The sequence below is a fragment of the Myxococcus guangdongensis genome, assembly GCF_024198255.1.
GTDB classification, from domain to species: Bacteria; Myxococcota; Myxococcia; order Myxococcales; family Myxococcaceae; genus Myxococcus; species Myxococcus guangdongensis.
In genome coordinates this window covers 1-57671 of the sequence record NZ_JAJVKW010000006.1, presented here as the reverse complement: position 1 = coordinate 57671, position 57671 = coordinate 1, and the positions used below count along the sequence as shown (strand labels likewise).

The 57671-nt window shown below is 69.0% G+C and carries 44 protein-coding genes and 4 tRNA genes (1 of these 48 running past the window's edge); 14 read left to right on the top strand and 34 right to left on the bottom strand.

Translation table 11 applies throughout. From position 1 onward, the window contains the following. The 4 genes from LXT21_RS19795 to LXT21_RS19780 all read right to left on the bottom strand — a co-directional run. Positions 1–1915, bottom strand: partial view of an amylo-alpha-1,6-glucosidase gene (locus tag LXT21_RS19795; protein WP_254039708.1) — the 5' portion only. It extends 95 nt beyond the left edge of the window; only the first 1915 of its 2010 coding nucleotides appear in the window; the start codon lies at positions 1913–1915; its stop codon lies beyond the left edge, outside the window. A gap of 5 nt (positions 1916–1920) precedes the next feature. Then, positions 1921–3825, bottom strand: coding sequence for a malto-oligosyltrehalose trehalohydrolase (gene treZ / locus LXT21_RS19790; protein ID WP_254039707.1), 1905 nt, complete (start codon positions 3823–3825; stop codon positions 1921–1923). A gap of 395 nt (positions 3826–4220) precedes the next feature. Beyond that, positions 4221–5252 carry a nucleotidyltransferase family protein gene (locus LXT21_RS19785; RefSeq protein ID WP_254039706.1) on the bottom strand — a complete coding sequence of 344 codons (1032 nt, stop codon included), beginning with the start codon at positions 5250–5252 and terminating at the stop codon, positions 4221–4223. 28 nt (positions 5253–5280) lie between these two features. Further along, a complete protein-coding gene (locus LXT21_RS19780; RefSeq protein WP_254039705.1) occupies positions 5281–6321 on the bottom strand; it encodes an aminoglycoside phosphotransferase family protein in 1041 nt (346 codons plus the stop codon). Positions 6322–6676: 355 nt separating this feature from the next. Between LXT21_RS19780 and LXT21_RS19775 the strand changes: the two genes are divergently transcribed. Then, positions 6677–8044, top strand: coding sequence for a pyridoxal-phosphate dependent enzyme (locus LXT21_RS19775; protein WP_254039704.1), 1368 nt, complete (start codon positions 6677–6679; stop codon positions 8042–8044). Between the two features lie 92 nt (positions 8045–8136). Here the strand turns inward: LXT21_RS19775 and LXT21_RS19770 are convergent, their stop codons facing one another. After that, positions 8137–9483, bottom strand: a complete 1347-nt coding sequence (locus LXT21_RS19770; RefSeq protein WP_254039703.1) for a hypothetical protein — start codon at positions 9481–9483, stop codon at positions 8137–8139. A 143-nt stretch (positions 9484–9626) separates the two neighbouring features. Here LXT21_RS19770 and LXT21_RS19765 point away from each other — a divergent pair, with 143 nt between their 5' ends. From LXT21_RS19765 to LXT21_RS19755, 3 genes are read left to right on the top strand one after another with little or no spacing between them, the layout of a single operon-like run. Continuing rightward, positions 9627–11123 carry an AlkA N-terminal domain-containing protein gene (locus LXT21_RS19765; RefSeq protein WP_254040117.1) on the top strand — a complete coding sequence of 499 codons (1497 nt, stop codon included), beginning with the start codon at positions 9627–9629 and terminating at the stop codon, positions 11121–11123. Continuing rightward, positions 11116–11652: a methylated-DNA--[protein]-cysteine S-methyltransferase gene (gene ogt, locus LXT21_RS19760; RefSeq protein ID WP_254039702.1), complete on the top strand. Its 537-nt coding sequence runs from the start codon at positions 11116–11118 to the stop codon at positions 11650–11652. Before LXT21_RS19765 ends, ogt begins: the two co-directional genes overlap by 8 nt. Before the next feature lie 44 nt (positions 11653–11696). Beyond that, positions 11697–12512, top strand: coding sequence for an isocitrate lyase/PEP mutase family protein (locus LXT21_RS19755; RefSeq protein ID WP_254039701.1), 816 nt, complete (start codon positions 11697–11699; stop codon positions 12510–12512). A gap of 260 nt (positions 12513–12772) precedes the next feature. On the opposite strand, the gene LXT21_RS19750 is transcribed toward LXT21_RS19755, so the two are convergent. Continuing rightward, positions 12773–13231 carry a MaoC family dehydratase gene (locus tag LXT21_RS19750; RefSeq protein WP_046717697.1) on the bottom strand — a complete coding sequence of 153 codons (459 nt, stop codon included), beginning with the start codon at positions 13229–13231 and terminating at the stop codon, positions 12773–12775. Between the two features lie 146 nt (positions 13232–13377). On the opposite strand from LXT21_RS19750, the gene LXT21_RS19745 reads away from it, so the two are divergent. From LXT21_RS19745 to LXT21_RS45200, 4 genes are all read left to right on the top strand, one after another. After that, positions 13378–13644: a hypothetical protein gene (locus LXT21_RS19745; protein ID WP_254039700.1), complete on the top strand. Its 267-nt coding sequence runs from the start codon at positions 13378–13380 to the stop codon at positions 13642–13644. 190 nt (positions 13645–13834) lie between these two features. After that, positions 13835–17272 carry a hypothetical protein gene (locus LXT21_RS19740; RefSeq protein ID WP_254039699.1) on the top strand — a complete coding sequence of 1146 codons (3438 nt, stop codon included), beginning with the start codon at positions 13835–13837 and terminating at the stop codon, positions 17270–17272. Between the two features lie 72 nt (positions 17273–17344). Beyond that, the gene (locus tag LXT21_RS19735; protein ID WP_254039698.1) at positions 17345–18358 is read left to right on the top strand and encodes a hypothetical protein; all 1014 of its coding nucleotides are present in this window, start codon (positions 17345–17347) and stop codon (positions 18356–18358) included. A gap of 117 nt (positions 18359–18475) precedes the next feature. Beyond that, entirely contained in the window at positions 18476–19915 is a 1440-nt protein-coding gene (locus LXT21_RS45200) for a tail fiber domain-containing protein (protein ID WP_267145415.1), read from the top strand. Positions 19916–19968: 53 nt separating this feature from the next. Here the strand turns inward: LXT21_RS45200 and LXT21_RS19725 are convergent, their stop codons facing one another. From LXT21_RS19725 to LXT21_RS19710, 4 genes are all read right to left on the bottom strand, one after another. Continuing rightward, the gene (locus LXT21_RS19725) at positions 19969–21840 is read right to left on the bottom strand and encodes a metallophosphoesterase (RefSeq protein ID WP_254039697.1); all 1872 of its coding nucleotides are present in this window, start codon (positions 21838–21840) and stop codon (positions 19969–19971) included. A gap of 189 nt (positions 21841–22029) precedes the next feature. After that, positions 22030–23175 carry a cystathionine gamma-synthase gene (locus LXT21_RS19720; protein ID WP_046712210.1) on the bottom strand — a complete coding sequence of 382 codons (1146 nt, stop codon included), beginning with the start codon at positions 23173–23175 and terminating at the stop codon, positions 22030–22032. 49 nt (positions 23176–23224) lie between these two features. Further along, positions 23225–23986: a crotonase/enoyl-CoA hydratase family protein gene (locus tag LXT21_RS19715; protein WP_254039696.1), complete on the bottom strand. Its 762-nt coding sequence runs from the start codon at positions 23984–23986 to the stop codon at positions 23225–23227. 211 nt (positions 23987–24197) lie between these two features. Beyond that, on the bottom strand, positions 24198–24893 hold the full coding sequence (locus LXT21_RS19710) for a UdgX family uracil-DNA binding protein (RefSeq protein WP_254039695.1): 696 nt from the start codon (positions 24891–24893) through the stop codon (positions 24198–24200). On the opposite strand from LXT21_RS19710, the gene LXT21_RS19705 reads away from it, so the two are divergent. Then, the gene (locus LXT21_RS19705) at positions 24892–25893 is read left to right on the top strand and encodes a class I SAM-dependent methyltransferase (protein WP_407667005.1); all 1002 of its coding nucleotides are present in this window, start codon (positions 24892–24894) and stop codon (positions 25891–25893) included. The genes LXT21_RS19710 and LXT21_RS19705 overlap by 2 nt on opposite strands. A gap of 33 nt (positions 25894–25926) precedes the next feature. On the opposite strand, the gene LXT21_RS19700 is transcribed toward LXT21_RS19705, so the two are convergent. After that, positions 25927–27105, bottom strand: coding sequence for a DUF7107 domain-containing protein (locus LXT21_RS19700; protein ID WP_254039693.1), 1179 nt, complete (start codon positions 27103–27105; stop codon positions 25927–25929). Between the two features lie 235 nt (positions 27106–27340). Between LXT21_RS19700 and LXT21_RS19695 the strand changes: the two genes are divergently transcribed. Continuing rightward, on the top strand, positions 27341–28006 hold the full coding sequence (locus LXT21_RS19695) for an RNA polymerase sigma factor (RefSeq protein ID WP_254039692.1): 666 nt from the start codon (positions 27341–27343) through the stop codon (positions 28004–28006). Beyond that, complete coding sequence (locus LXT21_RS19690; protein ID WP_254039691.1) at positions 27993–29858, top strand: FecR domain-containing protein; 1866 nt, start codon at positions 27993–27995, stop codon at positions 29856–29858. Before LXT21_RS19695 ends, LXT21_RS19690 begins: the two co-directional genes overlap by 14 nt. A 142-nt stretch (positions 29859–30000) precedes the next feature. Here LXT21_RS19690 and LXT21_RS19685 read toward each other — a convergent pair whose 3' ends face one another. Then, positions 30001–31191, bottom strand: coding sequence for a tRNA-uridine aminocarboxypropyltransferase (locus LXT21_RS19685; RefSeq protein WP_254039690.1), 1191 nt, complete (start codon positions 31189–31191; stop codon positions 30001–30003). 135 nt (positions 31192–31326) lie between these two features. Here LXT21_RS19685 and LXT21_RS19680 point away from each other — a divergent pair, with 135 nt between their 5' ends. Next, a complete protein-coding gene (locus LXT21_RS19680; RefSeq protein ID WP_254039689.1) occupies positions 31327–32091 on the top strand; it encodes a 16S rRNA (uracil(1498)-N(3))-methyltransferase in 765 nt (254 codons plus the stop codon). A gap of 33 nt (positions 32092–32124) precedes the next feature. Beyond that, positions 32125–33735, top strand: a complete 1611-nt coding sequence (locus tag LXT21_RS19675) for an aminopeptidase P family protein (protein ID WP_254039688.1) — start codon at positions 32125–32127, stop codon at positions 33733–33735. A 58-nt stretch (positions 33736–33793) separates the two neighbouring features. On the opposite strand, the gene LXT21_RS19670 is transcribed toward LXT21_RS19675, so the two are convergent. The 16 genes from LXT21_RS19670 to LXT21_RS19595 form a co-directional block, all read right to left on the bottom strand. After that, positions 33794–34903: a winged helix DNA-binding domain-containing protein gene (locus tag LXT21_RS19670; RefSeq protein WP_254039687.1), complete on the bottom strand. Its 1110-nt coding sequence runs from the start codon at positions 34901–34903 to the stop codon at positions 33794–33796. An 875-nt stretch (positions 34904–35778) separates the two neighbouring features. Beyond that, a complete protein-coding gene (locus LXT21_RS19665) occupies positions 35779–37206 on the bottom strand; it encodes a DUF2914 domain-containing protein (protein ID WP_254039686.1) in 1428 nt (475 codons plus the stop codon). 79 nt (positions 37207–37285) lie between these two features. Next, on the bottom strand, positions 37286–37606 hold the full coding sequence (gene grxD, locus LXT21_RS19660) for a Grx4 family monothiol glutaredoxin (protein WP_046712200.1): 321 nt from the start codon (positions 37604–37606) through the stop codon (positions 37286–37288). 12 nt (positions 37607–37618) lie between these two features. Next, positions 37619–37876, bottom strand: a complete 258-nt coding sequence (locus tag LXT21_RS19655) for a BolA family protein (protein WP_254039685.1) — start codon at positions 37874–37876, stop codon at positions 37619–37621. After that, a complete protein-coding gene (locus tag LXT21_RS19650; protein ID WP_254039684.1) occupies positions 37876–38421 on the bottom strand; it encodes a YqgE/AlgH family protein in 546 nt (181 codons plus the stop codon). Before LXT21_RS19650 ends, LXT21_RS19655 begins: the two co-directional genes overlap by 1 nt. Before the next feature lie 87 nt (positions 38422–38508). Beyond that, positions 38509–38970: a response regulator gene (locus tag LXT21_RS19645; protein ID WP_046712197.1), complete on the bottom strand. Its 462-nt coding sequence runs from the start codon at positions 38968–38970 to the stop codon at positions 38509–38511. Between the two features lie 93 nt (positions 38971–39063). Continuing rightward, the gene (locus tag LXT21_RS19640) at positions 39064–39876 is read right to left on the bottom strand and encodes an ABC transporter permease subunit (protein ID WP_254039683.1); all 813 of its coding nucleotides are present in this window, start codon (positions 39874–39876) and stop codon (positions 39064–39066) included. Positions 39877–39982: 106 nt separating this feature from the next. After that, positions 39983–40867 carry an ABC transporter permease subunit gene (locus LXT21_RS19635; protein WP_254039682.1) on the bottom strand — a complete coding sequence of 295 codons (885 nt, stop codon included), beginning with the start codon at positions 40865–40867 and terminating at the stop codon, positions 39983–39985. Beyond that, positions 40864–42450 carry a peptide ABC transporter substrate-binding protein gene (locus LXT21_RS19630; RefSeq protein ID WP_254040115.1) on the bottom strand — a complete coding sequence of 529 codons (1587 nt, stop codon included), beginning with the start codon at positions 42448–42450 and terminating at the stop codon, positions 40864–40866. The genes LXT21_RS19635 and LXT21_RS19630 overlap by 4 nt, the downstream gene beginning before the upstream one ends. A gap of 286 nt (positions 42451–42736) precedes the next feature. Next, positions 42737–45193 carry an endopeptidase La gene (gene lon / locus LXT21_RS19625; protein ID WP_254039681.1) on the bottom strand — a complete coding sequence of 819 codons (2457 nt, stop codon included), beginning with the start codon at positions 45191–45193 and terminating at the stop codon, positions 42737–42739. A 198-nt stretch (positions 45194–45391) separates the two neighbouring features. Further along, positions 45392–47461, bottom strand: a complete 2070-nt coding sequence (locus tag LXT21_RS19620; protein WP_254039680.1) for a prolyl oligopeptidase family serine peptidase — start codon at positions 47459–47461, stop codon at positions 45392–45394. Positions 47462–47753: 292 nt separating this feature from the next. Beyond that, positions 47754–49037: an ATP-dependent Clp protease ATP-binding subunit ClpX gene (clpX, locus tag LXT21_RS19615; RefSeq protein WP_254039679.1), complete on the bottom strand. Its 1284-nt coding sequence runs from the start codon at positions 49035–49037 to the stop codon at positions 47754–47756. A gap of 213 nt (positions 49038–49250) precedes the next feature. Then, entirely contained in the window at positions 49251–49871 is a 621-nt protein-coding gene (gene clpP, locus LXT21_RS19610; RefSeq protein WP_254039678.1) for an ATP-dependent Clp endopeptidase proteolytic subunit ClpP, read from the bottom strand. 49 nt (positions 49872–49920) lie between these two features. Continuing rightward, positions 49921–51198, bottom strand: a complete 1278-nt coding sequence (gene tig, locus LXT21_RS19605) for a trigger factor (RefSeq protein ID WP_254039677.1) — start codon at positions 51196–51198, stop codon at positions 49921–49923. Between the two features lie 101 nt (positions 51199–51299). Then, positions 51300–51381: transfer RNA gene (locus LXT21_RS19600), tRNA-Leu, on the bottom strand. Between the two features lie 116 nt (positions 51382–51497). Continuing rightward, a tRNA-Lys gene (locus LXT21_RS19595) sits at positions 51498–51570 on the bottom strand. A 380-nt stretch (positions 51571–51950) separates the two neighbouring features. Here LXT21_RS19595 and bet point away from each other — a divergent pair. Then, a complete protein-coding gene (gene bet / locus LXT21_RS19590; protein ID WP_323394694.1) occupies positions 51951–53018 on the top strand; it encodes a phage recombination protein Bet in 1068 nt (355 codons plus the stop codon). Positions 53019–53140: 122 nt separating this feature from the next. Here bet and LXT21_RS19585 read toward each other — a convergent pair. The 6 genes from LXT21_RS19585 to LXT21_RS19565 form a co-directional block, all read right to left on the bottom strand. Further along, positions 53141–53214 (bottom strand) — tRNA-Arg (locus LXT21_RS19585). A 25-nt stretch (positions 53215–53239) separates the two neighbouring features. After that, a tRNA-His gene (locus tag LXT21_RS19580) sits at positions 53240–53313 on the bottom strand. Between the two features lie 34 nt (positions 53314–53347). Then, positions 53348–55009 (bottom strand): tyrosine-type recombinase/integrase, encoded by a 1662-nt coding sequence (locus LXT21_RS19575; RefSeq protein ID WP_254039676.1) that lies wholly within the window; start codon positions 55007–55009, stop codon positions 53348–53350. A gap of 3 nt (positions 55010–55012) precedes the next feature. Beyond that, the gene (locus LXT21_RS45660; RefSeq protein ID WP_407667010.1) at positions 55013–55225 is read right to left on the bottom strand and encodes a helix-turn-helix domain-containing protein; all 213 of its coding nucleotides are present in this window, start codon (positions 55223–55225) and stop codon (positions 55013–55015) included. A gap of 705 nt (positions 55226–55930) precedes the next feature. Further along, positions 55931–56818: a hypothetical protein gene (locus LXT21_RS19570; protein ID WP_254039675.1), complete on the bottom strand. Its 888-nt coding sequence runs from the start codon at positions 56816–56818 to the stop codon at positions 55931–55933. 133 nt (positions 56819–56951) lie between these two features. Continuing rightward, entirely contained in the window at positions 56952–57311 is a 360-nt protein-coding gene (locus LXT21_RS19565) for a hypothetical protein (RefSeq protein ID WP_254039674.1), read from the bottom strand. Positions 57312–57671: the final 360 nt, after the last annotated feature.

Below are 57671 nucleotides of genomic sequence, written 5' to 3'. Positions count from 1 at the left end.
TTTCGCTCACCTGCCCCACGCCCGCCTGTCGCAGGTGCGCCTCCAGGCCGTCCATGACGTCGCGCAGGTGGGCACGGTCCGGCTGCACCCTCAGCGCCGCGTCCACGTAGTGGCCGATGAGCCAGCTCCACACCGTGCCCTGGTGATAGGCCGCGTCGCGCGCGCGCAGGTCCCCATCGTAGGTGGCCTTGTAGTCGGCGTGGTCCGACGCCAGGGAGCGCAGCCCCACGGGCGTGAGCAGCTCCTCCTCCACCTTGCGCACCACCGCGGCCCACTTGTCGCGCGCGAGCACCGGGTACTTGAGCGACAGGGCGAAGATTTGATTCGGCCGCACCGCCTCGTCGTTGCCTCCACCCTCCGCGTCCACCACGTCGAACAGGCACTCGGCGCGCGGATTCCAGAAGCGCTGGTTGAACGACGCCTGCGCGCGCTCGGCGGCCTGGGTGTACGGCGAGGGGTCCACGCCCAGCTGCCCGGCCCACTCCGCCATCAGCTTCACGGCGTTGAACCACAGCGCGTTGAGCTCCACCGCCTTGCCCCGCCGGGGCGTCACCACCCAGCCATCCACCTTCGCGTCCATCCAGGTGAGCTGGTAGCCCTGCTCGCCCTGCGTCAACAGCCCGTCATCCGGGTCGATGCGGATGTGGTGGCGGGTGCCCTTCAAGTGCTTCTGGACGATGTCCTCCAGCGTGGGGAAGAACTCGCGCAGGAGCTCCTCGTCCCGGGACGCCGTGACGTAGCGGTCCACCGCGTGGAAGAACCAGAGCGTGGCGTCGGCCGTGTGGTACAGGCCCTCGGCGCCGCCCTCCGGGAAGAGGTTGGGCAGGAGGCCGTCGCGGATGTGGTGGCGGAACGTGCGCAGAATCGCCGCCGCCTCGCGCAAGCGGCCCGTGGACACCGTCAGGCCCTCGAGCGAAATCATCGTGTCGCGGCCCCAGTCCGTGAACCACGGGTAGCCCGCGATGACGCTGCGCGCATCCTCGCCGATGGCCCGCGCCCACGCGTCGTCGCGCGGACGCATGGGGTCCACGATGAACTGATCCGCCGCGAGCACCAGCCGCGCCGCCGTGTCCTTCCGGGCCTGCGCCGGCGCCCGCTCCAACAGGCGCCACTCGCGCTCGCGCTCCATGTCGAAGCTGATGGCCGGGTCTCGGTCCAACGCCGCCCAGTCCCGCACCGTGGCGCCCAGCGCCAGCCGGCCTCCGGGCTTCACCGTGCACTCGAAGTAGCCGGGGCTCGCCTGCGTCTCCACATGCGGCATCCCCCGCGCGCGCTCGGTGCGGTACAGCAGCGGCGGCGAGATTTCCGGCAGCGCCACGAAGGGCACCGCGCCGTCCGCGTACAGCCGCAAGCGCAAGGGCTCCGCGTCCTTGTCCGCGCACATCTCGATGCGCTCCCCCTGGAGGATGACCTTGGGCTGGCAGTAGCCGTGGGGGAAGTCGTGCTCGTGGATGCGGAAGGTGGGAAAGGGCCTCAGGCGCAGCTTCACGGCGGGCCCGGACAGGTGGGCCCACTCGATGAAGAGCGTGTTCTCGCCGTGCACCAGCACCAGCCTGCGACGAAGCCGCGTGGGGCCCAACACGTAGTCCCACTCGGGGATGAGGCCATCCAAACGGAAGCCACGCAACAGCGACGTGTCGCCCGCCAGCGTCCCGTCCGCGCGCACCTCGCCTTCGAGCCGGTACACCTGCCCCTCCACCCGGGCCGTCTCGATGAGCCGCGACAGCATGACGGTGCGGCCCCGCTCGGGCAGGTTGGGGATGAAGAGGCCGTGGTAGCGGCGTGAGTTCACCCCCGCGAGGGTGCTGGAGGCGTATCCCCCCAGGCCATTCGTCACCAGCCACTCCCGGCCGAGCACCTCCGCCGCCGGGGCGCCCCCGGGCCATCCGAACCTCACCTCTGGCAGTCCGCGCATGCGGCTCATCCTGCCATCCGAGGCCCGGGGCGGGTCCTGCGCTCCCGGGTGCTCGTCATCCACAGGGCGGTCATCCCCGGCACGCGCCACGACGTCTCGACCCTCAGTGAATCCAGTGAGCAAGAGCCTGTCCCTCCGAATCGAACCTCTTCACTGGACAGTCCGATACGCCACCCTTCATCCCGGGGCGGGGCCAACAATGGCTCGGGACAAGGAGACAGCTCCAGCTCGCTCCCCAGGTTGACGAGCAACAGACGGTCCCCCTCCGCCTCGCTTCCCAGGTAGCGCAGCAGGAAGGCGCTCTCGGAGAGGACGGCCCCCATCAGCTGGCCCCCCTCCTGCCGGGCGAGCACCGGGTCCTCGCGGCGCAGGCGCAAGAGCTCGCGGTGCAACGTGAGCGGCCCCACGCGTCGCTCCCGCTCACTCCAGTCGAGTCGGGAGCGGTGGAAGGCGCGCTCATCCAGGGGCTCCTCGTACCCCTCGCGCTCGAGGGCGTGGCGCGCGCTCTCGAACTGGCCGATGAACGCGTCGCGTCCCTGGCGCACCACCGCCTGCAGCTCCGGCTTGTGGTCCACGAAGTAATGGAACGGGGAGTCGGCGAACCACTCCTGGCCCATGAAGAACAGGGGCGTCTGGGGCGACAGGAGCCACAGCGTGGTGAGCACCCGCGCGCGACGCTCGCCGCCGACGTGGTGCAGCCGGTGGCCTCCGAGCATGTTGGCGAGCTGGTCGTGATTCTGGAGGTAGAAGACACACGCGCTCGCGGGCACGCGCCAGAGAGGACCGCCGCGGGCCTTCTTCTGCCAGCGGTAGTACTGGCCCTGGTAGAGGGAGTTGCGCAGCACGCACGACAGGAGCTCCTGCGCGTTGCCGCGGTAGTCCTGCAGGTACGCCTCGGCGCGCCCGGTGGCCGCGACGCGGGCCGAGTGGTGGAAGTCATCCACCCAGAGCCCATCCGCGCCCCAGCCGCCCTGCTCGGGCACGCGGACGCACCGCGCATCCTGGGGTTCGTTCTCCGCGATGATGAGCACGGCGCGTCCACCCGCCGCCTCGCGCGCGGCCTGGGTGATGACCTGGACGATGTGCCGGGGCCCGTCGTCATAGAGGCTCTGCGTCGCGTCCAGGCGCAAGCCATCGAAGTGGTACTCGGCCATCCACGCGCAGGCGTTCTCGACGAAGAAATCGCGGCAGGGCCCCGCGTCCTCGCCGTCATCGAAGTTCGTCGGCTCGCCCCACTCGTTCGGGTACTTCTTCGTGAAGTAGCCAGGGGCGTACTGGGCCAGGTAGTTCCCGTCCGGGCCCAGGTGGTTGTAGACGACGTCCAGCACCACGCCGAGGCCCAGCCGGTGCGCGGCCTCCACGAAGGCTCGCAGCGACTCGGGGCGACCGTAGGCGGGAGTGGGCGCGAAGAGCTGCGCGCCGTCATAACCCCAGTTGAAGCGGCCAGGACACGTGTGCAGCGGCATCAGCTCCAGGCAGGTGATGCCCAGCTCCGCGAGCAGGGACAGCTTCTCGCGGGCCGCCTCGTAGGTGCCCTCGGGCGTGAAGGTGCCCACGTGCAGCTCGTACAGCACCTGGCCTCGCATGGAGGCGAGCCCCTTCCAGTCGCCGTCGCTCCATGCGTGCGTCCACGGGTCCACCACCTCGCTGTGTCCGTGCGGCCCGTCGGGCTGGAAGCGCGACGCGGGGTCGGGGAACTCCTCGCGATCATCGAGCCGATACTTGTACAGCGCGCCCACCGACACGGGATGGACGCCCTCGAAGTAGCCTCGCGCATCCCGGGTGAGGGCCAGCGGACGCGCCGCGCCCTGGACGGCGACCTCGACCATGCGACGGCGGGGCGCCCAGACTCGAAAGTGCGTGCCGCCCGGCCCCACGGGCCTGGCTCCCAACGTCCCTCGCCACGTCATTCCCCCGACCTCCCATCGGGCGCCGGACGCGGACCTGCGCGAACGAGGCACCAGCACGAACAGTAAGACGTGGCGCTCCCGGCGGCGACGGACGGAAGGAGCACCGCGGCTGCTCGCCGACCCAGCTGAACCGCGGTGCCGGCCCTCCTGCCGGCAGCGCGGGCCCTCCGTCATGCCCGGCACGAGCGGGAGCGGCCTTCCACATCCACCCGGGGCGGCCCCTCCCTCGCGAAGGCCTGTCGAGGAAACAGGAGGACCACCGCACGCTCATGCCCGACAGACGTCCTCCCGCGAGGTCGGACGGTCGAGCAACCGGGACACCCACCCGCGAACACGGGCGCGGCCAGGCGACCCGGCGTTCAGCGCGCGCCGGTCACCCTCCCAGCGCGAGGGATTCAGCGCCCGGTGAGCGGCGCGGGAATCCGGTGCTGCGTCCAGGCGAGGACCTCCTCGAGCGTCTCGCCCGGGGCAATCTCCGTCGCCTCGAACACGGCGGCGCGGCGGAGCTGTGCCCCCGCGCCCACCTTCACCTCGGCGCCGAGCGACACACCCGCGCCCACGACGACGCCCTCCGCGAGCGACACGCCCCGCTCGAAGTACGCGGGCCCCTCCACCCGGGCGGCGCGCACGTCCGCCTCCGGATGCGCCCACGACGCGCCCGGCCCCCGCACCGTCCCCGCGAGCGGCGAGGCCGCGCCCAGCCACTCCAGCCGCACCTGCCCCGCGAGCACGTCTCGCACCGTGGCCAGATAGCGCGACGGCGTCCCCAGGTCGGACCAGTACCCATCCACGCGGACGCCCCGCACGACCTGCCCCGCCGTCATCGCGCGCGCGTAGACCTCCCGGTTGATGTCCTCGGGCCCCTGCGCGCTCATGAAGTCGAAGACGCGCGGAGACATCACGTGCACGCCGGTGAAGTGCCACGGCGTCAGGCCCTCGCCTCCGGGACCATGGCCCGCGATGCGCTGGACCTGCCCCGCGCCGTCCAGCTCCACCGCCGCGTACTTCTCCCCCTCCGGCATCGGCTGCAACACCATGGTCGCCAGCGCACCGGACGCCTGGTGCATGGCGACCACGGGCCGCAGGTCCACCGGGTAGAGGATGTCCCCGTTGAAGACGAGGAAGTCCCCGTCGGAGAGGAAGTCCCTCAGGCCCCGGATGCCGCCACCCGTGCCCTGGATGACGGGCTCGCGCACCACGTGCAGCGGCAGCCCCGCGCGCGCGCACTCCTCGCGCGCCACCGCCTCCATCGTGTCCGGCAGGTGGTGCGTGTTGATGCCCACCGCCGTCACGCCCGCGGCCTTCAGCACCGCCAGGTGGTAGCGGAGCAGCGGCTGCCCCAACAGCGGCAGCGCGGGCTTGGGCCAGCGCTCCGTCAGCGGACGCAGCCGCGTGCCCAGCCCCGCGCAGAGGACCATCGCCTTCATCGTCGCCTCCCCTCCCTCGGTGCCCGACTCAGGCGGCCAGCTCCGGGACGTACTTCGCCACCAGCGCCTGCAGCCTCGCGAGCTCAGGACGGTGCCGCAGCGCCTCGCGCACGTAGCGCAGCGACGCCGGGATGGACACCAGGAAGCCCGGGTTGCCCTTCACGCGGTTGATGAACTCGAAGCGCCCCGCGTCCTTCAGCTTGCGCTGCACGGTGAGCAAATCGAAGAACGCCTTGAACGCCACCGGGTCGATGCGCTCGCCCGTCTCCTGCTGGAACGTGGCGATGTAGCGGTCCAGCATCGAATCCACGAACGCGCGGTCCAGCTCCACGTAGCTGTCGCGCAGCAGCGCCACCAGGTCGTACTGGCGCGGGCCCTGGAGCGCGTCCTGGAAGTCGATGACCACCAGCTCGCCCTCCTTCACCATGATGTTGCGGCTCTGGTAGTCGCGGTGCGTGAAGCCTCGGGGCGCGGCGGCCAGCTGCTTGGCGATGTCGCGGAAGATGGCGTCCAGTTCGGCGCGCTCGTCGGCCGTGGGCTGCTTGCCGCTCCACGCCTCCAGGCCCCACTCGCGGAAGTGGTGCAGCTCCCAGTCGTACAGGTCCTCGTCGAACGCGCGCGTGAAGGCCAGGCAGTCCGGGTCCTGGTGCTTCTCCGCCTGGGCGCGCAGCTTCGCCAGCAGGTCCACCGCGCGGGTGTAGAGCGCCTCGCGGTGCTTGCCGCCCTCCAGCGCGGACTCGAAGGTGATGTCGCTCAGGTCCTCGAGCACCATCATCCCCGCCGGCTCGTCGTAGCGCAGGATTCGCGGCACGCGCACGCCCAGCTTCTCCAGGTAGCGGTGCACGTTGACGAAGGGCAGCTCCTTGGGCGGCTCACCCTTGGTGGCCTCCTCGCTCTTCTTCTTCGCGTCCAGCGGCATCTCCATCACCACCCAGCTCTCCGGGGGGGCGCCGACGCGGTAGTACGAGCGGTTGCTCGCGTCTCCCTTCAGCTTCTTGATGGGAGCCTGGGGTACGGGACGGCCAATGGCCTGTCCCACCTGGTCGCGCAGGGCGGCCTCGAGTTCCATATCGACGGGGTTCTCCAATGGGGATCTTCGAGAAGAAGATGGCCCGCGAGTATGGGAGGGGCGACTTTCCGCGTCAAAGGCCGGACACGGCGGATGCCCCCTGGCCGCCCGGCCTGTCACGTACGCGACGGGCCTGCCCGTGTCCGTCGCGCCGCGTCGCGAGGCCGGTCGCCCCCAGACAGAGCAGGCCCCGACAGCGCCCTACCCCCGGGGACAGTGGGATGAGCACAGCGGGGAAGGCCCCCGGGGAGCACACTGTTGCTCCCCGACGGGGGAGATGGTCTCCCGCTGTCGACCGGGCCGCGCGGGCGGCATATAAGACGCGCCGCGAACCCCCTTTTTTCTGGAAGCCGTGATGGACATCCACGACAACATCCTCAGCGCGATTGGCAACACGCCGCTCGTCAAACTCAACAAGCTCGTCGGTCCCAACGACGCGACGGTGCTCGTCAAGTGCGAGTTCATGAACCCCGGCGCGTCCATCAAGGACCGCATGGCGCTGTACATCATCGAGAAGGCCGAGCGGGAGGGGAAGCTCAAGCCCGGCGGCACCATCGTGGAGAACACGTCCGGCAACACCGGCATGGGCGTGGCGCTGGCGGCGGCGGTGAAGGGCTACAAGTGCATCTTCACCATGCCGGACAAGATGTCCCTGGAGAAGATCAACCGCCTGAAGGCGCTGGGCGCGCAGGTGGTGGTGACGCCGACGAACGTGCCGGCCGAGGACCCGCGCAGCTATTACGAGACCGCCAAGCGCCTGCACCGCGAGACGCCGGGCGCGTTCATGCTGAACCAGTACCACAACCCCGACAACATCGAGGCGCACTACTCCCTCACCGGCCCGGAGATCCTCGAGCAGACGGGCGGCAAGGTGGACTACTTCGTCTCCGGCCTGGGCACCGGCGGGACGATGAGCGGCGCGGGCAAGTTCCTCAAGGAGAAGATTCCGGGCCTGAAGAACGTGGGCGTGGACCCCGAGGGCTCCGTCTACGAGGGCTACTTCAAGACGGGCAAGCTGACCGAGCCGCACGTCTACAAGGTGGAAGGCATCGGCGAGGACATGCTGTGCGGCGCCATGGACTTCAAGGTCGTGGACGACGTGCGCCAGGTCGATGACCGCCAGTGCTTCGCCGCCGCCCGCCGGCTCGCGCGCGAGGAGGGCATCTTCGCGGGTGGCTCCTCCGGCGCCGCGGTGCACGTGGCCGTGCAGCTGGCGAAGGAAGTGGGCAAGGGGAAGACCATCGTCGTGGTGCTGCCCGACTCCGGCAGCAGCTACATCAGCAAGTTCCACTCGGACGAGTGGATGCGCGACAACGGCTTCGCCGAGGACAAGGGCACGGGCACCGTGCGCGACATCCTGGGCAGCAAGCAGCGCGACGTGAAGACGGCGCGCAAGGGCGACCGGGTGGACCAGGTCGTGGAGACGATGCGCGGCCATGGCATCAGCCAGATGCCGGTCGTCACCGAGGACGGCCGCGCGGTGGGCATGGTGCACGAGTACGACTTGCTCAACGCGCTGGTCGCCGGGAAGGTGAAGTTCGCCGACAGCATCGACGCCATCGTCGCGCCGCTGCAGGGCGCGCTGTCGCTGGACACGAGCATCGCGCGGCTGCGCGAGGTCTTCGCGCAGGACAACGTGGCCGTCGTGAAGGATGGCGAGAAGGTGGTCGCCATCGTCACGAAGATCGACCTCATCGACTTCCTGCACCGCACCGCGGCCTGACGCCGCGCCTCCGGGCACCGACGTCGTTCACACGGAGGGCCTCTCACCGTTCGTCGGTGGGAGGCCCTTCGTGCTCGCGGGGCCCGTGCGCGCTAGCTGGCCCCGGTTCCGTCCCCGGAGGACGTGTTGAGCTTGCGCTTCTTGAACTGACGCTCGGGCAGGTCGTCATCGTCGCCCTCGTCTTCGAGCGGAGTCCACCGGAGGGCCAGGGGCGCGTAGCGACACGTCAGGTGCCTGCCGGCGAGCTGGTCCAGCGCCGTCAGCGGGCGGCGGCAGTCCGAGCAGCGCTCTTCCTTCCGCTTCTTCTCGCGCTGGGCGTGGACCGACTTCTGGCGGAGCACCTCGACGATGACGCCGTTGTGGTCGCTGTAGGCGTAGGCCTTTCCGTCCAGGGCGAGGAACTTGTCCGTCAGCCCGTGGAAGACGAACGCCGGGTTGGCGGTGGAGTCGTTCTCGTCGAACCCGAACACCTTCCCGTCGCGAACCACCGCCGTCATGTGCGGCGTGCACGCGATGTCGAAGTGCGTCTTGAAGGTGCTGTTCGTGCCCGAGATGCTGAACACGTTGTGCCCGCCGAAGCCGACGAGTTCCTGCTGGTCGTCGAGCACGCTCGACACCCAGTCCCCACCGCCGAGCTGATTCTTCAGGGTGCTCGGGACGAAGTCGCTCTTCGGCTGGTTGGTGTCGCCCATCACCAGGTCGAGCTTCTCCTTCGTGGTGACGTTCCTGGCGTTGTTCGCCAGATACTTGATGACCCGCGTGCTGTCCTTGCAGATGGCGTTGGGCGTGTGCACGAACGCCATCAGCCAGCCCATGACCCTCAGGATGACGCAGCGGGCCTGCTCGTCCTTGTTGTCGTCGGAGGTGAGCGTGTACGGGAACAGCTCGATGTCGCTGTCTCGGAGGTTCAGGTCCTCGCGCAAGAGGACGGTGAAGCGGTGGCGTGAGTCCCCCGTGGGGTTCATCCCCGTGACGACCCGATAGCCCCCCACGGAGCTCACCCCCAGGTCCTGGAGCAGGTCTGTCGTGAAGGCCTCGCCCAACACGATGATGTCCGGCAGGCGCACGCTGGGGAGCTCGCCCTTGGAGCGCGTCCGGTTCATCACGCTCTTGGTGATGGTGTCGATGACGCCCTTCATGAAGCTCAAGAGCAGCGCCTTGCCCTCGCCGGGCTCGCCTCGCTCCTTGTCGTAGCGGGCCGAGAGCTTCTTCGACTCGTTCTGGGTCGCGAACTCAATCGTCGACGAGGGGAAGGTCATCTTCTTCGCGACCAGGTCGTAGACCGGCGTCTGGTAGGTCAGCTTCCGGTCGTCGTCGAGGGTGTAGATGTCCTCCGCGTGGGACTGGGTCCCGTGCTTGAACGAGTTGCCCATGAGCGCCGTCCCCAGGGAGTCCTCCTTCTTTCCGGTGGATTCCAGCGACTGGTAGACGATGATCATCTCGTGCTCCCCCAAGGCCCGTGACAGGGCTGACCGCGTGAGCGTAGCCGGGCGGTGTCCGCCAGGAAAGGCAGCGGCGGGTCGGGCCATTCATGTCCGAAAACCGCGAGCGTGCGGGGCGCTCGGGTGACACTGTCCAGGGCATGGACCTGCTCGACACAGACGCTTGCTACCGCGCGCTCCAGTCGCGGGATGCCCGCTTCGACGGCCGACTCTTCGTCGGGGTGACGTCCACCGGCATCTACTGCCGCCCCGTCTGCCCTGCTCGCACGCCGAAGCAGGAGAACTGCCGCTTCCACGCGTCGGCCGCCGCCGCGCAGGAGGAGGGCTTCCGGCCGTGCCTGCGCTGCCGCCCGGAGACGGCGCCAGACCTGGCCTCGTGGCGGGGCACGTCCAACACCGTGTCGCGCGCGCTCGCGCTCATCGCGGAGGGCGCGCTGGACGGAGGCGAGGCGGGCGTGGACGCGCTCGCCGAGCGGCTGGGCGTGGGCGACCGGCAGCTGCGCCGCCTGTTCAAGCAGCACCTGGGCGCGACGCCGGTGGCCGTGGCGCAGACGCGGCGCGTGCTCTTCGCCAAGCAGCTCATCCAGGAGACCGGGATGCCGCTGTCGCAGGTGGCGCTGGCCTCGGGCTTCGGAAGCATCCGCCGCTTCAACGAGACCTTCCAGGCGCTCTACCAGCGGCCGCCGGGCGCGCTGCGCCGCAAGAGCATGACCGAGGAGCCCGCGGACGCGGGGGTGACGCTGCGGCTGCGCTACCGGCCTCCGTACGACTGGGCCGCGATGCTCGCCTATCTCTCCGCGCGCGCCATCGAGGGCGTGGAGCGCGTGCATGGCGCGAGCTACCAGCGCACCGTGTCCCAGGACGGCGCCGTGGGCACGGTGGAGGTGTCGCACGAGCCGGGGCGCAACAACCTGGTGGTGCGCATCCGCTTCGCGCGGGTGCAGGCGCTGCCGGCCATCGTCGCGCGGGTGCGCCGCGTGTTCGACGTGGGCGCGGACATCGAGGCGATTGGCGAGCACCTGTCGAAGGACCCGTTCCTCGCGAGCCTCGTGGCGCAGAGGCCCGGCCTGCGGGCCCCGGGCGCCTGGGACGGGTTCGAGCTGGCGGTGCGCGCCATCCTCGGCCAGCAGGTGACGGTGACGGCGGCGCGCGGGCTCGCGGGGCGACTGGTGGCGCTGTGCGCCGAGGCGTCCGTGGAGGGCCTGCCCTCGGGGCTGACGCGGGTGTTCCCGTCACCGGAGAGCGTGGCCCGTGCGGACTTGAGCACGCTGGGCATGCCATCCGCGCGCAAGGCGACCCTCAAGGCCATGGCGGAGGCGGCGCTGGCGGACCCGCTGTTGTTCCAGCCGTTCGGCACCGTCGAGGAGGGCATCGCCCGGCTGCGCTCCATCCGCGGCGTGGGCGAGTGGACCGCGCAGTACATCGCCCTGCGCGCGCTGCGCGAGACGGACGCGTTCCCCGCGAGCGACGTGGCGCTCCTGAGGAGCGCGGCCACGCACGAAGGCGCGCGCCCCACGCCCGAGGCGCTGCTGCGGCGCGCGGAGCCCTGGCGGCCCTGGCGGGCCTACGCCGCGCAACACCTGTGGGCCGCGGACCCGGGACCGCGGCCTCGACTTCCGGAGGTGCGTCATGGCTGAGACGACTCGATTCCTCATCGACAGGACGGACACGCCCATCGGCGAGCTGGTCATCATCGCGGACCGCGAGGGCCACCTGCGCGCCGTGGACTGGACCGAGCACGAGGCGCGCATGCTCCAGTTGCTGCGCCTGCACTACGGCGAGAAGGGCTACACGCTGGAGGAGGCGCGCGACCCGGGCGGGCTCACCGTCACGATGCGCGCGTACTTTTCCGGCAAGCTCGACGTCATCGACACGCTGCCCGTGAGGACCGCGGGCACCGACTTCCAGCGCGAGGTGTGGGCCGCGCTGCGCTCGATTCCGTGTGGGAGCACCGTCTCCTACTCGGAGCTCGCGCGGCGAATCGGCCGGCCCACGGCCGTGCGCGCGGTGGGACTGGCCAATGGCGCGAACCCCGTGGGCATCGTCGTGCCGTGTCACCGCGTGGTGGGCGCCAATGGCTCGCTCACGGGTTATGGAGGTGGCATCCAGCGCAAGCGCTGGTTACTCAGCCACGAGTCCAGGGCCCTGCCCCTTTTGAAGTCCTGACGTCGACGCGGGCCCACGCCCCCACACCCCTCGAGGACCACCCCATGCCTGTCGCGCCTCCTGATTCGATTCGAGCCTTCCGCCAGCTTCACGAGGCGGGGCTGTTGTTGCTGGTCAACGCATGGGACGCGGGCAGCGCGCGCGTCATGGAGAGCCTGGGCGCCAAGGCGCTCGCCACCACGAGCGCGGGCGTGGCGTGGGCGCAGGGGTATCCGGACGGAGACGCGCTGCCGGTGAGCCGGCTGCTGGACACCGTGGCCTCCATCGCACGCGTGGTGAAGGTGCCGCTGACGGTGGACATGGAGGGCGGCTACTCGGACGACCCGAAGGTGGTGGGTGAGGTGGCGCTCGGCGTGCTCGACGCGGGGGGCGTGGGCATCAACCTGGAGGACGGCTCGGGGAGTGCGGACCTGTTGTGCGCGAAGATTGAAGCGGTGAAGCGCGCGGTGGCCGGGCGTGGGTTGGACTTGTTCATCAACGCGCGCACGGATGTGTTCCTGAAGGGCATCGGCCCCGCGGACAAGCGCGTGGAGGAGACGCTGTCGCGGGCGCGTCGCTACAAGGCGGCGGGCGCGGACGGGCTCTTCGTGCCGGGCTTGAAGTCGCCCGCGGAGATTCGCGTCGTGACGTCGGAGGCGGGGCTGCCGGTGAACCTGATGGCGATGACGGGGTTGCCCGCCGCGTCGGAGCTCGCCACGCTCGGCGTGCGCCGCGTCAGCGCCGGCGCCGGCATGGCGCAGTCCATCCTGGGCCGCGTGGCCGCGCTCTCCACGGAGTTCCTGCGGGACGGCGCCGCCGCTCCCGCGCCGGAGGCGGGCATCTCCTATCCAGTGCTCAACAAGCTGATGGCGGAGCGCTGACCGGCCCCCGCGAAGGGCGTCGCCCGTCTCCCTCCATCGCGCGCCGGGGCCGGTGCGCGCCGCGCCGAGGTGCGAGCCCTCGGCACGACCCGGCGCGCGAGGAGATGCCCCCAGGCTCGCGTCTCATTGCCCCGGGGGCCTGCCCGGGGCACGACAAGCGGGTGGCCGGGTGCGGAGCCCCGGCTCGCGATGCTCCAAGGCGAGACCTGATGCGCGAGAGGACGGCCGCACGGGCTCGGGAAACCTCGCCCCGAGGAGCCCTACTTCGCCGCGCTCCCCTCGGGCCTGCGGGCGAACAGCGCGTTGGCGACCTCCGTCATCACCACCTCGCCATGCTGGTTGCGCACCTCGAAGCGGAACTTGATGGCGCCTCGGTCCGCCTTGCTGCGCGACGGCGTGGTGGAGAGCACCTCGAAGCGCGCGGTGAGCGCGTCACCGGGACGCACGGGCTTGAGCCAGCGCAGCTCGTCCAGCCCCGGTGAGCCCAGGCTCGCCGTCTTGCTCAACAGGTGCTCCACCGCGAGCTTGTGGCAGATGGACGCGGTGTGCCACCCGCTCGCGATGAGGCCACCGAAGATGCCCTCACGCCCACCCTCGTCACTCAGGTGGAAGGGCTGGGGGTCGAACTGCTTCGCGAAGGCGATGATCTCCTCGCGGGAGACCACATAGGGCCCGGCCTCACTCGCCTCACCGGGTTGGAAGTCGTCGAAGTAGCGCATGACCTCTTCCATAGGCCGCTCGACGTGCCGCGGCAACGCCTTGCGTCCCCGCCCCGCCTCGCCTCATCGATTGCTAGATTTCCTTATTAAGTACGCTTCATGACAGACTGACGGGGCCTCATCCCGACATCACCAAGGAGACACGGATGTTCGCGAAGCTCGAGCGCCAGCGGTCCCTGTTCATGTTGCTGTGCACCCTGCTCGTGGTGGGGCTCGCCGCCCTGTCCACGGGGGAGACCTCCGCCGCGCTCGTCCAGGACGCGAGCGAGACGACCTGTGAGGAGACGGTGAGCCTGCCGCCCTCGGACATGACGCTCGCCACCAGCGAGCACTCCAACGCGGCCTGTCGCCCCACCTGCGTGGGCCCGTGTTGGTTCTGCCTGTTGGGTGTCTGTGAAAACCGCTGCATGTAGACACCCGCCAAGGTCCTGAAGACAGAGGGCCACGCATTCCGGTGGGGTCACCCCGCCCCATTGACGCCATGTCCGTCTGCCTTGGTACATGGCGTCCATGTTCCTGGATTCCTCAGCTCGCTCGACTCGAACGTTTTTCTTATGGGTATCCCTGCTCACGTGGAGTTCCGGCTGTGATTCAGCCGAGCCCGTGACGCCTGTCGTCGAGCCCGTCTCCACGACCCAGGCCCGGTTGGACCCACCGACGTGGTTCCGCGAAGTGGCCTACGTGGCGGCGCCCCCGTGTCCCACGGGGACGAACGACTACTCCCTCATCGACAATTGCTACAACGAGGAGAACCCGCAGCGCCCCAGCATCTTCCGGGAGCTGAGCACGGCGTGGCGCCCCCACCGGCCCACCGCGACGTCTCCGTTGTCCTTGCGGCCCCCGGCGCTGAACGGGGTGATGCAGCCGTTCCCACCGGCCGAGTACGACCAGGGCTGGGGGGCACCGAAGCTGCCGGAGACAGCGGACGCCGCCCAGGCCATCCAGGTGCTGCCGTACAACCGTGGCACCAACGACGGACGGCTCTTCGTGCGCGGCGGCTGTCGAGGCTGCGCGGAGGGCTCCACGCTCTACACCTTCCGTCCCGAGACGCTCGGGCACGACTTCCGCTACGACTTCGCCACCCAGGGGACCCACTTCGTCCAGCCGAGGCAGCCCGGGGCACGGCTGCATCCGTTCACCTACTTCAACCCGATGGCGACGTTCCTCACGGCGAAGAACAACGGCGACTTCCCGGACGCGCTGCACAGCACCACGTGCGAGGACTCGATGAGCGCCATCACCCAGGGCACCCACGGGCGCAACCCGGTGGCGTGCTCGGCGCGCTACGAGGCGGGCTCGCCGCTCATCCAGGGCGACTGCTACGACATCTCGCTCGTCTACGGCCTGGTGTCGTCCGCGGGGAACCACTGGGAGCTGCGCTCGGTGGACCTGACGGTCTTCGCGCGCAATCCCAAGGCGCTGACGACCGGCAATGCGACGACGGGGGACGCCTCCGGCTGGGGGCTCTGGGTGTATCCGCGCAACCCCGAGGGTGAGGTCAAGGCGCTGCCCACCTGGCAGTTGCCGCCCTTCCGTCCATTCAACATCCACGAGTCCAACTGGAGCGACATGAGCGCGGGCTCCGCGTACGCCCGCCCCACCGCTCCGGACACCATCGACTGGCCCCGACTGTTCAGCACCAGCCCGACCTTCCGTTGCTACACCCCGGTGATGGTGTGGCCGCTGCCCGAGCCCCTCTACTTCCGGGACACCTCCGCCGCCGCGCCCAAGTGGTGCCAGTTCTTCGACCGGCAGAGCTTCCAGAACGTCTATCAAGTGGAGGATGACGGGGACGCCGTCATCGGCAATGGCGGCAACTGGAGCGGCGTCGTGGGGTGGACCCCTGGCACGGGACAGAAGCCCTATGCCCTCTTCGAGCCGGCGGTGAGCGGAGACGGCAAGCTGCTCGTCGTCAACATGCACGGGCTGTACTACGCCGCGTCGGACGTGAGCTGTCGCGCGTCGGAGTGGAGGCACTTCAAGCCCATCAGCATGATGCCGATGGACCCGGCGGTGAACACCCGCTACGAGATGGCGAAGTCGCAGGTCGTCGCCGGGCGCAGGTCCCAGCCGTTCCGGGACACGCTGGGCAATCCCATCCCCTTCGGCACGCTCAATCAATGGGCCTATCCGTGGATGGACCGCGAGGGGAAGAACCTGTTCTTCGCCGCGAAGAACCACCCGCATGACGGCTACTACGCAAGGCAGGTGGTGCGCGAGGACCGCGGCAGCGCCGCCCCCGCGCTGACGGACTCCACCTCCAGCCAGCCCCCCGACTCGGACCGGGCGCGGTTCAACCCGGACCGAGCGCCCGCGCAGGCCATCAGCGTCCTGGGCGCGTGGACGCGGGGCAAGGCGGTCATCCTCGACAATGGGCTGAACCTCACCGACATGACGGGCAACACCGAGGACAACCTCCAGCGCACCTACTCGCTGCGCCTGTACTCGGGCGACGACATCACCTTCTCGCCCAAGGGCAGCTCACAGTTCTTCTCGTTCGAGAACCAGCTCAACCACTTCGATGGGATGCGCCCCACGCTGCCGTTCGACGTGGTGTGGAACGTCCAGTCCACCAACCAGCGCAACGCGGAGGTGGCGTTCGACGACTACCTGCACAAGCGCGCCTTCGTGGTGGCGCACATGAACGCGGCCATGCGCATGGACGTGAATCCCCACGCCACCGCGACGCGCGCGGAGACCTTCCCCCAGGATGGCTTCGTGCCCCTGGGCGACGTGAATGCCTACGTGCGGGGAGGCGCGCTCGCGGCCTTCGCCTTCAAGCGCAACCCGCTGGTGCAGAACGCGGCCACGGGCGGCCCGATGTCCGGCATGGATGGCCCCCAGCCTCCGTCCTCGGTGCGGCTGCGCGGCGGCGCGCGCGTCGAACCCGTGGCGCTGGGCGGCGTCAGCGGCAAGGGCGTCTGGCTGGATGGCCGCAATGACTTCATGGACATGGGCTATCCGGTGGATGGTTCGCGGCGCGATTGGCTGTTCAGCCTGTGGCTCGACTCACGCGAGGAGCTGTTCGTGCGGCCCGGCGCGACGCAGGTCCGGGGCACGCCCCGCACCCTGTTCTACTTCTCCGACAACTCGTGGGTGGGCCTGGTCCAGGCGAGGGACGCCAACGGCAACTTGTGGCACGAGCTGGACGTGTACAACGGCGCGACGGGGCAGCGCTTCACCACGCACCTGGGCACGCTGGTGCAGCCCGGCCGCTACTTCCAGTTCGGCATGAAGGTGATGACCGAGCAGGGGCAGCGGAAGGTGGCGTTCTACATCGATGGGACCTGGCACTCGACGCTCACCGTCGCGCCCCACGACATCGGCTTCGACCCGATGTGGAACTCGATGAGCGGGTGGACGTGGATGACGGTGAGCGACCCGGGGCCCGCCTTCGTGCCGGGGCAGCCGCGGCTGCCCTTCTTCGGGTGGGTGGACGAGCTGCGCATCTACGCGCTGTCGCCCGCGGACATCCAGGCCGGGTGGACGGATGAGCTGATGTGCAACCAGGCGCTCGGGACGACGGTGGACATCGGCCTGCGCCGGGGCGAGCCGTGGGACCCCACGCTGGAGAAGCTGCGCTTCCGCTCGAGTCGCTACCCCGGCGCGCGCTGGAGCATCTGCGAGCAGCTGCGGCTGGGCTCGTATCTGGAGCCGCTCGACTACCCGGCGCAGTACGGGGACCACCTCTGCATCGACCGGGTGCACAAGAATCCCCGCGTCGACCCACTCCTGGCGTCGCGCTGCCTGCGCGCGAGTCTGATGGGCCTGCCCACGCTCCAGGCCACCACGCCGCGCCCGGACACCAGCGCCAACGCGTTCTGCCTCGCGTGCCACACCCCCACCACGCAGCTGCCTGGACTGAAGCTGGGCGCGCTGACGTCGGGGACGGGGCCCCGGTTCCAGGACCGGCGGCGTCAGCCCATGAACGTCCCCGCCGTCCTCGGCGGCGTGGTGCCGCCCTGGCTCTTCACCGGCATCGACCAGCCGGATGGCACCCGCACCCTGGACCACTACTTCGACCACTTCCCCGCGCCCTGAGCACGGGGAGTGAAGGGGCGCGGGCCACGCGAAGCCCGCGCCCCTTTTCATGGGAGACTCCGTATCACTCGCATGTCTTCTCATCTCCCGACCAAGCAGCCCGTGACGTGCGCCGTCTGCGCGAACGAAAGCAAGCACAGGCCTCCTCGCCACATCACCCGCAGAGAACTTCCCGAACTCGATGGCCGTCCGGAGGGACAGGCGTTCTCCAATCTGAGCCTCAACCTCCATGTGTGTCCGACCTGCGGCTACTGCGCGGAGGACCTCTCCACCGCCCACCCGAGCGCGGACGACGTGGTCCGCTCGGAGGCTTATCGCGCCCTGTCGAACGGCCTGGGTCGAGCCATTGCCGTCCGCCGGGCCCTCCGCCGGGTGATGCTGGCCGATGCCACGGCAGACCGCGATGATGCCGTGTCCGCCCGGCTCCTCGCGGCCTGGGTGCTGGAGCTCTGCGAGAAGGCGAAGCCGGCACGCCAGTACTTCTCCGAGGCCGCCGACCTGATGCTGGCCACGCCCCCTCCCGCACACTGGGAGCCCAGCGGGGATGTCGACTGGAAGGGATGGCGCGGCCTCCAACGGGTGGACGTGCTGCGCCGCGCGAACCGTCACGGTGAAGCCCTGCGCGAGGTGGCGCGCGTGCGCGAGGTCCGCACCTCCGCATTGGTCGAGCGGCTCCTGACGTTCGAGGAAGCCGCCATCGCGCAGGGTGACACCGAGTCTCGTACCGTCCGCGAGGGGCTCGGCATCGGTCCACGCACGGGGAACCAGGAGCCGAAGGACCCACTCCTCGCGTATCTCCTCGGGTACTACGGGCAGCACCTCACGGACATGGAGCGGCGGGCCGCGTTCCTGGAGACGTACGACACCGACGCCGGGCCCCGCTGGGCCACGGACCATCCCCAGGTGCTCGCGCTGCTCGCGGAGGGGAAGGAAGGCCTGGCCCGCCACCTCGAGCGCCGGCTCCTGGCCGAGCACCCCGACACCGTCGTCATCAACCGGTGTCCGAAATGTGGCGTCCTCGCCAGGACCCCCAGCGCCCGACAATGCCGCGCCTGTCCCCACACCTGGCGCGAGCCGAGCCACTGAGCCAGGGGCGTATCGTTCACCGGAGCCCGGGTAGGACACGGAGAGAACCCATCTCTCCGAGATTACCTGGCGCGTAGGGCGCTAGACTTCGGGCCCTATCTCGCCAGGAGGATTCGAATGGGTGTCAGGACATGGCTGGCCGCGCTGGGCATCACCTTCGCGGGGCTGGGCTGTGGCTCGGATGGATCGCGCGGCGCCGAGGGACTCCAGGGGCCGCAGGGCCCTCAAGGGCCTCAAGGTCCGAGCGGCACCGCCTGGGAGGTGGGCGAGGGGCTGACGTTGGAAGGCAACGTGTTGAGCGTGCGCTACGACGGCGCCAACCCGCCCGTGCCCACCAACGACCCCCGGCTCACCGACGCGCGAGCGCCCCTGGCGGGCAGCGCGCACTACGTGCAGAACAGCCTGGCGGTGCAGACGGGCTCCTTCGCGCTCTCGGGCTCGGGCACCACCCATGGCCAGCTGTCGACGCGCTCGGACCTGCTCGTCGACGCGGCGTCCACCGTCGAGTCCTCGATTGCGCTCCTGAAGGTGCAGAACACCACCTCCGCGGGCGCGAGCTGGAAGCAGTTCCCGGTCTTCACCGTGGACTCGGCGGGAGGCCTGGTGGCGAGCGGCGAGGTGGACAAGGGGCTGCTCCCGGTGTCGGGCACGGGCACTCGCCTGATGTGGGCGCCGGGCTTCGCGGCGTTCCGCGCGGGCTACACGGAGGCGCAGTGGGATGAGAGCAACGTCGGCGACTTCTCCTGGGCGGGTGGCTATCGCTCGCTGGCCAAGGGGACCGCGTCCTTCGCCATGGGAAAGGACAACATGGCGCGCGGTGACAGCTCCATCGCGCTGGGCGCTGGGAACACCACCAGCGACGTGGGCGGCATCGCGCTGGGGAGCGGCAACAACGTCACCGGCCTTGCCGCCATCGGCTTCGGCACCGGGAACAACGTCTCGGGCCGCGGCGCGGTGGCGATGGGCGCGAGCGTCCAGGCCACTGGCAACTACAGCTTCGCGTTCGGACAGGATGTGTCGACGAACGGGAAGACGGGCGCGTTCATCTTTGGAGACCGCTCCGGCGTGAGCACGGCCAGCATCGCCAACGACAACCAGTTCATGGTCCGCGCCGCGGGCGGCGTCCTGTTCTACACGAGCGCCAACCTGGGCTCGCGCTGCGAGCTGCGCACGAACTCCGCGGGGTGGGAGTGCTCGTCGGACCGGAACCTGAAGGAGGACTTCCGTCAGGTCGATGGCGAGGCGCTGCTGACGAAGGTCGCGGGGCTGCCCATCACCACGTGGCGCTTCAAGGGCGAGGCGAGCGAGGTGCGTCACCTGGGTCCGGTGGCGCAGGACTTCCACGCGGCGTTCGGCCTGGGCGCGGGCGACAAGACCATCGGCCAGTTGGACATGGACGGCGTCAACCTGGCCGCCATCCAGGCGCTGGAGGTCCGCACGCGCGAGCTGCGCGAGAAGACCGCCGAGGTCGATGCGCTCAAGAGCGAGCTCGCCGAGCTCAAGCGCGGCCTGTCCCGACTCGAAGCGGCCATCCAGGCGAAGGACTCGCGGCACTGATGGGGTGAAGGCTCGCCACGGCGAGAGGTCCGCCGTGGCGAGGGCTTCAGCCGCTACGGGACCTCCGCCGCGCCGCGCACGGGCGGCTCGGGCGCATCGGCCACGTCCTCCAGCCGGTCCGCGGGGGGCAGCGGAGGTCGGGCCCGCAGGAGCTCCGGCATGCGGGCCGGGTCGTCGATGGGCCCTGGCACCGACTCCAGCGACTCCAGCTTCTTCGTCGACGTCAGCCACGTCGTCGGCAGCGTCTTCGTGAGCGTGAGGGTGTCGCGCACGGTGCCCGTGGAGGTGATGAGCCGCGCCGTCAATGTGCCTCCGTCCACGGTGACATCCATGAAGCCGTACACCTGGTTGTCACGCAGCGCCGTCCACGAGGGCTGGCTGCTCGGGAAGGAGCGCAGCGTCGCGCCACCGCTGCCGACCACGACGTAGGGGATGCCGCGCGTGCCCGACGGCGCCACCGCGTCGCCCTTCATCGGCTTGCTGCGCTCGTAGTTGTGGTCATGCCCCATGAGCACCAGGTCCACGCCGTGCTTCTCGAACATCGGCGCATAGGCGCGACGCACGGTGAGCTGTGAGCCGTGCTCGCCGCTGGACCAGGCCGGGTGATGGAAGAAGACGACCTTCCACGGCAGCTTGCTCGCCGACAGGTCCTGCTCCGCCCACGCCTGCTGCGCCGACGGCGAGCATCGGTCCGAGGACGCCATGCCGATGGCGCAGTTGGAGTCGAGCGCCACGAAGTGCACGTTGCCCCAGTCGAACGAGTAGTAGCGCTCGCTCTTCGCGGGGTTGTTCGCCGGCAGGTAGAAGTTGTCCAGGTAGGGCTGGCCCTGGTCCGTCACGTACTCGTGATTGCCCAGCACGGGGAACACCGGCACCTCGCGCAGCAGCGCCGCCATGGGCTTGAACATCCGGTCCTGGAACTCCTGGTCCGTGCCGGACGCGTAGGCATTGTCCCCCAGCGCGACGAGGAGCTCCCCGCGCCACTCGGGCTTGTTCATCACCGCCATCACCTTCGACTGCGCGGAGCCGCCCGTGCCGAAGTCGCCCATCGTCGTGAAGCGCACGCGCGGCGTCCCCGGAGCCGACGCCGTGCGGAACGTCCGAAGTCCCGTGACGGAGCCACACGCCTCCACGCTGTAGCCATAGGACTGTCCCGGCTGCAGCCCCTCCAGCTTCACCACGTGACGCCAGCCCGCGACGGTGGCCGTGGCCGTGCGCGCCAGCAACGAGCCGTCACCGAAGCGCACGAAGGGCGTGCACGACACGCCCGAGCGGAACGCGATGAGGGCGCTCGTGGGGCCCACGCTCTGGAGGTACGGCAGGCGCGGCAACACGGGCCCCGAGTCCGCCATGGGCGCGGGCGGCACCGTGCGCTCACCGCACGCTCGCGCCTCGGTGATGGAGGCCCAGTCGTTCACCGTGTTCCCATTCACGATGATGCGCACGTAGCGCGCCTGACGCGTGCTGAACGCATACGCCTGCGCCTGGGTGTTCAGCGCGCTGTCGCCCGCGAGGGCCTGCGTGAAGCTCACGCCATCCATCGACGTGGAGAGGACGAAGTGGTTCTGTCGCTCGTTGCCGCGGTGCCAGGCCACGGCGACACCCGCGATGGACTGAGAGGTGCCCAGGTCCATCGTGAGGAACGCGCCTACGCCCGGCCCGCTCCAGCGCGTCGACACATCGTCGTCCTGAGAATTCGCGGCGACGCTGCCCTCGCCGTCATCGCCACTCGCCGTCGCGAGCTGCGTGGTGAGGATGCGGCAGTCGGGCGCGGTCAGCGGAGTGCCCGCGACGACGGCGGCCTCGGGGGCGGGCGTCTCGACGGGGGCGGACTTGTCGTTGGCGGAGAGGGGCTCGTCACAGCCGGAGGCGGCCGAACACAGCACGCCCAGCAGGCAAGCGGAGAGACTCGGTCGGTTGCTCATGGTCGGCCCCCAATCGGCCCGCACCGCTGAACATTCCGATACCCGACAGTCGCGCTCCCTCCCAGGCGGCTGGGCAGCCGAGCGCGAGTCGAGGCCGCCAGGGCGCGCACGGACGAAGGGCCTCCATGCGTCCCGAGCAGGGGGAGCAAGGAGGCCCTGGGTCAGCGGCCTGCAGGACGGAGGCGCGGACTACTTCGCCGCGTCGAGCGCCTGGGCCAGGTCATCGATGAGGTCCCGCGAGTCCTCGATGCCCACGGACAGGCGGATGAAGCCGTCGGCGATGCCGAGCTTCTCGCGCGTCTCCTTGGGCACGGAGGCGTGGGTCATGATGGCCGGGTGCTCGATGAGGGACTCGACGCCGCCGAGCGACTCGGCGCACGCGAAGACCTTCACCGTCTTGAGGAAGGTGCGCGCCGACTCGAGGCCGCCGTGGATGTCGAACGTCAGCATGCCGCCGAAGCCCGTCATCTGCTGCTTGGCGAGCGCGTGCTGCGGGTGCGTCTCCAGGCCCGGGTAGGTGACCTTCTTCACCTTCGGGTGCGTGGCCAGGTACTGGGCCACCTTCATCGCGTTGTGCGCGTGGCGGTCCATGCGGACGTGGAGCGTCTTCACGCCGCGCAGCACGAGGAAGCTGTCGAAGGCGCCGGACACGCCGCCCACCGCGTTCTGGAGGAAGTACATCCGCTCGGCCACGTCATCGCGGCTGGTGCAGACGAAGCCGCCCACCACGTCGCTGTGTCCATTGAGGTACTTGGTGGTGGAGTGCGCCACCACGTCGAAGCCGAGGTCCAGCGGGCGCTGGAAGTACGGCGTCATGAACGTGTTGTCGGCGACGGCGAGGATGTTGTGCTTCTTGGCGACCTGCGCGATGGCGGCCAGGTCGATGAGCTTCAACATCGGGTTGGTGGGGGTCTCCACCCACACCATCTTCGTCTTCGGCGTAATCGCCTTCTCGAAGGCGCCCGGCTGGGACAGGTCGACGAAGGAGAAGTTCAAGCCGCAGCGCTTGTAGACCTTGTCGAACAGGCGGAAGGTGCCGCCGTACACGTCGTCGGAGACGATGACGTGGTCACCGTGATCCAACATGTGCATCAACATGTCGGTGCCCGCGAGGCCGGAGGCGAAGGCGGCGCCGTACTTCGCGCCCTCGAGCGCGGCCAGACAATCCTGGAGCGCCTTGCGGGTGGGGTTCTGCGTACGGCTGTACTCGTAGCCCTTGTGTTCCCCCGGCCCGTCCTGGACGTAGGTGGAGGTCAGGTAGACGGGGGTCATGATGGCGCCCGTCGTGGGGTCCGGCTCCTGGCCGGCATGAATGGCGAGGGTGTCGAAGCGCATGGCGGGGGGACTAACACAGGCCCCCGGGCCGCGCATCAGCACCTCCGCATTACTCGAACTTCCCGTGCCGCCCGGCCCCCTGGGCGAAGCGGGTGGCCCCCGGGACGGACTCGGACTCCAGCACCTTGACGCCCCGGATGAACTCCTGACGCAGTGCTTCTTCCTGGGGGAACCCACCCTGGGCGTAGGCGGAGGCGCGGTCCGCGTTCATGCAGGCTTGGGGGAAGGCGGCCACCTCCCGGGCGAGCGCCTCGGCGGCCTCACGGGCGTGGCCCTTGGGCACCACGCGGTTGACCAGTCCCATGGCCAGCGCCTCCTGGGCGGACACGGGGCGCCCGGTGAGGATGAGGTCCAGGGCCCGGGACAACCCGATGAGCCGGGGCAGGCGCACGGTGCCGCCGTCGATGAGCGGCACGCCCCAGCGCCGACAGAAGACGCCGAGCACCGCGTCCTCCTCGACGACGCGCAAATCGCACCACAGCGCGAGCTCCAGGCCCCCGGCGACGGCGTGGCCGCTGATGGCCGCGATGACGGGCTTGCTCAGCACCATGCGCGAGGGCCCCATGGGGGCATCGCCGTCCATCTGGAGGCGCGGCATGCGCCCTTCCGAGACGGCCTTGAGGTCCGCGCCCGCGCAGAAGGTGCCTCCATCGCCGTAGAGGACGCCGACTCGCGACTCCGTGTCTGCGTCGAACGCGCGGAAGGCGTCCGCGAGCAGCTGCGCGGTGGCGCCGTCCACGGCGTTGCGCACCTCGGGGCGGTGGAGGACGACGGTGGTGACGGGGCCGTTCTTCTCGGTGCGCACGCTCATGGCGCGGAGTCTTCTCCGCTGGCGCATGGGTCGCAATGCCGAGCAACATGGCGCGACGACGCGCGGGCATTCAGCCCCATGAATCACTCCGGCGACGCGGGGGCAAGCCCTCACGCGGGCATGCGCATCGTCCCAGGTGCTCCTCGCGGAGGGTGGACGGACAGGCCCCTCGGCGCGCCCTCGTCTCCACCCTCGACCTGGTGTGCGCCCCTCACATCGGCGCGTGCGCGTCCTCCCCTGCCCTGCCCGAGGACGCCTCACGGATGAGCCGCGCCACCGCGCGCAGGTCCTCCACGAACGCCTCGCGCTGCCGCGCCCGGGCCTCCGGGTCCGGCGCACGCAGGATGGAGGATGGGTGCACCGTGGCCACGACGATGGGCGCCCAATCAGAGGGAATCGGGTGCCCCCGCTGCTGCGTCACGCGGAAGTCCTTGCCGAGCAGCGCCTGCGCCGCGGTGGCCCCCAGGCACACGAGGAGGTCGGGGCGGAACACCTGGATCTCCGCCTCGAGCCACGGCAGGCACGCGCGCACCTCCGTCGTGTTCGGCTTCGCGTGGATGCGGCGCTTGCCCTCCCCCGTCCACTTGAAGTGCTTCACCGTGTTGGTGACGTACACCTGCGAGCGGTCGATGCCGGCCTCCTCCAGCGCCTCGTCCAGCAGCCTGCCGGACGGCCCCACGAAGGGCCTGCCCTCGCGGTCCTCCTGGTCTCCCGGCTGCTCCCCCACCAGCATCACCCTGGGGCCCGGACCGGGCCTCCCCACCGGCTCGCCGAACACGGTTTGCGTGCCCGTCTTCCACAAGGGACACGCCTGACAGGCCGATGCGGCCTCTCGGAGCTTGTCGTACGTCGGAGACTCAGGGATGAGTGGGGCCGCGGTGGTCTGGACGGAGGGACGCTTGGGCATGGCTGACCCACAAGGTATTCACGGCAACGGCGGCGACGACGCGGCACCCCAGGCGGAGGTCGGCATGTTCGCCAACCGGCTGCGCAAGGGCTCGAAGCACTTCCGCAGGTGGGCTCGCGCCCAGGGGCTGACGGCCTTTCGCGTCTATGACCGGGACATTCCCGAGTACCCCTATGCCATCGACCTCTACGGCGACTGCGTGCACGTCACCGAGTACCCGCGCCGCAAGGCCCTCAAGTCCGGCACCGCCGAGACGCAGCGCGAGGAGGTCCTCGCCGCGGTGACGCAGGTGCTTGAGACACCCGCCGAGCGCGTGTTCGTGAAGACGCACACACCCCAGCCCTGGGGCCGCGCGCAGTACGGCCGCGTGGGCGAGGGCAGCGGGCGGCTCGTCGTCGAGGAGCGCGGCCTGAAGTTCTGGGTCAACCTGGGCGACTACCTGGACACCGGCCTCTTCATGGACCACCGCGACACGCGCCAGCGCGTCCGCGAGGAGGTCCGGGGCAAGCGCTTCCTCAACCTCTTCGCGTACACGGGTGCGTTCACCGTCTACGCCGCGGCCGGCGGCGCCGCGAGCACCGTGACGGTGGACCTGTCCAACACGTACCTCGACTGGGCCGAGGACAACCTGGACCTCAATGGCCTCGCCAACGCGCGCCACGAGCTGGTCCGCGGGGACGCCAAGGCCTGGGTGGAAGCCCAGGCCCGAGGCCCCGAGCGCTACGACGTCATCGTCTGCGACCCGCCCTCCTTCTCCACCTCGAAGAAGATGACGGGCTCGTTCAACGTGCAGCGCGACCACGTGCGCATGCTGGACGCGCTCCGGACGCTGCTGTCGCCCGGAGGCGTCCTCTACTTCTCCAACAACTTCCTCGGCTTCCAACTGGACGCCAAGGCGACGCGCGGCTGGAAGTCCGTGGAGGAGCTCACCCCCGGCTCCATCCCCGAGGACTTCCAGCGCAAGGACATCCACCGCTGCTGGCGGATGGTGGCGCCCTGACGAAGCGAGGGCGCCACCCGGGACGTCACCCGACTACAGCCAGCACGCGTTCTCGACGCAGCGCTCGCCCGCGGGGCACTCGCAGTTGGCCACGCAGGCCTTGCCGCTGCCGCGGTTGACGGGCTTGCACACGCCGTCGGTGCACGCGTGGTTCTCCGGGCACTCGCAGTTGGCGCGGCAGACGTTGCTGGTGCCCGCGTCGGGGGGAGGCGGCGTGGGCGCGCGGCAGGCGCCGTTGGTGCAGACCTGACCGGAGGGGCAGTCGCAGTTGGCGGAGCAGTACGGGCCCGGCCCCGCGTCGGGAGGCGGAGGCGGCGGGGTCGGCGCGCGGCAGTAACCGCTGGTGCACACCTGGCCGGAGGGGCAGTCGCAGTTGGCCATGCACGTCTGGCCCGGCTCCGGCTGCGGCGAGCGGCACTGGCCGTTGGTGCAGACCTGGCCCGAGGGGCAGTCGCAGTTGGCGCGGCACTCACCGCCGTGGGGAATCGGCAGGCAGTAGCCAATCTGGCAGGAGAAGTCCTCGGGGCACTGCGTGGTGGACTCGCACTGCGCACGGCACTGGCCGTCCACGCAGTCCTTGCCGTCCGAGCAATCACGCGCCGAGCGGCACGCGTTCGGGTCCGGCGGACGCGGGCGGCACACGCCGGAGATGCACGCCTCGTCGCCGAAGCACTGCGCGTCCGTCGAGCAGCCGCGCACGCACTGGTTGTTGATGCAGTAGTTGCCCGCGCCGCAATCCGCGTTCACCCAGCACGTGGGGCCGGGGCCCGCGTCCGTCGCGGGGCCGCCGTCGATGCCGCCATCGGGGCGAGGACCGCCGTCGGGGCGCGTCCCGCCATCCGGACGAGGAATCCCGCCGTCGCTCCCCGCGTCGGGGCGCGGCGTGGGGGAAGGCGTGCAGAAGCCACCCTCGCAGCGGCCGCTGGGGCACTCGCCGTTGCGGACACAGGGCTGGGCACAGACGTTGTCGAGGCAGATCTGCGTGCCGGGACACTCGAGCGAGGAGGAACACCGCTGGGTGCCGGGGCCGGTGTCGCGACAGATGCCCCCGATGCAGTACTGGCCGCCGTCACAGTCGGCGCTGGTGGAGCAGTAGCAGACGTCCTCGTCGTCCATCCAACTGTCATCGGGCTCGTGGATGATGCAGCCTTGGAGGAAGGCGAACAGCACGAGCAGCGGCGCCAGCAGGCGTCGCGGGGGGTTGTGCCTCATGAGCGGGGACTCCGAGCTACGGGGAACCGGTCCGGCCACCGGGTGGGTTGTCCGGTTTCACCCGCGTTGGACTCCGGGGCGCTGACGGCTGATCAAAAATCTTTTTTGATCGTCACACGCCGCCGCGGCGACCCAGGGGCACGGAGGTAGTGTGCTGACCTGGACCTTTCACATGGACGGTGGGGCGCTCCTGCAAGGGAGAACCTCGCGGCGGGTCCCGGAGGGAGAGCGTCCAGTGATTTTCCGTGATGCCCAGGCACTGGCGACCGCGGCCTCGCCCGAGGAGCGTCCTGGGCCGGGTCCGGCCATACCTCCCACGTCGGATGAGCCGCAGCTGCGGCTGCTCGTGGGCCGGCTCCAGGACGGGGACCTCACCGCCTTCGAGCGTCTCTATGAGCTGACGAAGGTGGACGCGGCGCGCACCTTGCGGCACCTGGTGGGCAATCGCGTGGACGTGGAGGACCTGCTCCAGGAGACGTACTTGCGGCTGCTCACGGCGGTGAAGGGCTATCGGGGCGAGTCGCGGTTCCGGACGTTCTTCTATCGGGTGTGCTCGAACGTGGCGCTGTCGCATCTGCGGTGGAAGCGAAGGCGGCCGGAGGACTCGGTCGCGGAGCCTCCGGAGTGTGAGTCGACGGGCGAGGACCCGGAGGCCGCGGCGCAGCGCAGGCAGGCGGCCCGGCTGGTGGAGCTGGCGCTGGAGCGGCTCAAGCCGAAGAAGCGAATCGTCTTCGTGTACTACGAGCTGTGCGGAATGAGCCCGGACGAAATCGCCGAGGCCGTGGGAAGCTCTCCCAACACCGTCCGCAGCCGCCTGCATCACGCGAGATTGGAGTTCAACGAGGCCATGCAGCGACTGCTCGCCACCCGCCGCCCTGGAGGCCCGTATGGCTCACCCTGAGGCAGGGGTGCTGTGGTCACTGGCGGCCGACGAGCTGACCGCCGAGGACTCCGCGCGCATCCGTGCGCACCTGTCCGAGTGCCCCGCGTGCACGGGTCAGTGGGAGCAGGTCCGCGCAAGCCGCGCGATGTTGCACGAGGCCCGGCAGGTGGAGCCCGTGGTGCGCTGGGACGCGGTCGGCACGGCCCTGCGAGCCAAGGCGGCCGCGAGCATGGAGGCGAAGCACGCGCGATGGCCGTGGGCGCGAACCGACGCGGTCGCGAGCACGGGGGCACAGCACGCGCGATGGCCGTGGGCCCTGACACTCGCGGGGGCGTGTGCGGTGGCGCTCGCGCTCTTCCTCGTCAGTACCTCCGCGACACGGGGGACGCCCTCGAGCGAGGTGCTCGCGGGAAAGGCCTCGACGTCGGACGAGGCGCTCGCGGGACGGACGACCGGGTCCGCGGGCACGGGTCAGGAGCTCGCGGGACAGACGAGAGCAACAGGCGAGGCGCTGACGGGCCCCACGGGCGACGCGCTCGCGGAGCTGACGACCTCTTCGGAGAGCGCGGTGGAGTCGCTCGCGATGGACGGCAACCCCGCGTGGGCCGAAAGCGTTCCGGGAGCGGTGCTCAAGGAACAAGGCGGCCAGGAGCGAGCGCTGCGCGCCGGGATGCGATTGCGCTCGGGCGTCGCGGTGAAGACACCCGCGAAGGCCTCCGCCATGTTGCGCCTGCCGGATGCGAGTCAGGTCCGCGTGTCCGCAGGCTCCGAAGTGGAGCTGTCGAAAGCCGAGCCGAGCGACGTGCACCTCACGGTGCATCAGGGCCGCTTGTCGGTGAAGGCGTCGCACGTGGAGCGCCGCGGCTTCCGGGTGGACGTCGCGGGCCTGCGCGTGTCCGTGGTCGGCACGGTCTTCACCGTGGAGCGCACGGCGCTGGGCGCATCCGTGGCGGTGTCCGAGGGCCGCGTGCGAGTGGAGCTGGAAGGACAGCCCGCGCGCATGGTGAGCGCGGGCGAGCGCATCGAACTGCTCGCCAGCGACAAGGCCCTGAGGCAGGAGAAGCTGTCCCAGCCGGACCGCGAAGCCCTGGAGGTGTTCGAGCCTCCGACGGAGTCCTCGACCCAGGATGTCGGCACCACGGTGCCCACCGCCGCGAACCCTCCGTCACGAGCACAGGACGTGTTGCCCGCGGTGGCCCACGCGCCACAGGCTCCGGACGCGGTGAAGTCCGCCGTCGCGACGACGCCGGTGAGGAAGACGCAGTCGAAGCAGCTCGTGGTCGCGTCGCTATCGCCGTCGCGCGCGAGGAACACCGAGCCCGAGCTGCCTGACTCCGTGGCCGTGCCCCCCGACATCGAGGACACGCCCCAGGGTGAGGTGCCCGCCGCCATGGCCGCCGCCGAACCTCCACCCGCTGCGGTCCCCGCGCCGAGCACACCCTTCGACCCGTCGCAGGACTTCGCACCCTATCCGGCCCCATCGGTGACGGAGCGGATGAACCCACCGCGAACACCGCTGACCCGCCCCGCCGCCCCACCGCAGCCCACGAAGGTCGCGGAGGCCGCGCCCACGAAGAAGGACGCGCACCAGCCCAAGGCGCTGCTGTCGAAGGACGCGGACGAGCGGTTCCTCGGTTACGCGCGGCTCCAGCTCAGCCAGCGCAGCTGCGAGAACTACCTCGCCGGCCTGGAGGAGATCGCCGACAAGAGCCCGCGCAAGAAGCACCGCGAACAGGCGCGATACCTGCGCGCACGCTGCTTCGAACAGCGACTCCAGGGACAGGACGCGAAGCATGAGTATCGTCAGTACCTGAAGGACTTCCCGCGAGGCCGCTACGTACGTGAGGCGGGCGCGGCCATCCTGCCGTAGCCCCCCGAGCGTCGCTTCAATGCCCGGGCACGCGCCCGGAACGAGTGACGGCACATCCGGGGCGATACATCACCAACGAAACCAGACACAGGAGGCGCATCGCTCGCGCCCGTGTCTGGCTGAAATCCACCGCGGCCCTGCGTCAGCCCTCGGTGCCGGTGCGCTGCTTCACCCGCTTCATCGGCTCGCTCGCCTGGCCTCGCTCCACCAGCACGCGCAGCACCGACTCCAGCGCGCGGATGCGTGTCCCCGCGCGACCCGGAGCCCAGCGCGGCACATCTGGCCCCGAGAGCAACTCCATCGCGTGCTCCACTCCGCCCGCCTTGCCCTCCAGCGCGCGCGCAGTGGCCAACCGCACGTTCCTCGCGGACCTGCGCGCCACCCCGCCCTCCCACAGCAGGTCGAGCGCGAACGTCGTCCACACCGCCAGCTCATCCTCCGGCCGCAGGAATTGCTCGAACCGAGCCAGCGCCGCGGCCCGAGACTCGCCCGCGCGCAGCACCTCTTCCGACAGCTCCACGTGCAGCGTCGTGCTGCGAGCCAGTGGCCGCTCCGGCGCGATGATGGCCTCGAAGCGCTCTCCTGAAGCAGGGCGGCACGCGACCATGTGCACCAACTCCGCCGGGATGTCCGCGCCCGTCGGGTGCGCGTTGGCCTCGCCGTAGAACACCACCAGGTTCTCGAAGGCCTGCGCCAGCGAGCGCAGCTCGAACGGCGGACGCCACGGGCCGTAGTGGATGCGGCGACGATTCGGCGAGGTCCGCGTCGACTGACGCCCCAGCTGCGTGTCGACCATGTACTCGAACGCGCGCAGCATCGTGTCGAACTTCTCCGGCTGGCCCTCGAGCAGCCCGAGGATCTCCACCACCGCCTCGATGGTGGACACACAGTGGTCCGCCGGCTCCGCGCGGATGCGGTAGTTGCTCGGACGCCGAGGCACGAAGCCGATGCGCGGCAGTCCCGCGAGCACCGGGTTGCGCGACACGACCTTCTTCGCCTGCGGCCACGTCCCGTCCACGACGATGAGCGTCTTCGGCGGACGCGCGCGCGCATCCTCCACGGAGATGGCGTCCTCCCCCGGGAAGAGCACCGCGACGGAGTCCGGGTCCTTCGCCAGCTCCTCCAGCCGGGCATGGCCCGTGAAGTCGACGCCCTGATGAATCTCGGAGTTGGCCAGCGCCAGGTGCGCCATGCGCGCGGTGCCGATGGCCACCCGGCGCTCACGGGGGTGCTGGAGGAAGACGACGCGGGTGCGCGTGTCCAGCCGGGGCGGCAGTTGCGAGCAGTAGCAAGCGCTCTCGGGGCGATGGCAGCGAAGACAAAGGGAACGCACAGCCCGGCTTTACGGCACGGCCCGGAACCGGGCAAGCACTGCCGGTACAGGGGCCCTCCGCCAGCCAGGGCGCCAGGCGCTCCCGCGGGGAAGAAGCCCCCCACGCCCCCTCCAGCCGGGGTACACAGGTCCCCCGTGAACCTGCTGCTGCTCTTGGACGAGGACTTCCTGCCGGACGGCACCGCCCGGCTCACCGGCCGCCGCGCCCAACACGCCCGGGAGGTGCTGCGCGCCGAGCCTGGGGAATCCCTGCGCGTGGGACGCCTGGGCGGGCTGACGGGCACGGGAGAGGTGCTGGAGAACAGCGCCGGCGTCCTCCACCTGCGCGTGTCCCTCACCGAGCCGCCACCGCCCCGTGCGGGCATCGACCTGCTGCTCGCCATCCCCCGGCCCAAGGCCCTCAAGAAGGTCCTCCCGGCCGTGGCCTCGCTGGGCGTGGACCGCATCGTCCTGGTCAACGCCGCCCGCGTGGAGAAGAGCTACTTCGACTCCAAGGTGCTCGACGGCGCGTTCGTGCGGGAGCTGCTCCTCCAGGGCCTGGAACAGGCGCGCGACACCCACCTCCCGGAGGTCCTCGTCCGCGAGCGCTTCCGCCCCTTCGTCGAGGACGAGCTCGACAGCGTCTTCCCCACCAGCGCCGTCCGCCTGCTCCCCCACCCTCCGGCGACCCAGCCCCTGCGCCAGGTGGCCGCGGCCCCCGGCCAACGCTCCGTGCTCGCCATCGGCCCCGACGGAGGTTGGGTGTCGTTCGAGGCCCAATTGTTGGAATCCCACGGCTTCCGCCCGTTCTCGCTCGGGCCCCGGATTCTCCGCGTGGAGACGGCGGTTCCCGTGCTCGTCGGGCAAGTAGCCCTTCTCGCGGAAGACACTGCTCCGCGTCACGATGCAGGTGGCACTTGAAGGGGGTGGGCCGCTGTCCGAGAGTTATCGGCCATGGCCACGTCCATCCCTTCGTCCTCGGTCGCTTCCGACAGCACGCAGCCCGCGGTCGGTGAGCAGCAGTCCCTCGTCACGTCCGAGCCGCAAGCTCCAGCGGCGAAGCCCGCGAGCCACGACTCGCTGCCGCCCCAGGCGCTGCTCGACTTCATGCTGGAGAAGTGGAAGCCCGCGTCGGGGAAGCTGCCGCCGAAGATCAAGTACGCGGAGGCCTTCAAGGCCCGTCGCAAGGCGCTGTCGCAGGCCTTCCCCGGCGAGACGATTGTCATCCCCACCGGCCACGAGAAGGTGCGCGCGAACGACACGTACTACCGCTTCCGCCCGGGCACGGACTTCTACTACCTCACCGGCAACATGGAGGCGGACTGCGTGCTGGTGCTGGAGCCGAAGGACGGCGGCGGCCACACGGACCTCCTCTTCGTGGAGCCCAACCCGGGCCGCTCGGACGCGACGTTCTTCACGGACCGGGTGAAGGGCGAGCTGTGGGTGGGCCCGCGCCTGGGCGTACCGGAGAGCCGCGCGCGCCATGACGTCGACGAGGCGCGGGGACTGGACACGCTGAACGCGTACCTCAAGGGCCTGAAGGGCTCGGCGAAGACCACGCGCGTGTTGCGCGGACACTCGGCCAAGGTGGACGCCGAGGTGGCCGAGGGCGGCGAGCGCGACAAGGCGCTGGCCACGTTCCTGTCGGAGATGCGGCTCATCAAGGACGCGCAGGAGCTGCGCGAGCTGCAGATCTCCATCGACGCCACGCAGCGCGGCTTCGAGGACGTCATCCGCAGCCTGAAGGTGGCGAAGACGGAGCGCTACGTGGAGGGCATCTTCAACCTGCGCGCGCGGGTGGAGGGCAACGACACGGGCTACAACAGCATCGTCGCCAGCGGCTCGCACGCGTGCGTGCTGCACTGGAACCGCAATGATGGTCCGCTCGTCCCCGGGGACCTGCTGCTCCTGGACGCGGGCGTCGAGGGCCACACGCTCTACACGGCGGACATCACGCGGACGCTGCCCATCACGGGCCGCTTCTCGCCGGAGCAGAAGGCCATCTACGAGCTGGTGTACGCGTCGCAGGAGGCCGCGTTCGCGGCGGTGAAGCCGGGCAACGACTTCATGGAGCCCAACCGCGCCGCCATGCGGGTGCTGGCCGAGGGCCTGGAGAAGCTGGGCATCCTCGAGGACGCCGCCGAGGCGCTCAAGGACGAGCACCAGTTCTACAAGCGCTACTCGTTGCACAACGTCAGCCACATGCTGGGGTTGGACGTGCATGACTGCGCGCAGGCGCGGCAGGAGGCGTACAAGTACGGCAAGCTGCAGGCGGGCATGGTGCTCACGGTGGAGCCGGGCCTGTACTTCCAGAAGGACGACCTCACGGTGCCCGCGCGCTACCGCGGCATCGGCGTGCGCATCGAGGACGACCTGGTCGTCACCGCGCGCGGCTGCAAGGTGCTGTCCGGCAACATCCCGCGCACGGTGAAGGACATCGAGGCGTGGATGAGCGGCGTGTGGAGCGCCGAGAAGACGTCCGCCGCGCCCAAGGGCAAGAAGGCCCCCGCGAAGAAGGCCAAGGCCCCCGCCGCGAAGAAGGCGAAGGCCGGCAAGCGCAAGTAGTCCGTGTCACCTCCCCGGCCCCGCCACGCTGGAGGCGAGGGCCGGGCGGTTGACGCGTTCAGGACACCGGAGCGAAGCGCACGTCGTGGGTCGAGGCATCCGCCGCCGCGAAGGCGAGCAGACGCAGCCCCTCTTGAGTCAGCGCCTCGCGGTCGCCACCGGACAGTCGCGCGAAGGGCGAGACGTGCAGCGTGACGCGCGTCTTCTCCCACTTCAGCTTCCACATGCCGCGCACGAAGCCGTCCATGAGCACCGTCGGACGGATGATGCCGTTGACGGTGAAGACGCGCTTGCGATGCGGCTCGGAGATGATGCGCGCGCGGTCCGAGTGGGACAGCAGCAGGTTGTCGAACTCGGGCACGAAGCGCACGGGCACCGGCGTGTCACCGTCGGGCCGGGGAGCGTCGGGCAGGTCGAACAGCTCGACGCCCTGCTCGTCGCGGAACACGCGCAGCTCGGCGCGCATCCGCTCGAAGACTTCGCCCAGTCGCACGAAGCCGGACCAGTGCTGCATGTCTTTCACACTCGCGGGACCGAAGGCGCCCAGGTAGCGCCGCACCAGTGACTCCAGCGCGAGCGCGGGCTGCAAGGGTGCACCGAGCCACGACTCCGACGGAGTGAACTCCACCTCCCCGCCCACGCCCCAGGTGCCGAACGGAGGCACCGTGACGAGTGACTCGGCGACACGCACCACGAACGCCAGGGACTGGGCATCCCGCTCCGGCCAGCGAGCCTGGAGTCGCCGCCCCAACTCCACCGAGCTCAGGGGCTCACGCGAGAGGAGCTGGCGTCCCTCGGCGAGCAGCGCGTCCATGTCCAGCCCCGCGAGCTCTCGCGGATAGGCGCTGTGGCTGAACATCCGGTCCAACACGGGCTGGAGCGCGGGGCGCAGCGACTGGTAGTCCCGCGCGGTGACCAGGTGCTGCGTGGAGCGCAGCAGCGTCGCCCGCACCACCTCCCGTTGCTCGTAGCGCCGGGTGAGGTCCGCGAGCTGGAAGTCCTCCATCCGCGTCCACAGGCCCAGATAGGGCGCATTGCCGGCCTGGGCCTGGAGTCCCACCAGATGCTCGAGAACATGGAGCACGGACTCACGGGTCCGTCGCAGCAGGAACTGGCGCGCGAGCAATGCCCGGTTCAGCTCGCGCGTCGTCAGCACGGATGCCAGCACCGACTTCTCAGCGCTCCGCAGCGTGGGGGAGGAACGCTTGCGCGGTGACGGCACCGCATCACGAGGAGTCAAAGCGCGCGAGGAGGACGGCTGCTTACGTCGCGACGGCACGGACTCCTTCCCGGCAGCACGAGGCGCCGAGTTCTGCGAGGCCGACGGCTGCTTGCGTCGCGACGGCACGGCATCCTCCACAGCGTCCCGAGGCGTCGAGCCGCGCGAGGCAGACCGTGACTCGCGGCGGCGCGAAGGCACGGACTCCTCCACGGCAGCATGAGGCGCCGAGCCCGCCGAGGCAGATGGTGACTTGCGGCGCGACGACACGGCTTCCTCCACAGCGTCTCGAGGCGCCGAGCCGCGCGAGGCAGACCGTGACTCGCGGCGCGACGACACGGACTGTTCCACAGCACCAGGAGGCGCCGAGCCCGCCGAGGCAGATGGTGACTTGCGGCGCGACGGCACGGCTTCCTCCCCGGCAGCACGAAGCGCCGAGCCCTGCGAGGCAGGCGGAGACTCACGGCGCGACGACATTAACTCTTCCACAGCGCCGCGAGGAACCGCCACCAGCCGGGGACGAGCACCCTCCTCGTTCGGCCCCTGCGCCTTCGCGCGCTGCCCGTCCACGGGCACGAAGGGAAACGGAAGGAACATCAGGGGAATGGGGAGCATGGGGCGTGGGTCCTCGCGAGTCCGGCACAGCTCGGCGGCTTCGTGAGACGCACCATGACGACCGGGCGTGACAGCGATATGTCAGGTATGTAGGCAGCCCCTTCGAAGGGCCGGACACGGAGCGATGTGACAGGTCCACCCGAGGGCCCGTCTCCGTCTGCCGAGCGCATCGGGAGCCTCGCCGCGAGCGAGGCCCCCGGACACACGCATCAAGGCGTCGGAGCGGGAGCCACCTGCGGGGCAACCTCATCGGCCGGAGCCGGCGCCGTCCCGGGCACCGACCCACCCGCGGGCGCGGCCGGCGTCTTCCGCGTCTTCTCCCACTCCTCGGTCGACAGCGGGAGGAGCTCCTTGAGCGTGGAGTACTTCACCTCCAGTTCACGAGGCTCGGTGCGGGTGTCCGCCCCCGCGGTGAAGGACAGGCGGTTGATCTCGTGCCCGTCCTCCGTCTCCAACACCACCCGCCAGTTGCCCGGCTTCAGGTTGGACGTCGTCGCGTAGTAGCGATAGCCGCCATCCGTCCCGTTGCTGCTGACGTTGGCGACGAAGCCGCTGCCGTTCGTCGTCCACCCCTTCTCCGGGTGGTCGTAGAACCAGCGCACCCGCACCTTGTAGGGCGCGAAGTTCTTCGGCGCGAAGATGCGGAAGAAATAGTACGGCTTGTCGCCGGGCCGGATGACGAAGTCCGGACCGAACCACGTCCACGGCTTGAACCAGACCGAGTCATCCACTGACGTCAGCTGGTACACGCCCGGGCTGACGCGCTTCACGTCGTGGAAGATGCCCGAGTACTGCACCGCGAGCGGGATGGGCGGGATGATGCCCACCAGGTAGCAGGCCAGCAGCGCCACCTGCACACCGAAGCCCGGCACCGCGACGTTGCGCACCAGATAGTGCATGTCCGGACGCCAGCGCGCCATCAGCCGCATCAGCCCGTACATGCTCGCGCAGCCCAGCGCCATCGCCAGCAGGAACACCCAGAAGCCGATGCGCCCGATGACCACCGGCAACAGGCACGCGAAGTACATCGTCACGCACAGGCTCAGCAGCGAGACGCGCACCACCGGGCCCATCTTGCGGAACAGCGGCAGCTCGTTGGCCACCAGCAGCGCGAACATGCCGATGACGAAGAGGTAGGGCGTGAAGCCCGACGTGCTCTTGAACAAGAGCAGCATGAAGACGCTGAGCAGGCTGCCGAAGAAGAAGTGGATGGCGTCCTCGCGCCAACGCCACACCTTCTCCAGGAGCTTCGGCGGCTCCACCCCCTCCGGGTAGCGCTGCTCGAGCAGCAGCAGCGTCGCCAGGACGAGCAGGTACGCGAAGCTCTGCACCAGCGTCAGCGTGTCGTCGATGCGGCTGAGCGAGATGATGTCGTAGAGGAAGCCGCCGAAGAAGAACGCGGCCATCTCCCACTTCTCGTGCCGCGTACGGAACGCCTGCACCTTCTCCATCAGCGTGGGCGTCTTCGCCGTGTCCACCAGGTCATCGGGGTCCACCGCGACGGGCACGACGACACCCGGGGCGGCCTCCGTCACGACGACGTTGGCGGGGACGACTGCCTCCGGCGCCGGGGCACCCGACGGCTCGGAGGTCTCTTCGTTCTTCTGGGAGGTGTTGGGCGGAGTAGCGGTGACCACGGTGTTTCCTCGCGGTAGCGGCCTCCCATTCTAGCCCCTTCGAGGGGAGCGGGTCTCCCCTCCCCCCGAGGCACCCGGCTCAGGCCGGGGACTTGCCCGCGACCAGGTCCGCCAGCTCGCCGCTCTCGGCCAGCCCGGTCAGGATGTCGACGCCGCCGACGAACTGCCCCTTGATGAAGATCTGCGGAATGGTGGGCCAGTTCGTGTAGTCCTTGATGCCCTGGCGCACCTCGGGGTCCGCCAGCACGTCCACCGTGAAGACCTCACCGTGGGGCTGCAGGATCTGCAGCGCCCGCGCGGAGAAGCCGCACTGGGGGAACAGGGCGTTGCCCTTCATGAAGAGGACGATGGGGTGCGACTGCGTGATGCTGTCGAACCGGGCCTTGAGGTCGGGGTTCATGGGGGTGTCTCCTTAGCGGTTCCCGAGCTTCTTCCACTGCTCGGGTGAATAGGTCTTGAGTGCGAGCGCATGCAGCTCGCCCGACTTGAGCCACTGCTGGAGCGGCGCATACACGAGCTGGTGCTGCTGCACCATCATCTTGCCGGCGAAGTCCGCGCTGACGACGCGGGCCTCGAAATGGTCCCCCGTCCCGGTGGTGTCATGGACCTCCACCTCGGAGCCCGGCAGGGCCTCCAGGATGCGGCTGCGGACGAATTCTGCGTCGAGCATCAGTTCATTCCCCTTCCCATCACCAGCATGGCCGGGTCCACGCCCATGCCACGCAACGTGGTCTCCCACAACTTGCCAGGCTCCAGGCCCAGCACCGCCTCGCTCGAGGCCTCCGTGAAGAGCCACGAGCCGGCGGCGATTTCACTCTCCAACTGCTTGGGACCCCAGCCCGCATACCCCAGGCAGAAGCGAAGCCGGGGCGCGCTGCGCTCCAACAGCGGGCCCAGCGCGTCCAGCGTCACGCTGAGGAACAGGCCCGGCAGCACGGAGTGCTTCTCCAGCACCCCACCATCGTCGTGCAGCACGAAGCCACGCTGGGGCTCCACCGGGCCGCCCAGGTACACGGGGTGGCTGGAGCGGTCCGCGTGGATGTCGAGCTTCTGACCACGGGCCAGCTCGCCCAGCGTCAAGGGCGCGCCCCGGTTGACGACGAGCCCCATGGAGCCGGACTCCCCGTGCTCGATCATCAAGACGACCGAGCGGTAGAAGTTCGGGTCCCCGAGCTGAGGCATGGCCAGCAGGAAGCCGGGAGCGAGGTTCTTCACGAGACGAGCATCAACCGTTCGAGCGAGCGGCGCAACCGGCAACCGCCCTGGGAAGACGGGTGCCGGGCGCCCCGCTGCGCCCTCGGTTCAGTGCCAGCTGGTGTGCTTCGACTGGAGCGCCTCGGACAGGCGCTCGGGGTTGAGCGGCTTGCCGATGAACAGGTCCGCGCCCAGGCCCTTGCACTTGCGCGCCATGGCCGAGTCGCTCATCGCGCTCACGCCGATGAGCACGGCCTGAGGGAAGCGCTCGCGAAGCCGTGACATCAGCGTGGCACCGCTGCGGCCAGGCAGGAACACGTCGACGATGGCGGCGTCCATGCGCTTGTTGCGCACGGCGAACTCCGCCTCCTCGGCGCTGCCCACGGGCAGGGGCTCGTAGCCCCAACCGGCCAGCATCTCCACGAGGATTTCGCGGTGGGACGGGTCGTCCTCCACGACGAGCACCGCGCTGCGCACGGGCTCCACCTTCAACTCGTCACTGCGCTCAGTGCGCTCCTTCGCGTCGGGGCCGAGCACGGGGATCAACTCTTCAGTGGTGGGCAGGGACATGAGGGCACCGGTTGGGCAAAAGGTTTCCGTGTGATGGGAACCCACATTTCCTCGGTGGGAATTCCAAGCGGACACGCCCACGGCGCCTGCTCCTCAGGAGGCCTTGCGAGGGCCCGCCGAGAGCGCCTGGGAGGCGAGCGACGCGCCGAGCACCAGCATCACCAACAGCGCCCACGCGGGGAGCACCACGCGCGCGCCGCCCTCGTAGATGAGCGCGGCGTAGCTGGTGCCCAGGTAGCGGCCCAGGGACATCGGCTCCATGCGAGCGATGCCGAAGAAGCTGACGGTGGACTCGGTGAGGATGGCGGTGGGCAGTCGGCTCAGGAACACGGCGAGCGCGAAGGGCCTGAGCGCGGGCCACAAGTGGACGCGCAGGACATGGGTGCCGCCACCGCCGAGCGCGCGCGCCGCGGCAACGTACTCCTGCCCCTCGAGCGTGGCCAGCCGGTTGCGGAACATGCGCGCGGGCCCGGCCCACCCGACCAGCGCGAGCGACATCACCATCAACCCGAAGGGCCCCAGTCCACCGCCGAGCCCCGCGTCCGCGAGCGACTGGCCGGCGAGCTGGAGCACCATCACCACGAGCACATCGGGCAGGGCGAAGACCGCGTCCACGCCGCGAAGCAGGGCCTGCTCCCACGCACCACCCGCGAGCCGCGCCACCGCGGCGACGACGAGGCCGATGAGCGTGGAGAGCCCTCCAGCGCACAGGCCCACGGCGAGGGAGACCCAGAGGCCACCGAAGGCCAGCTCGCACACGGTACGGTCCGGACGCGTCGGGTCCACACCCAACGGGCACGTGTTCGCGAGCACGTCCGGGAACAGCCGCCCGGCGACGAGACTGAGGACACCGAGCCCGACGAGGAGCACGAGTCCGAAGCGGGCACGCGCGGGGATGCGGCTCATGCGCGGGCCTCACGAGGACACTTCACCGCCGCGACACAGAGCACGTCGGCCAGGTCGCACGGCGCGATGCCGAGACAGTCCGCGGGATGCATCCTCGAAGGGAGGCTCATGCGCGGGCCTCACGCGAGCGCGGGTCCACGACGTAGCGGGCCACCTCCACCGCGAGGCTCACGACGACGAGCAGCGAGGCGAACGTGGTGGTCGCCACCACGACGACGGCGACCTGCTTGTTGAGCACCGCGAGCACGTAGAGCTGTCCGAAGTAAGGCAGCCCCAGCACGCGCTCGGCCGCGAACGAGCCGGCGAGCAGCGCCGTGGCCACCGGCCCCACGGCATCGAGCAGCGCGGGCAGCACGTTCGGAAGCACATGGCGACGCAGCACCGTGCCCTGCGACAGCCCCTTGCCCAGCGCGGTGCGCACATAGTCGCGCGACAGCTCCGTCTCCAGCGAGTCCCCCACCAGCGTGCCCAGGAAGATGCCCGGCCAGATGGACGTGACGAGCGCCGCGCACAGCTCCGGCAGCATGTGCCCACGCTCCACCACCGCGGGCGCGAGCAACAGCGCGGGGATGAACACGGGCGTACCGAAGGCCAGCGCCGGCACGACGTCCCCCAGCGCGGACCACCGACCTCGCCGCCAGCGCGTGCGCACCAGCGCGAAGCCCAGCGCCCACGTCAGGGCCAGGGGAAGCGCGAGCAACCCCACGCCCACGCTGCCCGACAGCTTGCGCGCCAGCTCGTCGCCGGTGATGCCCTGCGCGCTCGTGCCCAGCCGCTCACCGCGCCACAGCTTCTCCCAGGGACGCAGGAAGCCGAGCGGCTCACCGAGGCCGAGGTCCCGTCGATACGACGCCATCAGCTCCGGGGAGGCCTGCCGCTTGGCGTCGCTCTCCGTGGTGAGCGGCAACATGGCCATGAGGAAGTAAGAGGCCACCGCGACCACGGGCACCAGCACCAACTGCCGCGCGAGCTTCTGGACCACGGCCATCATCGCGCCACCTCGGTGGGCGCCACCGGCGGCGCGGCCCTGCGCAGCGTGCGCAGTGCCAGGAAGTTGAACGGGTCCACATCCAGGCCGCGCAACGTGTCGCGCGCTCGGAAGTAGCGGTCCGGGTGGTACAGCGGCGCAATCACCGCCTGCTCCCCCACCAGCACCTCCTGCGCCTGCACGTACATCGTCCGCGCGCGCGCCTCGTCCGCCTCGCCGTCCCCGGCCTCCAGCAGTCGCTCGAAGCGCGCCATGGGCTCGCCACCGCCCTGCGTCTCCCAGCCCGTCTGGTGATTGCCCGAGCGCTCGAAGAGCGTGAAGAACGTGTTCGGGTGCGCGTAGTCCCCGCCCAACCGGCGCAGGTACAAGTCATACGCGCGAGGCCCCTGCGCCGTGCGCCGCGAAATCTCCGCCGTGAAGTCGGAGCGCGCCTCCAGCTCCACCTTCACGCCCACCCGGGCCAGCTGCGCCGCCACGCGCTCGGCGATCGCCACCTCCGGCACGAAGTTGTCCCCCGAGCGGTACACCAGCCTCAACGGCCGCTCCATCCCGACCACCGACGCCAGGTCCGCCTTCGCGCGCTCGGGCTCGTAGTGCGGCAGCCGCAGCGCCTCCTCGGCCGACGCCGCCCCCGGCAGCTCCGGAGGCAGCAACACATGAGACGGCCGCGCGGCCGGCAGCAACCCCGCCATCAACGCCTCACGGTCCAACGCCCGTGACAGCGCGCGACGGACCTCGGGCCTGTCCAACGGCGCGCGCTCCGTGTTGAACGCCAGGTAGTACGTCGACAACAGCGGCTCGCGCTGGAGGTCCTCGGGACGCTTCACACGCAGCGCCGCGGCGCTGTCCACGAAGACGAAGTCCACCCGGTCCCGCTCATACAGCGCGGGACCAATCTCCGACTTCATCAACGTGATGACGGGCACGGGCACCTCGCCCGGAGCCATGGGCGGAGGAAATGCCGAGCGCGGGTTGTAGACCAACCGCACCCGCTCCCCCGCCCGGTCCCAGCTCTCCACGCGATACGGCCCCAAGGCCAGCGGCCGACCATCACGAGGCCGGTCGAAATAGTCACGGACCTCCTCATCCGAGCGCCCCTCCAAATCCGCCGAGGGCGCCGGGTAGAAGATGTAGACGTTCGCGATGCGGGCCAGGAAGTAGCTGCGCGGATGCGCCAGCGTCACCCGGAGCGTCCGCGTGTCCACCGCCTCCACGCCCACGTGCTCCAGCGCCGCGCGGATGTCCGCCTCGGGCGCCATGCGGTCCTGCAGCGCCAGCACCTCCGACGCACCCTCCAGGTCCGCCATCTCCCCGCGCTCACGTCCCCGCAGCGCGCGCCGCCACCCCACGACGAAGTCTCGGGCCACGAGCGGAGCGCCATCCGACCACCGCACATCCCCCCGCAGGTGGAAGACGTAGACCTCGCGGCCCTTCTCGTCGCGAGCGCGTTCCCACCGCTCCGCCAACCCCGGCCGCACCGAGTGGTCCGCGCCCAGCAGCGTCAGCCCCTTCTGCGTCGCCAGCATCACCGGGTAGTTCGCCCAGCTCTCCGGGTCCGAATGGCTCCAATCCAGCGTGGTGGGCATCGCGGGCACCACCACCTTGACGCCCGACTCCGGCTGGAAGCCGCACGGCCCGCAGGCCCCGGTCACCCAGGCCAGCAACAGACACCACCAGGCGAGTCGAGCGCGAGGAGCCACCGGGCCCCGTTGTACCCCGAAGCCAGGGACGCCCGGCAACAGAAGCCAGACGCCCCGTCTGCCCGCCAGAAAAGAGAGAAGCCAGGAGCCCGGCGACCTCGTGGGTCGACGGACGTCCTGGCTTCGAGCACTTCAAGGAGGGCCGAAGCCCTCCCCTGTCACCCCCGACTCGCTACACCGGAGCCGAGGCCGGCGCCGACGGGGCGTCGGAGGCCGAGGGGCTCTTGAGCCCATCGGAGACGGGCTTGCCGCGGCCGAACTCCTCGGGCTTCTCCAGCACCAGCGCCTCGCGCAGCACGTCGTCCACGAACTCCACCGGGACGATGCGCAGCTGCTTGCGAATCTTCAGCGGGATGTCCTTCAGGTCCTTCTTGTTCGCCTTCGGGATGAGGACCGTCTTGATGCCCGCGCGGTGCGCGGCCAGCGTCTTCTCCTTCAGGCCGCCGATGGGCAGCACCCGCCCACGCAGCGTGATTTCACCCGTCATCGCCACGTCGCGACGGATGAGCACGCGCGTGAGCGCGCTCACCAGCGCCGTGCAGATGGTGACGCCCGCGGAGGGGCCGTCCTTGGGAATCGCGCCCTCGGGCAGGTGCACGTGGATGTCGTAGTTCTCGAACACCTTGCGGTCGATGCCGAAGCGGTCGGCCCGGCTGCGTACGTACGACATGGCCGCCTGCGCGGACTCCTGCATCACCTCACCCAGCTTGCCGGTGATGATGAGCTTGCCCTTGCCCGGCATCACGGTGGCCTCGGTGGTGAGGATTTCACCGCCCAGTTCCGTCCACGCCAGACCCGTGACGATGCCCACCTGGTCCTCGCGCTCCGCCACGCCGTAGCGGTAGCGGGGCGTGCCCAGGAACTTCATCGCCGTCTTGCGGTCCACCTCGATGTCCCGCTTGCCGTTCTTCAGCACGTCGCGGGCAATCTTGCGGAACACGCCGCCAATCTCACGCTCGAGCGAACGAACACCCGACTCGCGCGTGTAGCGGTGGATGATGGTGCGCAGCGCCTCGTGGCTGAAGTCCACCTTCACGTCCGTCAGCCCGTTGGCCTCCTGCTCCTTCGGGATGAGGTAGCGCCGGGCGATGGAGAGCTTCTCCGGCTCGGTGTACCCCGCGATGCGAATCACCTCCATGCGGTCCTGCAGCGGACCGGGGATGTTGTGCATCGTGTTCGCGGTGCAGATGAACATCACCTTGGACAGGTCGTAGTCGAGGTCCAGGTAGTGGTCGTTGAAGTTGTGGTTCTGCTCGGGGTCCAGCACCTCCAGCAGCGCCGCGCTCGGGTCGCCACGGAAGTCCGTGGACATCTTGTCGATTTCGTCGAGCAGGAAGACCGGGTTGTTGCTGCCCGCCTTCTTCAGCGACTGGATGAGCTTGCCCGGCATCGCGCCGATGTACGTGCGCCGGTGGCCGCGAATCTCCGCCTCGTCACGCACGCCGCCCAGGGACAGGCGCACGAACTTGCGGCCCGTGGCCCGCGCAATCGAGCGCGCCAGCGACGTCTTGCCCACGCCCGGAGGCCCCACGAAGCACAGCACGGGGCCCTTGAGCTTCTTCACCAACTGCTGCACGGCCAGGTACTCGAGGATGCGCTCCTTCGGCTTCTTCAAGCCGTAGTGGTCCTCGTTGAGCACCGTCTCCGCTTCCGTCACGTCCAGCCGGTCCTGGGTCTCGTCGTACCAGGGCAGGCTGATGATCCAGTCGATGTAGTTGCGGACGACGGTGGCCTCGGCGCTCATCGGGCTCATCATCCGGAGCTTCTTGAGCTCCTTCTTGACCTTGAGCGTGGCCTCCTTGCTCATCCGCTTGTTCTTCAGCTTCTCTTCAATCTCCTGGATCTCGTTCTTGAACTCGTCGCGCTCACCCAGCTCCTTCTGAATGGCCTGCATCTGCTCATTCAGGTAGTACTCCTTCTGGGTCTTCTCCATCTGCTTCTTGACGCGGGTGCGGATCTTCTTCTCCACCTGGAGAATCTCGATCTCCCCCTGCATCAGCTCGTAGAGCTTCTCCAGCCGCTTCGCGGGAGACTCGGTCTCGAGCAGCGCCTGCTTGTCGTTCAGCTTGAGCGACAGGTGCGCGACGATGGTGTCCGCGAGCCGCGCCGGGTCATCGATGCTGGCCACCTGCATCAGCATCTCGGGCGGGATGCGCTTGTTGAGCTTGACGAAGGCCTCGAACACGGAGTGCACGGAGCGCACGAGCGCCTCCAGCTCCACGCTCTTCTCCGTCTGCTCCTCGACCTCCTCCACCTCCACCATGAAGAAGGCGTCGTTCGGGTGGAACTTCTTCACCTTCGCGCGCTTCACCCCTTCCACCAGCACCTTCACGGTGCCGTCCGGCAGCGGCAGGAGCTGGATGACGTGCCCCATGGTGCCGAAGTGGAAGATGTCGTCGGGAGAGGGGTCGTTCGTCTTGGCCTTCTTCTGGGCGGCCAGCAGGATGACGGCCTTGTCGTCCGGCCCCTTGTGAGCCATCGCGTCCTTCAACGCCGCGATGGACTTCTCCCGGCCGACGAACAGCGGAACCACCATGTGCGGGAACACGATGATGTCCCGAAGGGGCAAGAGCGGGACGGTGAGTCCCCGCTTCTGGGCTTCCTTCTTGTCGTCACGTCCGAAGAACATGTATCCGCCACCTGCTGGCCTACCGGGAGGGTAGGCCCCTGAAGAGTTGCCCGGTTGCTCGTCCGGCGAGCGCACACCCGGGGTGAAGCACGTCTATAACACGTCGGTTTCAGGTGCCGTTCCCCGCCTCAAGATTGGGGAACCACCTGCTGCCATCAAGGGAACACCCGAAGCTTCCTCGGACGTTCCCTCCCGGTGTCAGCGGGCCTGCGCTGCCTCCCCACCCTGTAGCCCACCAACCTCCAACGCCTCGAAAAGGAACGCATACAGGTCCGCGCTGGATTCAATGCTCTTGGCCACCTGGTCCGCGCCACTGTGTCCTGCGTTCATTTCGATGCGCAGCAGCGCCTTGGCCCGGTTGCCCGCCGCCTGCTGCACCGCCGCCACGAACTTGCGAGCGTGCATGGGGTCCACCCGGTCATCGTGGTCCGCGGACATCATCAGGAGCGCCGGGTAGGTCACGTCCGGCTTGACGTGGTGGTAGGGCGAGTAGGCGTGCAGCACCTGGAAGTCCTCGGCCTTCTCCGCCGTCCCGTACTCGGGAATCCACGTCCGGCCGCTCCCGAAGAGGTGGTAGCGCACCATGTCCAAGAGGGGCACCTGGCACACCACCGCCCCGTACAGCTCCGGGCGCTGAGTCATGGCCGCCCCCACCAGGAGCCCTCCGTTGCTGCCTCCCTGGATGGCCAGGCGGCGGGGCTGGGTGTACTTCTCACGCACGAGGTACTCGGCGGCGGCGTGGAAGTCGTCGAAGACGTTCTGCTTCTTCGCCATGCGGCCCGCCTCGTGCCACTCGGCGCCGTACTCGCCCCCACCCCGCAGGTTGGCCACCGCGTAGACGCCGCCGGCGTCCAGCCAGGGCAGGATGCTGCCACGGAAGGTGGCCTCCATGTTCACGTTGAAGCCGCCGTACCCGTAGAGCAGCGTGGGCGCGTTGCCGTCGCGCTTCAGGTCCTTCTTGTGCACCAGGAACATGGGCACGCGGGTGCCGTCCTTGGACGGGTAGAAGACCTGGTCCACGGTGTAGGCCGCCGGGTCCATGGGCACCTCCACCTGCGCCCACAGCGTGGACTCGCCCGTCTTGACGGACGTCTTGTAGACGCGCCGGGGCGTGGTGAAGGACGTGAAGACGAAGTACGCCTCGTCCTGGTCCTCCAGGCCCGTCAGGTTGGAGGCCGCGCCCACGCCGGGCAGCGCCACCTCGCGCACGGGCTTGCCCTTCAGGGTGGCCACGCGGACGAGCGTCGTCGCGTCCTTCATGTACTCCAGCGCCAGGTGCTCACCGACGATGTTCACCGACTGGAGCGCGGCCACCGGGTCCTGCGGGACGATTTCCTTCCACTGGGCGCGCGCGGGCTTCGCCGGGTCCACCTCGAAGACGCGCTGGCGCGGGGCGCCCTCGTCCGTGGTGACGTAGAAGCGGCCCTTCCAGGCCTGCACGCTGTACTTGGCGCCCTGCCCCTTCACCAGCAGGCGGAAGTCCTTCTCCCCCGGCCGCTTCCAGTAGACGTCGTTCTCAATCCAGCCCCGCAGGATGGAGACGAACAGGAACTGGCCGTCCCGGCTCAAGTCACCCTGCAGGAAGGTGGACGGGTCTCCCGTGCGCGGGTGGATCTCCGCGTCCTTGGAGGGCGCCTCCCCCAGCTTGTGGAAACGCAAGCTGGTGTAGCCCGGGCGCGCGTCCACGGGGATGGCCGCGTCGGTGGGCAGCCACTCGTAATAGAAGCCCTTGCCGTCCGGCGTCCACTTGGGCTGCGCGTACTTGGCGCCCTCGATGACGTCGACCTTGGACCACTCACCCGAGTCCACGTCCACCACGTGCAGCACGGCCTCGTCGGCCGCGTTGGGCTTCTGCGCGAAGACCAGCTTCTTGCCGTCCCACGACGGCGACCACGTGCCCAGCGACACCGAGCCGTCCTGGCTCCAGCCGTTCGGGTCCAGGAGCACCTTCTCCTGGCCCTGCTCGCCGTCACGCCAGTAGAGGACCGCCTTCTCCTTGTCCTTGTGCGTGCGCACGTAGAAGTAGCGGCCCGCGCGGCGCGCCGGCATGGAGATGGAGTCCACGTAGAACAGCTCGCGGAAGCGCTTGGCCAGCGCGTCACGCACGGGCGACTTCGCCAGCGCGTCGCGCGTGAGCACGTCCTGCGCCTTCATCCACGCCTGGACGTCCGGGGCCTTCTCGTCCTCCAGCCAGCGGAAGGCGTCCGGCACCTGCACCCCGTGCACCGTGTCCACCACCGCGTCCACCCGAGTCGCCGGGTAAGCCATGCGCGCGTGTTCCTCCTGGGCCGGCGCCTCCACGGGCACCTCCCGTTTCGCCGGCGTCGAGCCAGCACAGGCAACGAGCATCAACAAGGCAGGCACGGGGAGCTGTCTCATGGAGCCAGCACATACAGAAACGCCCTCGCCCGTCCCACAAAAACCGTGGGCTACAGGCCTGCGCCACCCCGCCCGCCCTGAATGCGAGGAGCGCGTCGGAGCCGTCGCAGGGCCCTTGACGCGCTCCGTCACATCCCAGGGGCCGCCCCATCCAGAGGAGCGGCCCGGAAGAGTCCGCGACTTACGCGGATTCCTTCTTCGGCTCGGCGGGCTCCTTCTCCGGCGCCGCGTGGAGCACGACGGGCTCGCTCTTCTTGAGGATGACCTCCTCGGAGATGAGCACCTCGCGGACCGTCTTGCGGGACGGGATTTCGTACATCACGTCCAGCATGGCCGACTCGAGGATGGAGCGCAGGCCGCGGGCGCCCGCCTTGCGGCGGATGGCCTCGCTGGCGATGGCCTTGAGCGCGCCGTCGGTGAACTTCAGCGCCACGCCGTCCAGCTCGAAGAGCTTCTTGTACTGCTTGGTCAGCGCGTTCTTCGGCTGGTTGAGGATGTTGATGAGCGCGGGCTCATCCAGCTCCTCCAGCGCGGTGATGATGGGCAGACGGCCGATGAACTCCGGAATCATGCCGAACTTGAGCAGGTCCTCCGGCTCCACGTGCTTGAGCAGCTCCGACAGGTTGCGCTGCTTCTTCGACTGGATGTCCGCGCCGAAGCCCAGGCTGCGGCCACCCAGGCGCCGCTCGATGACCTGATCCAGCCCGCCGAACGCGCCGCCGCAGATGAACAGGATGTTGGTGGTGTCCACCTGCAGGAACTCCTGCTGCGGGTGCTTGCGGCCACCCTTGGGCGGAACGTTGGCCACCGTACCTTCGATGATTTTGAGCAGCGCCTGCTGGACGCCCTCGCCGCTGACGTCGCGGGTGATGGAGGGGTTCTCCGACTTGCGGGCGATCTTGTCGATTTCGTCGATGTAGACGATGCCGCGCTGGGCCCGCTCGATGTCATGGTCGGCGGCCTGCAGCAGGTTGACGATGATGTTCTCCACGTCCTCGCCCACGTAGCCGGCCTCGGTGAGGCACGTGGCGTCGGCAATGGTGAAGGGGACGTTGAGGATGCGCGCCAGCGTCTGGGCCAGCAGCGTCTTGCCGCTGCCCGTCGGGCCGAGCAGGAGGATGTTGCTCTTCTGGAGCTCCACGTCCTCGAGCGCGACCTTGGACTCGATGCGCTTGTAGTGGTTGTGCACGGCCACCGACAGCGTCTTCTTCGCGCGCTCCTGGCCGATGACGTACTCGTCGAGCACGGCCTTGATTTCGGAGGGCCGCGGGATGCGCAGCTTGGTGTCCTTGGTCTCCTCGCGGTCGATCTCCTCCGCGATGATGTCGTTGCACAGCCCGATGCACTCGTCGCAGATGTAGACCGTCGGCCCCGCGATGAGCTTCTTCACCTCCTTCTGCGACTTGCCGCAGAAGGAGCAGCAGAGGGTCTGGTTGTCTCGCTTCTCCACGTTCTTGCCCGCCATGAAATCCCTCGCTGCGCCTGTAAAGCCGCCCGCCCCGAGCGCCACCCGCCTCGGCTCCAGGCCAATCTAGTCAGCCCCCATCAGGGACGTCCACGCGCCTTCCCTGTACTTAACAGGGGGAGTGGGTCGGCGCAGAAAGCAGAAAGCCGGAGTCGCGGGGGCGAATTCCCGCGGCTCCGGCCACCGGCCGAGGCGTCGAGCCCCGGCAAACGTCTACTTCTTCTCGTCCTTGCCCAGGCCCACCACTTTGCGGGGGTTCTGGATTTCATCGATGATTCCGTAGGCCTTCGCCTCCGTGGCGCCCATGAAGTAGTCGCGGTCCGTGTCCTTCTCCACGCGCTCGATGGACTGCCCGGTGTGCTTGACGATGAGCTCGTTGAGCTTCGCCTTCATCCGCAGGATTTCGCGGGCCTGGATTTCGATGTCCGTCGCCTGGCCCCGCACCCCACCCAGCGGCTGGTGGATCATGATGCGGCTGGACGGCAGGGCGTAGCGCTTGCCCTTCGTCCCGGCGAGCAGCAGCACGGCCCCCATCGACGCCGCCTGCCCCACGCAGATGGTGGAGACCGGCGGCTTGACGTACTGCATCGTGTCGTAGATGGCCATGCCCGCCGTGACGGAGCCGCCCGGCGAGTTGATGTAGATGTTGATGTCCTTGTCCGGGTCCTCGGACTCGAGGAACAGCAGCTGGGCGACGATGACGTTGGCCACGTCATCGTCGATTTCGGTGCCCAGCATGATGATGCGGTCCTTCAGGAGCCGGCTGTAGATGTCGTACGAGCGCTCACCGCGGTGCGTCTGCTCGATGACGTAGGGAACGGGCATGAAGGGCATGGCGACCTCGAGAGAAGGCTCGGATAGACGGCGCTAGGGACGGAGAACCTCAGGAATACTTCGCCCGGCCCTTCAGGAATTCAATCGTCTTTTCCTCGCGCAGTCGCAGAGACAACCCGAGGCGCTCGTCCGGACCCTTGAAGTAGCGCTTCACGGCCTCCACCGGCTGGCCCGCCTCCACGGCGAGCTGCTCGATGCGAGCGTCCACGTCCGCGTCGCTCGCCTGGATGCCCTCCTTGAGGGCGATGGCCTCCAGCAGCAGCGTCCCCTTCACCTCCTGGGTCGCCTTCTCGCGCATCTCCTCGCGCAGGCGGTTGAAGTCCAGGTTCAGACGGCTGGGGTCCACGCCCGAGCGCTGCAGCTGCTGCAGGGCGCCGCGCAGCATGGAGTCCATCGCGCGCTCCACCATGGCGCGGGGGACCTCGAACGGGTTGCGCTCCACGAGGCCCTTCATCACCGCCTCGCGGTCGTCGTTGTCCGCTTGCGAACGACGCGCGCGCTCCATGTCGGTGCGCAGCTTGGCGCGCAGCTCCTCGAGCGTCTGCGCGATGCCCGTCTCCTTCGCGAGCTCGTCGTTGAGCTCGGGGGAGATCTCCTTCTTGATCTCCTTCAAGGTGACGTGGAAGCGGCCCGTCTTCCCCCGCACCTCCTCCACCCGGTAGTCGGCGGGGAAGACGTAGTCGACGTCCTTGGACTCGCCCACCTTCACGCCCTCGAGGGCGGCGATCTTCGACTCGACCAGCTCACCGGGCTGCACCTGGACGGTGATGCCCTCGGCCTTGCCGCCGGCGAACGGCTGGCCGTCCACGGTGGCGTCGTAGTCCACCGTCGCATAGTCACCCGAGGCCGCCGAGTCGCGGTCCGTCACGGGCTCCAGCCGGCTCAGCGACTGGCGCATGCGGCCGAGCTGCTCGTTGATCTGCTCGTCGGTGACGGTGGTGTCCGCCTTGGTCAGCGGCAGCTCCGCGTACTCCTTCGCCTCGACCTTGGGCTTGACCTCCACCCGGGCCTCGAAGCTGAAGGGCGCGTTGGCCTTGAGACCCTGGTTGGTCACCTGCGGGCTGGCCACCACCTCCACGTTGTGCTCGCGCACCGCGTCCAGGTAGGCCGTCTGCACCACGCGCTGGATGACCTCGTCCTCGACCTGGTCCTTGAAGCGCTGCTCGAGGATGCGGCGGGGCACCTTGCCCTGTCGGAAGCCCGGCAACCGCACCTGCTGGCCAAGCTTGGAGTAAGCGCGGTTCAGCTCTTCCGCCACGCGGGCGGACTCGACCTCGATGGAGAGCTTCTTCTCGATGGGAGAGAGCTCTTCGACCTGGACCTTCATACGGGCCTCGCTCGCCGCCTTCTCGGACAGTCGTCCCGAGCGGCGCCGGTTAAGTGGGACGTGCGCCTTTAGGGGATAGGCACGAACGGGTCAACGCGAAATGGGCGAGGAGGGACTCGAACCCTCACACCTTGCGGTACCAGATCCTAAGTCTGGTGCGTCTACCAGTTTCGCCACCCGCCCGGATGCGCCGCGTGCCTTCTGCCGTACATACCGCGAAACGTCCGCCGCGCGTCACCCGGCCGACGCGTGATGCGGAAAAACAAACGGGGTCTCTCCATCGCTGGAGAGACCCCGTATGAGAGCGGAGGGAATCGAACCCACAACCTATGGATTAAGAGTCCATTGCTCTGCCAATTGAGCTACGCTCCCGGCACTGCGCTTGGCCCGTCGGCTGCGTGACGTCCAAGTGGCGGCGGTAATTACAGAAGGCCGCCCGCGCTGTCAAAAGTATTTTTGTCTCCCCTGCATTCCCCACGCACGGCGATCTCCACGCGGACGCGCAGTCCGGGATGGGACGCCACGCCGCCCGCCCGACGGGCTGGCGCGGGGAATGGCTCCCTCCCGCATGAAACAGAGCCACGGGCCCACTGTTGAACGTGGCCACGGCGACCCGTGTGTCCGAAGTGCTCGGGCGCACGGGACTCGCACGCGCCCCCATTCGGGACTCTGAGCACGTGAACCGCCGAGGCACAGGCGGGCGGACGGAGGTCGTCCGCCCTTTTCGCGCAGGACGTATGCAGGAGACGACAGTGACGGAAGCCAACATCCCCCCCAAGGTGGAAGACACCGGCTCGGCGCTCGGCGGCTGGAGCCGGGAGCGCATGGAGTTGATTCGGCGCACCATCTGCCCCCGGGGCATCAGCGAGGACGAGTTCGCCCTCTTCATCGAGCAGTGCAAGCGCAGCGGGTTGGATCCACTGCTCAAGGAAGCCTTCTGCGTCGCGCGGAGGCAGAACATCGGCAACCGGGAGCGCCCCAACTGGGTGACGAAGTACGAGTTCCAGCCCTCCGAGGCCGGCATGCTCGCGCGCGCGGAGCGCTTCCCGGACTTCAAGGGCATCCAGGCGAGCGCCGTGTTCGCCGAGGACGACATCGTGGTGGACCAGGGCCGGGGAGAAGTGGTGCACCGGTTCAACCCGGCCAAGCGCAAGGGCGCGCTGGTGGGCGCCTGGTCGCGGGTGGTGCGCGACGGGAAGCTGCCCGTGGTGGTGTGGCTGGACTTCAGCGGCTACGTCCAGCAGACGCCGCTGTGGGCCAAGATTCCCACGACGATGATCGAGAAGTGCGCCCGGGTGGCGGCCCTGCGCAAGGCGTACCCCGAAGCCTTCGGCGGACTGTACGTCCGGGAGGAGATGCCAGCGGAGGACTTCGATTCGTCCTCGGCCCACCCCGAGCCCGCCCCCGCGAGCGGCGCCTACGAGGTGCTGGGCGCAAGAACCGGCCCGGTGAAGGCGTCCTTCCCCACCCCGCTGGCCACCGCGCCCGCGAAGGAGGAGAAGCCGGCCCCCGCGAAGCTGGACGTGGACCTGCCGCTGGCCCCGCTCCCCCCGAAGGAAGTGGAGGCGGCGCCCCCGCCGCCCAAGGCGAGCGCGGTGTTGGTGGCGTTCGGCCCGTACAAGGGCAAGACGGCCTCGGAGCTCTCGGACGAGGAGCTCACGGAGACCATCGAGCTGGCGAACGAGAAGCTGATGGAGCAACCCCGCGCGCGTTGGGCCAAGGCGATGCGGGAGAACCTGCTCGCGCTGGAGGCGGAGACGGAGCTGCGCTGCCGAGTCCCGTCCACGGCGGACAAGAGCAACGGCGCGTCCCACGCCTGAGTCACGGCGGATGCGATGAAGTGAAGCGTGCCTCCGTCGGACATCTTCCGGCGGGGGCCTTCTTCGCGGCGCCACGCGGGACTTCCACGAAGGAGTCCGGGGCCTGCGGAAGAAGAGGAGAGCGCGCTCGGAGGGACTTGAACCCCCAACCCCTGGGTTCGAAGCCCAGTGCTCTATCCAGTTGAGCTACGAGCGCAACCTACGAACAGGGGGAAAAGGTGGGCGGCCAACCGGGGTCGAACCGGCAACCTCTGGAGTCACAGTCCAGCGCTCTAACCAGTTGAGCTATGGCCGCCGTTACCGCTACGGCGTTTGAAGCGGGGGCTTCCCTACCGTGGAAAGCCGGGCCAGTTCAAGGCCCAAATCACAACAGACACACCGGCCAGCATGGCGCCCCAGGCAGGACTCGAACCTGCGACCCCCGACTTAGAAGGTCGACCTCCGACTTGGTAACTCCCCGCCCAATTTCCGTAACTATTCGCAGTTACTAGCACCGTTCCTCCTTCGTACGCCGGCTGACTCCAGCTTCTGACAGCAACTGGCACCTCTTCTCCGTTTCCGATCGGAAACGGACCGGAAGAGGAGTCGGAGGCGCCCATTCCCGCGAACGCCTCGTCCACCTTGGCCTTGAGGTGCGCCATCCTTCGGGCGAGGTAGTGGCGCATCGTGGTCCGCTCTCCGGTGTGGCCACCGAGGTCCCGGGTCACCTTGACGTCTCCGGTGCGCTCCACGACGTGGGTCAAATAGGACGCACGGAGGTCCTTGAAGATGTGGTCTGCCGGGACGACCTCCACCTTCATAGGTGCCGCGCAGGTGGGGCAGTTCCGAGGCGCCTCGTCCGGATGGAGAGCGGAGAACCCACACCCTCCGTGCTTGTTCGTCCCCCTGCCCCAGAGTTCTCCGCGGACAATCATCCCAACCGTTCTGGCCGCCACGCCGAACTGCCGAGAGAGCTCGGCCTGGGTCGTCCCCGCAGCAGCCCGCTTTCGGAGGTCGGCCACTTGGTCTGCCGTCAGCTTGGCCCGGCCGTTCCGCTCCCCAGGTGCCCGTGTCTTCGGCGCGGTGCAGGTGAACCTGTAGCCCTCCACGATGCCGGCGCGCTTCATGGCCGTGCGGAACCGGCTGCAGATCTTGTAGTCCTTCTTGAGCCGCTTCCCGTCGCGGCCCCAGAAGAGCCACTCGCTCTGCGGATCCGCGAGGCGCCGGGCAAGGACCGGGACGAGGGCGAGGGGAATGGGTACCTGCCGGATGCGCTTCGTCTTCGTACGCTTCCGCGAGCCCGAACGAGAAAGAAGAAGGGTGCGGTCCTCCAAGTGCACGTTTTTCTTGGGGCAACCGATAATCTCCCCGCGCCGCATCCCCGTGTAGAGCCCCACCAGGATGAAGTCCTCGATGTCCTGGTTCGTGGAGTGCCGGGCGATGACCTCCGCCTCGGACAGGTCGAGCACTCGAGGCTCCGGCTCCGGGAGTTCCGGGTCCCACGAGAGCGCAGCTGGATTCTCTCCGCTGAAAATCTGCGCTTCCTTCTTCGCCCAGGTGAAGAAGGCCTGGAGATGGCTCCTGATGGCCTTCACCGTCTGAGGAGCGAGTCCCTCTTCGTCCTCCTCACCATCAGCGTCATCGTTGTTGTCCTCGTCGTCCCGCAGCTTGGACCGGAGGAGCACGCTGATGTCCGCCGGCCGGATGATGTGGATGAGCTTCGCCCCCAGCTCCGGGAGGATGTGGTTCTGCCACCGCCCGTTGATGGTGTCGCCGCTGGCATGCGAAAGGACGACGGCCTTGAATTGGGTGTCGTACGCCTCCTGTAGCGTGATTTCGACCGGGGAAGCGGTGATGCCCTGGGCGTCCTTCCAGGCATTCAACTCCTTCTCGTTCGCGAGGAGCATCGCCTCCGCCTTGGTCCTGGCGGGGGTTACCTTCTCCCGCGCCTTCCCATCGGCGTACTTCCACGTCGCGTACCACTTCTTTCCAATTTTGCGGACGGACGCCACTGGTCACGCCCTCGAACGCGCGGACTTGGCGCGAGTGGTCCGCCGTGACGCCTTCGGCGAGTCGTCCTCCGCCGTGAGCCAGGTCATCACGTGGGCCGGGATGAAGACCAAGCCCCCTGTCCGCTTCGTGTGCGGCAGCACTCCCTCCGCAACACGCTTGTAGACCCACGACTCCGAGCGGCCCAACGCCTTGGCTACGTGCTCGACCAGCCACATATCCTTCGGCAACTCCTCCAGCGGAACCGGCATGCGCCGGGCGAACTTCTTCCGCGGCGGACCTCCCTCACTGGAAACCGCCTGCTGTTCCGAACCAACGGTGCTGCACTCGTTCATCACTTCCCTCGCTCAGGCGTCGCTGAACAAAAATTAGGTATGAACCCTGATCAACAACCCAATAGGTAACCAGAGTGCCCGAGAAGCTCCCGCTCAACCACATGAGCCGAGCTACACGTACACGAAGCAACTGCCGCGCCAATTCAAGGAGGGCCGGCGGTCCGCTGCAGCAACCACGAAGTAGGTCCTACGCGGCAGGACCAACATGCGACGAGGGTGCGGCCAGCAGTCCGGCACGAAGTCCGAAGGGGCTCGTTCGGCGGACCCACAGTCCACTGGAGAGGAGGCACAACGAGTGCTGCGAGGAGCACAGCATCCAGGAGCAGGAGCGACTTCAACGTGGCGAGACCCGACTCCATGGCGCCTCCAAAGACGGGTCGCGCTGGTGGCTCTGAGGCACCAGCGAGAACCCGCGGACACACCCGCACGCCATCACGCGTTTGCAGGGCCCTAGCGACGGCGAGCCCATGACGACCAGCCGGCGCATCTTGAAGAAGACTATGAAGTAGACCCGCCGCTCAGAGCACAGCGGGGACTGCGGAAACTACAAGTCAGTCAGTACCGGTACAGCGAGAGAATATCAAGGCCTCACGGAGCAGGAGCAGGAGGCTTCTTCTTCCCGTCGACCTTGACGACCCAGACAGGCGCGTAACAGGTGTCGCCCTTCTCGTAGTAGCTGTCGCCACACGGAGGAGCCTTCTTGATGGCGACCCAACACCCGCCAACGAGCTCTTCGTGCTCGCCGGTGCACGGAGGCTTCTTCTGCCCCTCGAACGCCGCACCGGGCATGTCTCGGGCAATAGCCCCTGCGTTCTCGAAGAACGGCACGGCAGGAACGAGTTCCTCGATTGCGGCCTCCGCAAGACTGGTCGCGAGTTCCTGCTGCCCACTGGGAGCCGCCATGGGCACAGACTCAGGCTCTGCCCTGGGCGAGCGCTGAAGGAGCACCCCAAGGAACCCGGCGACGGCCACCACAAGGGCAGCATCCTTCCATCGCAGCACTGCGACTCTTCGGGCCTGAGCAGCTTGCCTCCGAATACGGCCCTTCCATCGCTGCGCAGCCGTGACCCGGGGAGAGAGCAGGTGCTCCCTCACATCAGCACGCGACATCGCGTGCTCCATCATCTTCGGTAGCTCTTCGCTCACAGCGGTCAGCTCCTCATTGAGCCGAGCCGGTAACGCGCCGCGAGCTGGACGTACCACCATGGCCCGGTAGGCGGGAGAGTCCGAGCACTGGAACGCCACCTCAACCGTCGCACTCGGGAACTGGTCCACCACCTCAAGCGGCGTGGTGGGGAGGAGCATCGCCTCCTCAAGTATCGGACGCGCCAAATAGGCCGCCTCTCCCGACTTCACGTGACGAGCGAGGTACAGGTCGCCGTGCTGCGTGCCTCTCTCGATACACCGACCAAGATGGTACGGCCCAACCCGGTCCGTCGGCCGGTCGGACTGTTCGCGCGGACTTCTCTTCTCCACTCGCCCACCTGCGCGCGCCGGCTCCGACGTACCATCGGGCCGACTATTCACGCCTGCTCGCATGCTGTTCTCCACGGGTGCCTGCTCGGTCTGCGGCAATGACAGGACGGTAGTCCGCTTCGGGTGCTGCTCCTCACTTCTTTCCAGGCTTCCCCGGCGTCCCCATCTCGCGCTCGACCGACTCAAGGCCACGGCGCAGCAGGTCCGTCAGCGCATCTTGGCGCTCTCCGCCGTGCCACTTCATGAACTCGGTCATCCTCTTGGCTCCGAGGGAGTCGAAGGCGAAGTAGAGGTCAAGACCGAGGCCAAGAGCGTACTCGTGAGTCCGGCCAACCTTCAGGGTTGGCCGGGGTGGTGGCCCATTCCGCTCGATCTCGTGGGCCTGCTCGAGCTTCGCCTTGAGTTCGGGCTCGACCCTGACGGCCATCGACTCTTTGGGGGCTTCTCTGTCGGGTACTTGCGCCACAGCTCCCACCTTTCGTGCAGCAGTCACGATTCTTCCTCGCTCTCTAGGCGGTCGCCCTCAGTAGGGTCAACGCTTACGCAAGCGTATAGACCCACAAGTCAATTTCGTAAACGTTTACGTTTTCGATTGCGAAACCAAATTCGTCATCATATCTTCCGCTTCGTTGATTCGACGGACGGATGGGGCTCCCGGGAGGGAGAGCGGGGCTGGGCGGGCGCGAGCTGGGTGGCCAGCGAGGACGTCTCGAAGCACAGCGATACCAAGGGGGCAGGACATGGCAGAGCAGAACGGGCAGCAGCGAGAGATGACCGAGGAAGAGAAGTGCAGGCTGGTGGCCGGCCCCTTCGAGGACCGACCGAAGAACCGACGGTGGGAGCAGTTCAAACG

What these genes read in the sequence shown, in the direction of transcription:
- treZ (WP_254039707.1), bottom strand. Translation starts at nt 3,825, where the DNA reads ATGACGTGGCGAGGGACGTTGGGAGCCAGGCCCGTGGGGCCGGGCGGC.
- LXT21_RS19785 (WP_254039706.1), bottom strand. Translation starts at nt 5,252, where the DNA reads ATGAAGGCGATGGTCCTCTGCGCGGGGCTGGGCACGCGGCTGCGTCCG.
- LXT21_RS19780 (WP_254039705.1), bottom strand. Translation starts at nt 6,321, where the DNA reads ATGGAACTCGAGGCCGCCCTGCGCGACCAGGTGGGACAGGCCATTGGC.
- LXT21_RS19775 (WP_254039704.1), top strand. Translation starts at nt 6,677, where the DNA reads ATGGACATCCACGACAACATCCTCAGCGCGATTGGCAACACGCCGCTC.
- LXT21_RS19770 (WP_254039703.1), bottom strand. Translation starts at nt 9,483, where the DNA reads ATGATCATCGTCTACCAGTCGCTGGAATCCACCGGAAAGAAGGAGGAC.
- LXT21_RS19765 (WP_254040117.1), top strand. Translation starts at nt 9,627, where the DNA reads ATGGACCTGCTCGACACAGACGCTTGCTACCGCGCGCTCCAGTCGCGG.
- ogt (WP_254039702.1), top strand. Translation starts at nt 11,116, where the DNA reads ATGGCTGAGACGACTCGATTCCTCATCGACAGGACGGACACGCCCATC.
- LXT21_RS19755 (WP_254039701.1), top strand. Translation starts at nt 11,697, where the DNA reads ATGCCTGTCGCGCCTCCTGATTCGATTCGAGCCTTCCGCCAGCTTCAC.
- LXT21_RS19750 (WP_046717697.1), bottom strand. Translation starts at nt 13,231, where the DNA reads ATGCGCTACTTCGACGACTTCCAACCCGGTGAGGCGAGTGAGGCCGGG.
- LXT21_RS19745 (WP_254039700.1), top strand. Translation starts at nt 13,378, where the DNA reads ATGTTCGCGAAGCTCGAGCGCCAGCGGTCCCTGTTCATGTTGCTGTGC.
- LXT21_RS19735 (WP_254039698.1), top strand. Translation starts at nt 17,345, where the DNA reads ATGTCTTCTCATCTCCCGACCAAGCAGCCCGTGACGTGCGCCGTCTGC.
- LXT21_RS45200 (WP_267145415.1), top strand. Translation starts at nt 18,476, where the DNA reads ATGGGTGTCAGGACATGGCTGGCCGCGCTGGGCATCACCTTCGCGGGG.
- LXT21_RS19725 (WP_254039697.1), bottom strand. Translation starts at nt 21,840, where the DNA reads ATGAGCAACCGACCGAGTCTCTCCGCTTGCCTGCTGGGCGTGCTGTGT.
- LXT21_RS19720 (WP_046712210.1), bottom strand. Translation starts at nt 23,175, where the DNA reads ATGCGCTTCGACACCCTCGCCATTCATGCCGGCCAGGAGCCGGACCCC.
- LXT21_RS19715 (WP_254039696.1), bottom strand. Translation starts at nt 23,986, where the DNA reads ATGAGCGTGCGCACCGAGAAGAACGGCCCCGTCACCACCGTCGTCCTC.
- LXT21_RS19705 (WP_407667005.1), top strand. Translation starts at nt 24,892, where the DNA reads ATGGCTGACCCACAAGGTATTCACGGCAACGGCGGCGACGACGCGGCA.
- LXT21_RS19710 (WP_254039695.1), bottom strand. Translation starts at nt 24,893, where the DNA reads ATGCCCAAGCGTCCCTCCGTCCAGACCACCGCGGCCCCACTCATCCCT.
- LXT21_RS19700 (WP_254039693.1), bottom strand. Translation starts at nt 27,105, where the DNA reads ATGAGGCACAACCCCCCGCGACGCCTGCTGGCGCCGCTGCTCGTGCTG.
- LXT21_RS19690 (WP_254039691.1), top strand. Translation starts at nt 27,993, where the DNA reads ATGGCTCACCCTGAGGCAGGGGTGCTGTGGTCACTGGCGGCCGACGAG.
- LXT21_RS19675 (WP_254039688.1), top strand. Translation starts at nt 32,125, where the DNA reads ATGGCCACGTCCATCCCTTCGTCCTCGGTCGCTTCCGACAGCACGCAG.
- grxD (WP_046712200.1), bottom strand. Translation starts at nt 37,606, where the DNA reads ATGAACCCCGACCTCAAGGCCCGGTTCGACAGCATCACGCAGTCGCAC.
- LXT21_RS19655 (WP_254039685.1), bottom strand. Translation starts at nt 37,876, where the DNA reads ATGCTCGACGCAGAATTCGTCCGCAGCCGCATCCTGGAGGCCCTGCCG.
- LXT21_RS19645 (WP_046712197.1), bottom strand. Translation starts at nt 38,970, where the DNA reads ATGTCCCTGCCCACCACTGAAGAGTTGATCCCCGTGCTCGGCCCCGAC.
- LXT21_RS19640 (WP_254039683.1), bottom strand. Translation starts at nt 39,876, where the DNA reads ATGAGCCGCATCCCCGCGCGTGCCCGCTTCGGACTCGTGCTCCTCGTC.
- LXT21_RS19635 (WP_254039682.1), bottom strand. Translation starts at nt 40,867, where the DNA reads ATGATGGCCGTGGTCCAGAAGCTCGCGCGGCAGTTGGTGCTGGTGCCC.
- LXT21_RS19630 (WP_254040115.1), bottom strand. Translation starts at nt 42,450, where the DNA reads ATGCCCACCACGCTGGATTGGAGCCATTCGGACCCGGAGAGCTGGGCG.
- lon (WP_254039681.1), bottom strand. Translation starts at nt 45,193, where the DNA reads ATGTTCTTCGGACGTGACGACAAGAAGGAAGCCCAGAAGCGGGGACTC.
- LXT21_RS19620 (WP_254039680.1), bottom strand. Translation starts at nt 47,461, where the DNA reads ATGGCTTACCCGGCGACTCGGGTGGACGCGGTGGTGGACACGGTGCAC.
- clpX (WP_254039679.1), bottom strand. Translation starts at nt 49,037, where the DNA reads ATGGCGGGCAAGAACGTGGAGAAGCGAGACAACCAGACCCTCTGCTGC.
- clpP (WP_254039678.1), bottom strand. Translation starts at nt 49,871, where the DNA reads ATGCCCTTCATGCCCGTTCCCTACGTCATCGAGCAGACGCACCGCGGT.
- tig (WP_254039677.1), bottom strand. Translation starts at nt 51,198, where the DNA reads ATGAAGGTCCAGGTCGAAGAGCTCTCTCCCATCGAGAAGAAGCTCTCC.
- LXT21_RS45660 (WP_407667010.1), bottom strand. Translation starts at nt 55,225, where the DNA reads ATGTGGCTGGTCGAGCACGTAGCCAAGGCGTTGGGCCGCTCGGAGTCG.